This window comes from Rhizobium sp. NPDC090279, from assembly GCF_044769665.1.
In the GTDB taxonomy this organism is placed as follows: domain Bacteria; phylum Pseudomonadota; class Alphaproteobacteria; order Rhizobiales; family Rhizobiaceae; genus Rhizobium.
In genome coordinates this window covers 57,672-114,692 of sequence record NZ_JBIVYI010000011.1, presented here as the reverse complement: position 1 = coordinate 114,692, position 57,021 = coordinate 57,672, and the positions used below count along the sequence as shown (strand labels likewise).

At 60.5% G+C, this 57,021-nt stretch carries 52 protein-coding genes and 1 tRNA gene (2 of these 53 running past the window's edge); 20 read left to right on the top strand and 33 right to left on the bottom strand.

The window, feature by feature from the left end; all coding sequences use genetic code 11:
• On the bottom strand, positions 1-960 hold the 5' portion of the coding sequence (locus ACIQWP_RS25800) for an MFS transporter (protein ID WP_402793667.1). The gene continues 429 nt to the left of window position 1, outside the view; 960 of the gene's 1,389 nt are visible here — the first part of the coding sequence; it begins with the start codon at positions 958-960; the stop codon falls past the left edge of the window.
• Between the two features lie 48 nt (positions 961-1,008).
• On the bottom strand, positions 1,009-5,799 hold the full coding sequence (locus ACIQWP_RS25795; RefSeq protein WP_402793665.1) for an NAD-glutamate dehydrogenase: 4,791 nt from the start codon (positions 5,797-5,799) through the stop codon (positions 1,009-1,011).
• Between the two features lie 295 nt (positions 5,800-6,094).
• Between ACIQWP_RS25795 and pdxY the strand changes: the two genes are divergently transcribed.
• Together pdxY and ACIQWP_RS25785 are read left to right on the top strand one after the other, a co-directional pair.
• Positions 6,095-6,970, top strand: a complete 876-nt coding sequence (gene pdxY / locus ACIQWP_RS25790; protein ID WP_402793663.1) for a pyridoxal kinase PdxY — start codon at positions 6,095-6,097, stop codon at positions 6,968-6,970.
• Positions 6,971-7,042: 72 nt separating this feature from the next.
• Positions 7,043-7,684 (top strand): carbonic anhydrase, encoded by a 642-nt coding sequence (locus tag ACIQWP_RS25785; protein WP_402793661.1) that lies wholly within the window; start codon positions 7,043-7,045, stop codon positions 7,682-7,684.
• A 76-nt stretch (positions 7,685-7,760) separates the two neighbouring features.
• Here the strand turns inward: ACIQWP_RS25785 and ACIQWP_RS25780 are convergent, their stop codons facing one another.
• The 7 genes from ACIQWP_RS25780 to leuB all read right to left on the bottom strand — a co-directional run bounded on the left by ACIQWP_RS25780 (position 7,761) and on the right by leuB (position 14,495).
• The gene (locus ACIQWP_RS25780) at positions 7,761-8,582 is read right to left on the bottom strand and encodes a lytic transglycosylase domain-containing protein (RefSeq protein ID WP_402793659.1); all 822 of its coding nucleotides are present in this window, start codon (positions 8,580-8,582) and stop codon (positions 7,761-7,763) included.
• Positions 8,583-8,868: 286 nt separating this feature from the next.
• Positions 8,869-9,903 carry an aspartate-semialdehyde dehydrogenase gene (locus tag ACIQWP_RS25775; RefSeq protein ID WP_402793657.1) on the bottom strand — a complete coding sequence of 345 codons (1,035 nt, stop codon included), beginning with the start codon at positions 9,901-9,903 and terminating at the stop codon, positions 8,869-8,871.
• Positions 9,904-10,276: 373 nt separating this feature from the next.
• On the bottom strand, positions 10,277-10,786 hold the full coding sequence (locus tag ACIQWP_RS25770; RefSeq protein WP_402793656.1) for a Dps family protein: 510 nt from the start codon (positions 10,784-10,786) through the stop codon (positions 10,277-10,279).
• A gap of 301 nt (positions 10,787-11,087) precedes the next feature.
• Positions 11,088-11,837, bottom strand: a complete 750-nt coding sequence (locus tag ACIQWP_RS25765) for an SDR family NAD(P)-dependent oxidoreductase (RefSeq protein WP_402793655.1) — start codon at positions 11,835-11,837, stop codon at positions 11,088-11,090.
• 159 nt (positions 11,838-11,996) lie between these two features.
• A complete protein-coding gene (locus ACIQWP_RS25760; protein ID WP_402793653.1) occupies positions 11,997-12,251 on the bottom strand; it encodes a winged helix-turn-helix domain-containing protein in 255 nt (84 codons plus the stop codon).
• A 153-nt stretch (positions 12,252-12,404) separates the two neighbouring features.
• Positions 12,405-13,169 carry a lipid A 1-phosphatase LpxE gene (gene lpxE / locus ACIQWP_RS25755; RefSeq protein ID WP_402793651.1) on the bottom strand — a complete coding sequence of 255 codons (765 nt, stop codon included), beginning with the start codon at positions 13,167-13,169 and terminating at the stop codon, positions 12,405-12,407.
• A gap of 213 nt (positions 13,170-13,382) precedes the next feature.
• Entirely contained in the window at positions 13,383-14,495 is a 1,113-nt protein-coding gene (gene leuB, locus ACIQWP_RS25750; RefSeq protein WP_402793649.1) for a 3-isopropylmalate dehydrogenase, read from the bottom strand.
• Between the two features lie 305 nt (positions 14,496-14,800).
• Between leuB and ACIQWP_RS25745 the strand changes: the two genes are divergently transcribed.
• The gene (locus tag ACIQWP_RS25745) at positions 14,801-15,094 is read left to right on the top strand and encodes a GIY-YIG nuclease family protein (protein ID WP_402793647.1); all 294 of its coding nucleotides are present in this window, start codon (positions 14,801-14,803) and stop codon (positions 15,092-15,094) included.
• A 257-nt stretch (positions 15,095-15,351) separates the two neighbouring features.
• Here ACIQWP_RS25745 and ACIQWP_RS25740 read toward each other — a convergent pair whose 3' ends face one another.
• The 3 genes from ACIQWP_RS25740 to ACIQWP_RS25730 all read right to left on the bottom strand — a co-directional run bounded on the left by ACIQWP_RS25740 (position 15,352) and on the right by ACIQWP_RS25730 (position 17,491).
• The gene (locus ACIQWP_RS25740; RefSeq protein ID WP_402793646.1) at positions 15,352-16,170 is read right to left on the bottom strand and encodes a sugar phosphate isomerase/epimerase family protein; all 819 of its coding nucleotides are present in this window, start codon (positions 16,168-16,170) and stop codon (positions 15,352-15,354) included.
• 279 nt (positions 16,171-16,449) lie between these two features.
• A complete protein-coding gene (leuD, locus tag ACIQWP_RS25735) occupies positions 16,450-17,058 on the bottom strand; it encodes a 3-isopropylmalate dehydratase small subunit (protein WP_075853378.1) in 609 nt (202 codons plus the stop codon).
• Between the two features lie 196 nt (positions 17,059-17,254).
• Positions 17,255-17,491, bottom strand: coding sequence for a hypothetical protein (locus tag ACIQWP_RS25730; protein WP_047634044.1), 237 nt, complete (start codon positions 17,489-17,491; stop codon positions 17,255-17,257).
• Between the two features lie 111 nt (positions 17,492-17,602).
• Between ACIQWP_RS25730 and ACIQWP_RS25725 the strand changes: the two genes are divergently transcribed.
• Together ACIQWP_RS25725 and ACIQWP_RS25720 are read left to right on the top strand one after the other, a co-directional pair.
• Positions 17,603-18,535: an HpcH/HpaI aldolase/citrate lyase family protein gene (locus ACIQWP_RS25725; protein ID WP_402793642.1), complete on the top strand. Its 933-nt coding sequence runs from the start codon at positions 17,603-17,605 to the stop codon at positions 18,533-18,535.
• Positions 18,536-18,572: 37 nt separating this feature from the next.
• Positions 18,573-18,779, top strand: coding sequence for a DUF1737 domain-containing protein (locus tag ACIQWP_RS25720; protein WP_402793640.1), 207 nt, complete (start codon positions 18,573-18,575; stop codon positions 18,777-18,779).
• A gap of 49 nt (positions 18,780-18,828) precedes the next feature.
• On the opposite strand, the gene ACIQWP_RS25715 is transcribed toward ACIQWP_RS25720, so the two are convergent.
• Positions 18,829-19,266, bottom strand: coding sequence for a metallopeptidase family protein (locus tag ACIQWP_RS25715; protein ID WP_047634048.1), 438 nt, complete (start codon positions 19,264-19,266; stop codon positions 18,829-18,831).
• Positions 19,267-19,542: 276 nt separating this feature from the next.
• Here ACIQWP_RS25715 and ACIQWP_RS25710 point away from each other — a divergent pair, with 276 nt between their 5' ends.
• The 5 genes from ACIQWP_RS25710 (at position 19,543) to bfr (ending at position 26,371) form a co-directional block, all read left to right on the top strand.
• Positions 19,543-20,538, top strand: a complete 996-nt coding sequence (locus ACIQWP_RS25710) for an ImuA family protein (RefSeq protein ID WP_402793639.1) — start codon at positions 19,543-19,545, stop codon at positions 20,536-20,538.
• Positions 20,539-20,578: 40 nt separating this feature from the next.
• The gene (locus ACIQWP_RS25705; RefSeq protein ID WP_402793809.1) at positions 20,579-22,006 is read left to right on the top strand and encodes a Y-family DNA polymerase; all 1,428 of its coding nucleotides are present in this window, start codon (positions 20,579-20,581) and stop codon (positions 22,004-22,006) included.
• A complete protein-coding gene (locus ACIQWP_RS25700) occupies positions 22,003-25,467 on the top strand; it encodes an error-prone DNA polymerase (protein ID WP_402793638.1) in 3,465 nt (1,154 codons plus the stop codon). Before ACIQWP_RS25705 ends, ACIQWP_RS25700 begins: the two co-directional genes overlap by 4 nt.
• A 141-nt stretch (positions 25,468-25,608) precedes the next feature.
• Entirely contained in the window at positions 25,609-25,920 is a 312-nt protein-coding gene (locus ACIQWP_RS25695; protein WP_402793807.1) for a bacterioferritin-associated ferredoxin, read from the top strand.
• Positions 25,886-26,371: a bacterioferritin gene (gene bfr, locus ACIQWP_RS25690; RefSeq protein ID WP_402793636.1), complete on the top strand. Its 486-nt coding sequence runs from the start codon at positions 25,886-25,888 to the stop codon at positions 26,369-26,371. Before ACIQWP_RS25695 ends, bfr begins: the two co-directional genes overlap by 35 nt.
• Before the next feature lie 46 nt (positions 26,372-26,417).
• Here bfr and ACIQWP_RS25685 read toward each other — a convergent pair whose 3' ends face one another.
• From ACIQWP_RS25685 to ACIQWP_RS25655, 7 genes are all read right to left on the bottom strand, one after another.
• Positions 26,418-26,957: an RNA pyrophosphohydrolase gene (locus ACIQWP_RS25685; RefSeq protein WP_402793634.1), complete on the bottom strand. Its 540-nt coding sequence runs from the start codon at positions 26,955-26,957 to the stop codon at positions 26,418-26,420.
• 15 nt (positions 26,958-26,972) lie between these two features.
• On the bottom strand, positions 26,973-28,157 hold the full coding sequence (locus ACIQWP_RS25680) for a divergent polysaccharide deacetylase family protein (RefSeq protein ID WP_402793633.1): 1,185 nt from the start codon (positions 28,155-28,157) through the stop codon (positions 26,973-26,975).
• Positions 28,158-28,421: 264 nt separating this feature from the next.
• Entirely contained in the window at positions 28,422-29,750 is a 1,329-nt protein-coding gene (locus ACIQWP_RS25675) for a S41 family peptidase (RefSeq protein ID WP_402793631.1), read from the bottom strand.
• Entirely contained in the window at positions 29,740-31,176 is a 1,437-nt protein-coding gene (locus ACIQWP_RS25670; RefSeq protein WP_402793629.1) for a murein hydrolase activator EnvC family protein, read from the bottom strand. Before ACIQWP_RS25670 ends, ACIQWP_RS25675 begins: the two co-directional genes overlap by 11 nt.
• Before the next feature lie 190 nt (positions 31,177-31,366).
• Positions 31,367-31,849 carry a 23S rRNA (pseudouridine(1915)-N(3))-methyltransferase RlmH gene (gene rlmH, locus ACIQWP_RS25665; protein WP_402793627.1) on the bottom strand — a complete coding sequence of 161 codons (483 nt, stop codon included), beginning with the start codon at positions 31,847-31,849 and terminating at the stop codon, positions 31,367-31,369.
• A gap of 173 nt (positions 31,850-32,022) precedes the next feature.
• Positions 32,023-32,469 (bottom strand): ribosome silencing factor, encoded by a 447-nt coding sequence (gene rsfS / locus ACIQWP_RS25660; protein ID WP_402793625.1) that lies wholly within the window; start codon positions 32,467-32,469, stop codon positions 32,023-32,025.
• A 158-nt stretch (positions 32,470-32,627) separates the two neighbouring features.
• Positions 32,628-32,927, bottom strand: a complete 300-nt coding sequence (locus ACIQWP_RS25655; RefSeq protein WP_402793623.1) for a DUF1330 domain-containing protein — start codon at positions 32,925-32,927, stop codon at positions 32,628-32,630.
• 181 nt (positions 32,928-33,108) lie between these two features.
• Between ACIQWP_RS25655 and ACIQWP_RS25650 the strand changes: the two genes are divergently transcribed.
• Positions 33,109-33,495, top strand: coding sequence for a winged helix-turn-helix domain-containing protein (locus ACIQWP_RS25650; protein ID WP_402793622.1), 387 nt, complete (start codon positions 33,109-33,111; stop codon positions 33,493-33,495).
• A 98-nt stretch (positions 33,496-33,593) separates the two neighbouring features.
• Here ACIQWP_RS25650 and modC read toward each other — a convergent pair whose 3' ends face one another.
• The 11 genes from modC to rplU form a co-directional block, all read right to left on the bottom strand.
• Complete coding sequence (gene modC, locus ACIQWP_RS25645) at positions 33,594-34,667, bottom strand: molybdenum ABC transporter ATP-binding protein (RefSeq protein WP_402793620.1); 1,074 nt, start codon at positions 34,665-34,667, stop codon at positions 33,594-33,596.
• Complete coding sequence (gene modB / locus ACIQWP_RS25640; protein ID WP_402793618.1) at positions 34,664-35,365, bottom strand: molybdate ABC transporter permease subunit; 702 nt, start codon at positions 35,363-35,365, stop codon at positions 34,664-34,666. The genes modC and modB overlap by 4 nt, the downstream gene beginning before the upstream one ends.
• A gap of 83 nt (positions 35,366-35,448) precedes the next feature.
• Complete coding sequence (gene modA / locus ACIQWP_RS25635) at positions 35,449-36,246, bottom strand: molybdate ABC transporter substrate-binding protein (RefSeq protein ID WP_402793616.1); 798 nt, start codon at positions 36,244-36,246, stop codon at positions 35,449-35,451.
• Between the two features lie 560 nt (positions 36,247-36,806).
• Positions 36,807-37,388 (bottom strand): nicotinate-nucleotide adenylyltransferase, encoded by a 582-nt coding sequence (locus ACIQWP_RS25630; protein ID WP_402793805.1) that lies wholly within the window; start codon positions 37,386-37,388, stop codon positions 36,807-36,809.
• Between the two features lie 37 nt (positions 37,389-37,425).
• On the bottom strand, positions 37,426-38,709 hold the full coding sequence (locus tag ACIQWP_RS25625) for a glutamate-5-semialdehyde dehydrogenase (RefSeq protein WP_402793614.1): 1,284 nt from the start codon (positions 38,707-38,709) through the stop codon (positions 37,426-37,428).
• The gene (gene proB / locus ACIQWP_RS25620; protein ID WP_402793612.1) at positions 38,702-39,871 is read right to left on the bottom strand and encodes a glutamate 5-kinase; all 1,170 of its coding nucleotides are present in this window, start codon (positions 39,869-39,871) and stop codon (positions 38,702-38,704) included. The genes ACIQWP_RS25625 and proB overlap by 8 nt, the downstream gene beginning before the upstream one ends.
• Positions 39,868-40,968, bottom strand: coding sequence for a GTPase ObgE (gene obgE, locus ACIQWP_RS25615; RefSeq protein ID WP_402793610.1), 1,101 nt, complete (start codon positions 40,966-40,968; stop codon positions 39,868-39,870). Before obgE ends, proB begins: the two co-directional genes overlap by 4 nt.
• Positions 40,969-41,234: 266 nt before the next feature.
• Entirely contained in the window at positions 41,235-41,822 is a 588-nt protein-coding gene (locus ACIQWP_RS25610) for a GNAT family N-acetyltransferase (protein ID WP_402793608.1), read from the bottom strand.
• Complete coding sequence (locus tag ACIQWP_RS25605; RefSeq protein ID WP_402793606.1) at positions 41,819-42,454, bottom strand: GNAT family N-acetyltransferase; 636 nt, start codon at positions 42,452-42,454, stop codon at positions 41,819-41,821. The genes ACIQWP_RS25610 and ACIQWP_RS25605 overlap by 4 nt, the downstream gene beginning before the upstream one ends.
• A gap of 129 nt (positions 42,455-42,583) precedes the next feature.
• Positions 42,584-42,853: a 50S ribosomal protein L27 gene (gene rpmA, locus ACIQWP_RS25600; RefSeq protein WP_004127267.1), complete on the bottom strand. Its 270-nt coding sequence runs from the start codon at positions 42,851-42,853 to the stop codon at positions 42,584-42,586.
• 32 nt (positions 42,854-42,885) lie between these two features.
• Complete coding sequence (rplU, locus tag ACIQWP_RS25595) at positions 42,886-43,203, bottom strand: 50S ribosomal protein L21 (RefSeq protein ID WP_004127263.1); 318 nt, start codon at positions 43,201-43,203, stop codon at positions 42,886-42,888.
• 306 nt (positions 43,204-43,509) lie between these two features.
• Here rplU and ACIQWP_RS25590 point away from each other — a divergent pair.
• Together ACIQWP_RS25590 and ACIQWP_RS25585 are read left to right on the top strand one after the other, a co-directional pair.
• A tRNA-Ser gene (locus ACIQWP_RS25590) sits at positions 43,510-43,599 on the top strand.
• A 377-nt stretch (positions 43,600-43,976) separates the two neighbouring features.
• Positions 43,977-45,557: a hypothetical protein gene (locus ACIQWP_RS25585; protein ID WP_402793602.1), complete on the top strand. Its 1,581-nt coding sequence runs from the start codon at positions 43,977-43,979 to the stop codon at positions 45,555-45,557.
• 133 nt (positions 45,558-45,690) lie between these two features.
• Here ACIQWP_RS25585 and ACIQWP_RS25580 read toward each other — a convergent pair whose 3' ends face one another.
• Positions 45,691-46,761, bottom strand: coding sequence for an ImmA/IrrE family metallo-endopeptidase (locus ACIQWP_RS25580; protein WP_402793803.1), 1,071 nt, complete (start codon positions 46,759-46,761; stop codon positions 45,691-45,693).
• 19 nt (positions 46,762-46,780) lie between these two features.
• Positions 46,781-47,383 carry a hypothetical protein gene (locus tag ACIQWP_RS25575; protein WP_402793600.1) on the bottom strand — a complete coding sequence of 201 codons (603 nt, stop codon included), beginning with the start codon at positions 47,381-47,383 and terminating at the stop codon, positions 46,781-46,783.
• A 418-nt stretch (positions 47,384-47,801) separates the two neighbouring features.
• Here ACIQWP_RS25575 and ACIQWP_RS25570 point away from each other — a divergent pair, with 418 nt between their 5' ends.
• The 7 genes from ACIQWP_RS25570 to ACIQWP_RS25540 form a co-directional block, all read left to right on the top strand.
• A complete protein-coding gene (locus tag ACIQWP_RS25570) occupies positions 47,802-48,860 on the top strand; it encodes a hypothetical protein (RefSeq protein WP_402793598.1) in 1,059 nt (352 codons plus the stop codon).
• Between the two features lie 290 nt (positions 48,861-49,150).
• Positions 49,151-49,432 (top strand): hypothetical protein, encoded by a 282-nt coding sequence (locus ACIQWP_RS25565; RefSeq protein WP_107676654.1) that lies wholly within the window; start codon positions 49,151-49,153, stop codon positions 49,430-49,432.
• A gap of 6 nt (positions 49,433-49,438) precedes the next feature.
• Positions 49,439-50,749, top strand: coding sequence for a hypothetical protein (locus tag ACIQWP_RS25560; RefSeq protein ID WP_402793595.1), 1,311 nt, complete (start codon positions 49,439-49,441; stop codon positions 50,747-50,749).
• Positions 50,750-51,253: 504 nt separating this feature from the next.
• Positions 51,254-53,047, top strand: a complete 1,794-nt coding sequence (locus ACIQWP_RS25555; protein ID WP_402793593.1) for a site-specific DNA-methyltransferase — start codon at positions 51,254-51,256, stop codon at positions 53,045-53,047.
• Positions 53,048-53,052: 5 nt separating this feature from the next.
• On the top strand, positions 53,053-55,662 hold the full coding sequence (locus ACIQWP_RS25550; protein ID WP_402793591.1) for a DEAD/DEAH box helicase: 2,610 nt from the start codon (positions 53,053-53,055) through the stop codon (positions 55,660-55,662).
• A 66-nt stretch (positions 55,663-55,728) separates the two neighbouring features.
• Positions 55,729-56,331, top strand: a complete 603-nt coding sequence (locus ACIQWP_RS25545; protein ID WP_402793589.1) for a hypothetical protein — start codon at positions 55,729-55,731, stop codon at positions 56,329-56,331.
• 193 nt (positions 56,332-56,524) lie between these two features.
• Positions 56,525-57,021 carry the 5' portion of a hypothetical protein gene (locus tag ACIQWP_RS25540; RefSeq protein WP_402793587.1) on the top strand. It continues 361 nt past the right edge of the window, so only the first 497 of its 858 coding nucleotides appear in the window; its start codon is at positions 56,525-56,527; its stop codon lies beyond the right edge, outside the window.

The window sequence follows — 57,021 nt, the reverse complement described above, 5'->3', positions numbered from 1 at the left end:
CGAGCCCAGCCAACGATCGACATAGCTTGCTGCAAAGCAGCCGAAAATCGCGATGACGTTGAGGATGATGCCGTAGATGCCGATCTCGATCGTCGTCCAGCCAAACATACCGGCAGCAAAGGCGCCGCCGAGAAACAGCAGGCCGTTGACGCCATCCTGATAGACCATGCGCGCGATCAGGAAGAGGCTGATGCCGCGCCGGCGCTTCAGTTCACCGAGCGTGGTTCTGAGCTCCCGCAGCCCCGAGCGAACGGCGGCGCGAAGCGGCAGGCCGCGCGCGGCATCGGGCGTGAAGAAGAACATCGGCAGGATGAAGAGGAAGTACCATACGGCGGAAATCGGCCCAGTGACGCGGGCATCCTCGCCAAGCCTTGCGTCGAGGCCGAAGAGCGGCGTCAGGCCGAAGATGGTCTTGCCGGTCTGCGGGTTGCCGGCGAGCAGCGCAACGACGGTGATCAGGACAATCATGCCACCGAGATAGCCGAGGCCCCAGGCGGCGTTCGACAGCTTGCCGATATCGTCCTTGCCGACCAGCCGCGGCATCATCGAATCGTTGAAGACGATCGAGAATTCAGCCGAGATCGAGGCGAGGATCATGAAGATGAGAGGGTAGATTACCGGCGATCCCGGTGCGGCGCCCCAGAGACACAAGAGGCTGGTGATCTTGATAACGGCGAAGAAGGCGATCCACGGCTTTCGCGCGCCCGATTGATCGGCGATCGAGCCAAGCACCGGCGATAGCAGGGCAATGATCACAGAAGAGATCGTTCCCATATTGGCCCAGCTTATCTGCGCCGAGGCGGGATCGGACGTCAATCGCGCGACGAAATAGGGGCCGAAGATGAAGGTGGTGACGACGGTGAAGAACGGCTGTGCCGCCCAGTCGAAGAACATCCAACCCCAAATGCCCCGCGCCGGCACCTTTGCCGGCACGTCGTCACCAATTCCGGTCGTTGTCAAATCCAGCCCCTCAATCCCTCACCCGTTTGCCGGGTCGGGCGGACTGTGTCACCTTGCCCGGCCGTTCGCAAGATCGCTGAGCAGGCCCGCGGCGACGGTGATGCGGGCGAGATTGGGATCGCCGCTTTCGCTGAGGCCGCCGAGTTCTTCGGCGATGCGATTGATGCGGATACGGTCTTCCGCGTGCCATGCCTGAACCGGCTGCTTGTCCTTCGGATGGTTGGACAGAGCGGAGATGACGATGTCGCGGCGGGCGCCGGCGATCTGGTCGAGGCTGCGCGCGAGCGCCAGGCTTTCATAGTGATCGCCGGTGACGATCCGGCTGCCGGCAAGCAACAGCCGGCCGACGCGGAAGGTCTGCGACACCGTGAAGTAGCTTTCGGCCGCGCGGTTCAGCGTATCGCCGGTACGCTCGGCGATCTGCATGATCTCGGGCACGAGAACGAGCGCGTAGATCGTGGCGATTTCGGAAGTCAGCTTTTCCGGCAGGCCGGCCGCTTGATATTCCGCCTCGCGGGCCGCGATCTCGGCTGCGAAATCCGCCGGGATGTGGCTGAGGAAGACGGGGCGCAGCTTCTTCAATGCCGCTTGAAGCCGGCTAACCGTCTCTTCTATATCGCCCTTGGCGGCGCCCGTCTTCAGCAGCAGGCGCGTCAGCACGGTATAGACCTCGGTGATCTCGCCATAGACGCGGTTCTGCATCTGGCCACCGACCTTGCCATCAAGTGCGTCCGTCTCGTTCCAGAGCCGGTCGAGATCGAAACCGTCGCGGGCGATGACGGCCGCCTTGACGACTTCGGCAGCTGATGCCGCCGTCGCGTCCATCATGCTGACGGCAAAGCCCGGGCCGCCCCGGTTGATCGCTTCGTTGGCAAGCGCCGTGCCGATGATTTCGCGGCGCAGGCGATGACTTTCGATATCGGTGGCGTTCGAGCGCTGCATCTTGGCCGGGAAATAGCGGCTGAGCGTTGCGGCGAAATAGGGATCATCAGGCAGGTCGCTGGCGACCAGTGCGTCGAAGAGGACGATCTTGGCGTAGGAGAGCAGTACGCCGATTTCGGGGCGCGTCAGCGGCCGTCCGTTGGCATAGCGCTCGGCGAAGGTCTGGTCGTCGGGCAGCGTCTCGACCTTGCGGTTGAGCTGCTTTGCCGCTTCCAGCACGTTCATGAAGCGGCTGAGTTCCAGGCCGTTGCCGGTGCCCTTGCGCTCCGTCAGCGAAATCGCCAGGGATTGCAGGTAGTTGTTGCGCAACACCAGGGTCCCGACTTCGTCGGTCATCGATGCCAGCAGGATATCGCGTTTGGCACGCGTCAGGCGATCGTCGTGCATGGCATTGGCAAGCGCGATCTTGATGTTGACCTCGACGTCCGAGGTGTTGACGCCGGCGGAATTGTCGATGGCGTCGGAGTTGCAGCGCCCGCCCTTGAGGCCATAGGCGATGCGGCCCTTCTGCGTGACGCCGAGATTGGCGCCCTCGCCGATCACCTTGGCGCGCACTTCCTCGGCCGTGATGCGGATTGGATCGTTGGCGCGGTCGCCGACTTCCGAGTCCGTTTCGACCGGCGCCTTGACGTAGGTGCCGATGCCGCCGAACCAGAGCAGATCAACGGGAGCCTTGAGGATCGCCGTCATGATCTCGAAGGGCGTAGCGACCGATTTGTCGATGCCGATGGCGGCGACCGCTTCCGGCGTCAAGGTTACTGATTTTGCCGAGCGCGAAATGATCATCGCGCCCTTCGAGAGGACGGATTTGTCAAAATCCTGCCAGCTCGATCGCGTGAGATTGAAGAGGCGCTGGCGCTCGGCCAACGTCTTTTCCATATCCGGATCGGGATCGATGACGATGTCGCGATGGTCGAAGGCGGCGAGCAGGCGGATCTTCGGTGACAGCAGCATGCCGTTGCCGAAGACGTCGCCGGACATGTCGCCGACGCCGACGACGTTGAAGGGCGTCGTCTGGATGTCGATGTCCATCTCGCGGAAGTGCCGTTTGACGGTTTCCCAGGCGCCGCGGGCGGTGATGCCCATCTTCTTGTGGTCGTAGCCGGCCGAGCCGCCCGAGGCGAAGGCGTCATCCAGCCAGAAGCCGGCTTCCTGCGCCAGTGCATTGGCGGTGTCGGAGAAGGTGGCGGTGCCCTTGTCGGCGGCGACGACGAAATAGGGATCGTCACCATCGAGCCGCACGGTATCGGCGGGAGGGATGATATCGGCGCCGGAGATATTGTCGGTGATCGACAGCAGCGTGCGGATATAGGTCTTGTAGGCTTCGCGGCCGGCATTGAAGATCTCGTCGCGGCTGCCCCCGACCGGAAGCTTCTTCGGATAGAAGCCGCCCTTGGCGCCCACGGGCACGATGACGGCGTTCTTGACCTGTTGCGCCTTGACGAGGCCGAGCACTTCGGTGCGATAGTCCTCGGCACGATCCGACCAGCGCAGACCGCCGCGCGCCACCTTGCCGAAACGCAGATGCACGCCTTCCACCTCAACGCCGTAGACGAAGATTTCGCGGAAGGGCCGCGGCTCGGGCAGGCCGTCCAGCAGCTTCGGATCGAGCTTGAAGGCGAGCATGGCCTTCGGGCTACCGTCCGCATTTTTCTGGAAGTAGTTTGTGCGCAGCGTCGCATCGATGGCATTGACGTAGCGGCGCAGGATACGGTCGTCGTCGAGGCTCGGCACGTCGGCAAGCTCGGTTTCGATGGCTTCATGCAGCTCGGACAGCTTCTTCGTGCGGTTCTTGTCGCTGAGCTTTGGATCGAGCGTGTCGTGGAAGAGGCGGAAGAGCGAAGCCGAGATACGCGGATATTTATCCAGCGTCGCGGAGATGTAATCCTGCGAATAGGCAATGCCGGCCTGGCGTAGATAGCGGGAATAGGCGCGCAAGACGTTCGTTTCGCGAGCGGAGAGATCGGCGGAGACGATCAGCCGGTTGAAGGCGTCGTTGTCGATCGTGCCGCCAAAGGCGGCGAGGAAGGCTTCCTCCAGCGCCGCGCCATGACGAGCGAGATCGATCGTCAGGCCGCTGCGGGCCTCAAGCTCCATGTCGTGAAGCACCACATGGCCGGTCGAGCCGTCCTTGGCCGTGACGTAGATATCGAAGGTGCGCTCGCTGATGACGTTGAAGCCGAGATTTTCCAAGAGCGGTACGCGGCGCGACAGCGCCAGATTGCCCTGTCCATGGAAGATCTTCAGCGAAAGAATGTCGCCGGCCTCGTCCTTGCGGACATAGAAGCCGATGCGGATCGGCTCGGCGCCGGAAGTCGCGACGATATCAGGCAGATCGGCAAAGGCGTCTTCCGGCGAGAAGGCTTCCTGAAAGGCCTGGCTGACGGAGATGCCGGGCGCCTTCGGGCCGGCCAGCATGACGAAGCGCTCGTCCCAGCGGGCTGTTATGGCGCGGATTGCTTCTTCAAGTTTGGCTTGCGGAATGTGCGGCGTCTTGCCGGCGCTGCGGCCGATGATGAAATGCACGCGCGCCACGCTGGCTTCAGGGAAGGCCGGATAATAAGCGGAGACGCGGCCGTCGTAGACGGTCTTCAGATGGTTGCCGATCTTCTCGCGGACGACGGAATCATATTCCTCGCGCGGGACATACACGATCACAGAGACGAAACGGTCGAAATGGTCGATGCGCGGCAATGCGCGCACGCGCGGCCGGTCTGTCAGGTCGTTGATCTGCTCGGCAAAGCTTGCGAGCAGTGTCGTATCGATCTGGAAGAGGTCGTCGCGGGGATAGGATTCCAGCGTGTTCTCGAGCATGCGGCCGGAGTGGCTCGTCGGGTCGAAGCCGAAGTGATCCTTGACCTTCTGCACCTTCGAGCGCAGCAGCGGCACTTCGGCCGCGGCGCTGGTATAGGCGGTGGAGGTGAAGAGGCCGACGATGCGCAGCTCGCCCGTCACGTTGCCATCGGCGTCGAAGCGCTTGACGCCGACATAATCCATATAGGCGCGGCGATGGACGACCGATTTGACGTTGGCCTTGGTGACGATCAGGAAATCCGGGCCGTCGAGGAAGGCGAGGATTTCCGGCGTCGTGGTGACGGCGTCTTTGCCTTGTCTGAGAACGCGGACATCCGGATTGGAGAGAATGCCGAGACCGGTGCCGCGATCGCGCTCGACCTTGGCGTCTGTGCCCTTGCCGGAATAGACATATTCGCGCATGCCGAGGAAGGTGAAATTGCCGTCTCTTAGCCAGGCAAGGAAGGCCAGTGCCTCGTCGCGATCGTTCTTGCGGCGGCCGGCCGCCTCATAGGTGGAAAGCTCGGAAATGACCGTGTCGAGACGCGCCAGCATCGGCTTCCAGTCGGAAACAGTGAGATGCGTCTGGTCGAGCACGGTCTGGACACGCTTGGTCAGATCCGTGGCCTGCGCCGTCGTCAAGGGCGAGAGATGCAATTGGATATGGCTGACGCGATGAGCGGGGTCGCTCGGCTGATCGGCGGAGTAAAGGCTTGGCTGCTTGCCCTTCTCGATGACCAGGATCGGATGTACCGCCATATAGAGGTCGCGGTAGCTGCTGGTGACTTCGCCCATGATCGATTCGTAGAGGAAGGGCATGTTGTGGTCGGTGATCGATAGGATCGACACCGCAACGCCATCGGGCTCGATCTTGGCGACCTGCGCGATGCTGACGCGCGGAGAGATGCCGCTCCAGCCCGCCAGCTCCTGGGCCGCGTGCGTCGCGGCAAGGGCCAGCATTTCCGGGCTGTAAAGTTCCATGTCGTCGTTGCTTGCCCGGCCGAACAGGATTTCGGGATCGAGATGAGCCTCGCCCGCCGCCGCCGCTATCTTGCGTGCCGCTTCGATCTGTTTTTCCCGTTTCGGATTGGTCTTGGGCGCCATGGAATTCCTCCCGATTTTCGAATTTTGACGACAGTAGCAGAAGGTCTAGCGAAAAAACTGGCAAAAAGAATGCGAATTTGGTTGCTTTCGGACTGATTTTGGCCGGTTTTTTTAAAAATCTTGCCGGAATGAGCGATCTTGGTGAAAAGCAGATATCATCGGTGTGAAATCGGCGGGAATCAGCTCGTCAACAGAGGGTTTCATGACTCTGTGAAGTGCGGTTGACAGAGTGCCGCGAAAGGGATCATCAACGGCGCCATTGCAGTTTGAAGCCCTGAACTTGAAAGCAAGCATCATGTCGCAAGTGTCGGCCGGCGCCGTTATCGTCATCTCCAGCCATGTCGTCAGAGGGTCCGTCGGCAATCGCGCCGCCGTCTTCGCGCTGGAGACGCTCGGCCATCCCGTCTGGGCGCTGCCGACCGTGGTTCTGCCATGGCATCCCGGCCACGGCCGCTCGACGCGGCTCGCCTTCAACGAGACGGATTTCGATCGTGCCATCGATGATCTCATCGCCGCGCCCTGGCTTTCCGAGGTGAAGGCGGTGCTGTCGGGATATTTCGGCAATGCGGCACAGGCGCATTCCGTCGCCCGGCTGGTGATGGCGCTGCGGGAGAAGAATCCCGATCTGTTTTATGCCTGCGATCCTGTCATCGGCGATGCCGGCGGGCTCTACGTGCCCGAGGCGACGGCGGAAGCGATCCGCGATCACCTCATTCCGCTGGCATCGCTCGCAACGCCGAACCGCTACGAGCTTGCCTGGCTTGCCGGTGCGCCGCTCGAGGACAACGGCGCTATCATGGAAGCGGCATTGGCCCTGGGGCCGTCTCGGATGCTGGTGACGTCGGCGGTGCCGATGATGGCTGGCGGCATCGGAAACCTTTATCTCAGCGGCCGCAGCGCCTTGCTGGCCGAGCACCGCAGCATCGAGCATGCCCCGAACGGGCTCGGCGACCTGCTCTCCGCCTTGTTCCTGTCCCGCCTGCTGTCCGGCCTCGACGAGGAACGGGCTCTGCAGCTGACGACGGCCAGCGTTTATGAGGTGCTCGCCCGCGCCGTCAAGCGCGGCAGCGACGAGCTGACGCTGGCGGCCGATGCGGCGAGCCTGTCGACGCCGATGGCGATGGTGCAGCTGAGGCACCTCGTTCACCCGGCGCAGCGGAAGAAAAAATAACGGCCGGAAGCGGCGGGAGCTTTTTGCAGCGCAGCAGTTGCCATCGATCACAGCGCGCTGTAATCCAATATCATGCAAAGCTTTCCCGACACCCTTCTGAATGGCTATCGCAATTTCATGAGCGGGCGTTACGTCGATGAGCGCGAACGCTATCGCACTCTCGCCGAGCTCGGCCAGAGCCCATCGACGCTCGTGATTGCCTGTAGTGACTCCCGCTCGGCACCGGAGATTATCTTCGATGCAGGCCCGGGAGAACTCTTCGTCATCCGCAACGTCGCCAACATGGTGCCGCCCTACGAGCCTGACGGCAATTTCCATGCGACCTCGGCGGCGCTCGAATTCGCCGTCCTGTCGCTCAAAGTGTCCGATATCGTTGTCATGGGTCACGGCCGTTGCGGCGGTATCCGCGCAGCACTCGATCCGAATGCCGAACCGCTGTCGCCGGGCGACTTCATCGGCCGATGGATGGCGCTGCTGAAGCCTGCCGCCGAGCAGATCCAGAGCAACGACATCATGACCCAGACCGAACGTCAGACGGCACTGGAGCGCATTTCGATCCGCAATTCGCTGGACAATTTGCGCAGCTTTCCCGAGATCAAGGCACGGGAAGAAGAGGGCAAGCTGCATCTTCACGGTGCATGGTTCGATATTTCGACCGGCGAGCTATGGGTCATGGACCCGGCGACGCGCGATTTTATCCGTCCTGATGTCTAAGAACCGAAGACAGATCAAACGAAAAGGCGCTGCAGACCAACCGGTCGCAGCGCCTTTTTTGATTCATGAGATCAGGCTACCTGCCGTCGATCTGCTGGCCGATATAGGCGATCGCCTGCTGATAGACCTTTGCATCGTTCCAGCCGGCGATGGCGGCGAAATTCGGCTCGCCTGGCTGATAGCCGGCGCCGGGCTGCCAGCCGTGGCCGCGCAGGAAGTTTGCGGTCGAGGCCAGCGCATCCGCGCGCGATCCCACAAGATCGACCCTGCCGTTTCCATCTTCATCGACGCCGTAGAGGACGACATTCTTGGGCATAAACTGCGTCTGGCCGATTTCGCCATGGGCAGCGCCGCGGGCCGACGGGCTGAGATAGCCTTCGCCGACGAGCTTCAGGGCGGCGTAGAGCTGCTCGGTGAAGAATGCCGAACGACGGCAGTCATAGGCAAGCGTTGAAACGGCCGAGAGCGTGTGCTGATCGCCCATATAGCTGCCGAAGCCGGTTTCCATGCCCCAGATGGCGATGATCGGGCCTGGGGGGACGCCGAACCGCTTCTCGATCTTGGCAAACAGCGCCGCATTGGCCTGTTTCATGCTTTTACCGCGATTGATGATTGTCTGACCGCCGCGCTTCTTCATGAATTCCTCGAAGGAAAGCTTGAAGCTCTTCTGGCCGCGATCGGCACGAATGGTCGGCTGGTTGTAATGAACGTCGGCGAAGGCCCTGTCGAGGGTGGAGGGGCTGACGCCCTGTCCCTGCGCTTCCCGCTTGAATTCCTGCACCCAGTTTTCGAAGCCGGCGGAAGTGTTGCCGCAAGAGGCGGCATTTGCCGCAATCGGCATTCCCAGCAGCAACCCGCCCGCCACGAGAGCCGCCATTCCAGACTTTGTGAAGCGCATTCAGTGTCCCCGAATTCTTACCGCGATGCGAACGCGGTAACCGTTTTTAATGGCGCAAACCCTTCCAATCCAGGGCATCGCGCGCGTTTAGTCGCCACCGGACCATGCCAGCATCCGACCGTCATGTCATTATCACATTTTAGCGACGGATGTTTTTCGTTTCATGTGAAACACCGCCGGTAAAATCATTCACAAAGGCCCCGCCTTTCATCCGAAATGGCGAGGCCTTTATTCGATCCTGCTTAGCTAACGAGGATTGATAAACCGTAAATTGGTTTACAGATCCTTATGCAGCCTGCTTGCGCGGCTTGATGAGACCGCGATTGACGAGCAGTTCGGCGATCTGGATGGCGTTGAGTGCGGCGCCCTTGCGCAGGTTGTCGGAAACGACCCAGATGTTGAGGCCGTTCTCGACGGTGGCGTCTTCACGGATACGCGAAATATAGGTCGCATCTTCGCCGGCGGATTCATAAGGCGTGATGTAGCCGCCGTTTTCATGCTTGTCGATGACGAGGCAACCCGGCGCTTCGCGCAGGATATCGCGGGCCTGATCGGCGGTGATTTCGTTTTCGAACTCGATGTTGACCGATTCCGAATGGCCGATGAAAACAGGCACGCGAACGGCCGTGCAGGTCACCTTGATCTTCGGGTCGAGCATCTTCTTGGTTTCGGCCAGCACCTTCCACTCTTCCTTGGTGTAGCCGTCTTCCATGAAGACGTCGATGTGCGGAATGACGTTGAAGGCGATGCGCTTGGTGAACTTCTTGTTCTCGATCGGGTCGGCGACGAAGACGGCGCGGGTCTGGTTGAACAACTCGTCCATGCCGTCCTTGCCGGCGCCGGAAACCGACTGGTAGGTCGAGACGACGACGCGCTTGATCTTGGCGAAATCATGCAGCGGCTTCAGCGCGACGACGAGCTGGGCCGTCGAGCAATTCGGGTTGGCGATGATGTTGCGCTTGGTGAACTGCGTGACGGCGTCCGGGTTGACTTCCGGAACGATCAGCGGCACGTCGGCGTCGTAGCGCCATGCGGAGGAGTTGTCGATGACGACGCAGCCCTGGGCACCGATCTTCGGCGAGACCCTCTTCGAGACTTCGCCGCCGGCCGACATCAGGCAGATGTCGGTGTCGGAGAAATCGTAGTTCTCCAGGTTGGAAACCTTCAGCGTCCGGTCGCCGAAGGAAACCTCGGTTCCCTGCGAGCGGGCGGATGCGAGCGCCACGACCTCATCGGCCGGAAAGCCGCGTTCGGACAGGATGTTGAGCATTTCGCGTCCGACATTCCCGGTCGCGCCCGCAACTGCAACTTTGAAACCCATTTCTCAAGCTCTCTTTCTCTTCTCTCCTCTTTGGCGAGGGGGGAACCGCGGTCATGACGACCGGTTCCTGTCCCCGACCGAGCCGGGGAGAGAGCGGCAGGCCAGAGACGTCAGACGGTTTTCGTCGTCGTTTTGGCCTTGGTTTTGGAAGAAACCGGAAAATGAACATCCAGCCCGGCATAGTCCGCCAGGTGACTGAAGCTATCGATCTGTTCGAAGCGAACCATGGAAGTCTTCCTTTTCCGTCGCCGGTTCTAAGATGTTTTCCACAGGAGTCAAGGATTTCCTCGCTCGCATCGCTGAGGGAGCGAGGAAATCGAGGTCTCGAAACCGGCCTTCAACCTATCGTGTTCGAAGGCGGTTGTTTCGGATGTCAGCGGTTGGACTTGCGCGTGATCTCAAACAGGAACCAGGTGCGGCGTTCGGTTTCGTCCAGCCAGTTTTCAAGAAGGCTGGCGCTGGCGACATCGCCATATTCGTCGCAGACGGCGTGAACGGCGCGCATTTCGGCCGAAAGCTTGAGGTTGTCGTCCGCCAGCTCGGCCAGCATGTCCTGCGGATCGACATATTCGGCGTCATTGTCCGGGATGCGCTGCAGTTTGGCGATCTGGCCGATCGAGTGGAGGGTCGTGCCGCCGATCTTCCGGCAACGCTCGGCCATCGGGTCGGTCATCGCGAAAATCTGATCGCCCTGGTCGTCGAGAAGCAGGTGATAATCGCGGAAATGCGGTCCGCTCATGTGCCAGTGAAAATTCTTGGTCTTCAGGTAGAGGGCAAAGACATCCGCCAGCAGCGCGGTCAGAGCTGCGGAAATATCACGGGTTGCGTCTTCGCTGAGATTGGTGCGCGTACCCAATTTCGACTTGGTATTGGCGGTATTCATAAAGGCGTCCTCCGTTTTTTGTTCACGACAGCCATCGCCGACGGATCTTAAGGGAGTTCGATGACATCAGCTGCGGCGTGGGATCGCATTGAAGACTGGATCTGTTTTTGAAATTTCGCGGTCGAAAGGTCGCTTCGCGGCACAGTCGGCTGCGCGGTCATGCGGAAAACCCGAACAGCTCTACTAAATAGGAAAATGCGGTGGTTTGGCAATCGTCTGCTAACGTATCGACGCGGCGCGCGATTATGCCGCGCCGGAGGACACCGCCCTCGTGTCGGAGGGCGATGTTACCGATGATGAGTTACTTCAGGCCGCCGCCGGTATAGATCGTTTCCCCGGTCAACCAAGCGGCATCCTGCGAGGCAAGGAAGACAGCGACGGGGGCGATATCGGTCGGCTGGCCGAGGCGGCCAAGAGGCGTCTGTGAGACAAGATGCTTTTCAAAATCGCTGCCGATGACGCCCGCGGCAACGACGCCTTCGGTCTCGACGCCGCCCGGCGCCAGGTTGTTGACGCGGATATTGCGGGGACCGAGTTCCTTGGCGAGGATCTTGGTGATGGAATCCACGGCGGCCTTGGTTGCGGTGTAAACCGAAGCGGTTGGCAGGTTCATGCTGACGGCGTTGGAGCCGATATTGATGATGTTGCCGCCTTCCGGGCCGAAATGCTTGACGGCTTCCCGCGAGGTCAGCAGTGTGCCCAGCACGTTGATATTGAATTCACGATGGAATTCCTCCTCGGTAAACTCCTCGATCGGCGCGAACTGGTAGACGCCGGCATTGTTGACGAGGATATCGACGCGGCCGAAGGCTTGCTTGGTTTCGGCGAAGAGCCGCTTGACGTCCTCGGATTTGGAAACGTCGCCGTGGACGGCGAGAGCCTTGCCGCCCTTGGCGACGATGTCCGCAACGACCTTATCGGCACCTTCACGGCTCGAGGCATAATTGACAATAACGGCAGCGCCCGCCTCGCCCATTGCCTTGGCGATACCCGCGCCGATGCCCTTGGATGCTCCGGTCACGATTGCGACCTTGCCTGTCAGTTTGCTCATGTCATCTTCCTTTGGAAATTATTAGACAGTTTTACAATCATCAAACCATTTGGCGCATGCGACCCGAAAACCGATCCGCATCGTCACTTTGATATTTAGATAATCATCTAATTGATGCAAGAGCTACAGCAAGAAATGCTGATGGCATGGATGGGATCGTCAGATCTTGGAAAGTTCCGCCATATAGGCGTTCAAGGTATCGCGGCGCAGCACCAGGTTCGCGAATTTGCCTTCACGCTGGATCTCAATGAGCCCGGCGTTTTCAAGTTCCTTGATGTGATGGGACATCGTCGCGGCGCTGACGGTGTGGCATTCGTTCAGGATGCTGCAGGGCGTGGGTTCGCTTCGTGTGCCGATCTCCTTCAGGATCTGCACGCGGCGCGGTTCGGCAAGTGCCCGGGAGATCAATCCCATCTGCCTTTCGCTCAAACGTATCGGCCCGGCATCCATGTTTTTCATCGCAAGCGGAAACGAAATCGGGTTGACCGGCTTCGGTCATCCCTACCGTGCCAGATATATGAATGCGCGAGGGCCTTGGCAACCTTTACGATGCAGCCGCGTATAGGCTCAGGAATCGGTCTGCCGCGGCTTGCCGCCTTTGAAGAGCGGCAAGCGCGGGGTCGGCCAGCCGGCAGCGTTGATGCGGAAGAGCAGGCCGTAGCGCGAATAGACGATCGCCACCATGAAGGAGAACCAGCCGCCGAGCGCCAGGCCGGCCATGACGTCGCTCGGATAATGGGCTCCGACCATGACGCGCGTGATCGCCAGCCACAGGGCGCAGGCGGCGAAGATGTAGCGATAGCGGGGGAACAGGAAGGCAAGCGCCACGAACAGGGCGCCGATGGTGGTCGCATGGCCCGACGGGAAGCTTTCGAAGCTGGCGCGGCCATTGAAGGGCGAGAAGCCGAAAGGTCCCCAATCGGCAAAATGCGTCGGACGGGCGCGGCCGATGGCGCGCTTCAGCAAATTGGCAAGGAGGCCCGAAAGCGCAACTGTTGTCAGCAGGTAGCCGCCGATCTGGCAGATTCGCAGCGCCTGGCAGCGACAGCGCTGCGAATGCAGCAGCCTGCTACCGGCCCAGCCTTCAAGCAGCAGGAAGGCGCTGATGAGGAGAATCCAGCCAGAATCGCCGAAATCGGTCAGCATTCCGCCAACGAAGCGAATGGATGGCGACAGGCTCTTGAGGGTCGCGCCGACGGGCCAATCGAACAGGAGAGCCGAGAGAAGGACGACATTTGCGGTCAGGAAAAGGCAGATTTTCCAGTGAGATGGTGCAAATGCCGCGTCGCTTCGCCGCCAGCGCCTGTCGAGAGACGCCAAGATCGCCTGCATATTCATCGCCTATTGTCGATTTCCAATCAGTTCGACAAATAACAGGCTGTTGTTACAGTTTTTCTAATTTTCTAAAAATTAGTGAAACGAGCTGAAGCGGCGAGCGTGGGCTCAGATGAGCCTATCTCGCTTGCAATGAAAAACCCCGTTCCGGCGAAGAACGGGGGCTTTCGTGTTTCACGTGAAATATACTAGGCGATTTATGCCGTAGGCCTATGCCGACAAGGCCTTGAATTCGGCAAGAATGGCGTCGCCCATCTCGGCCGTGCCGACCTGGCGGCTGCCTGCCGACATGATGTCGCCGGTGCGGATGCCGCTGTCGAGGACGTTGGCGATCGCCTTTTCCAGCGCATCGGCTTCGGAAACCAGGCCAAAGGAGTAGCGCAGGCACATGGCGAAGGAGGCGATCATGGCGATCGGGTTGGCGATGCCCTTGCCGGCGATGTCGGGCGCCGAGCCATGTACGGGCTCGTAGAGCGCCTTGCGCTTGCCGGTCTTGGCGTCTGGTGCGCCGAGCGAGGCCGACGGCAGCATGCCGAGCGAGCCGGTCAGCATGGCGGCGACGTCGGACAGCATGTCGCCGAACAGATTGTCGGTCACGATGACGTCGAACTGCTTCGGCTGGCGAACGAGCTGCATGCCGCCGGCGTCCGCCAGCATATGCTCGAGCTGCACGTCGGCATATTTTTCCTTATGCGTCGCGGTGACGACCTGGTTCCAGAGCACGCCAGACTTCATGACGTTGCGCTTTTCCATCGAGCAGACGCGGTTGTTGCGGGTTCGCGCCAGCTCAAAAGCGACGCCGGCAATGCGCTCGATCTCGTAGGTGTCGTAGACCTGTGTGTCGATGCCGCGCTTCTGGCCGTTGCCGAGGTCGATGATTTCCTTCGGCTCGCCGAAATAAACGCCACCTGTCAGTTCGCGGATGATGAGGATATCGAGGCCGTCGACCAGCTCCGGCTTCAGAGAGGAAGCAGACGCAAGCGCCGGATAGCAGATGGCCGGGCGCAGGTTGGCGAACAGCTGCAGATCCTTGCGCAGGCGCAGCAGACCGGCTTCCGGGCGAACTTCGTAAGGGACCGCATCCCACTTCGGACCACCGACGGCGCCGAAGAGCACGGCGTCGGCCGCCATTGCCTTTGCCATATCGGCATCGGAGATCGCCGCGCCATGCGCATCATAGGCGCTGCCGCCGACAAGGCCTTCGTCGGTGACGAAGCCGGCGTTCTTGGCCTCGTTCATATAGGCGATGATCTTGCGAACTTCGCCCATGGCCTCGGGGCCGATGCCGTCGCCCGGCAGGAGGAAGAGATTGCGCACTGTCATGGGAAAGCCTCCGCAAAAGAAAAAGTTGCGGGGTTTTTAGACCCGCAAATGCGGCTTTTCAAGCGAGGAAGGGGGCTAAACGGTACGGTTTTCGGGCTTTTGCGGCAATCGCCCGCCCTCGTGGTTCGAGACGGCCCTATGGGCCTCCTCACCATGAGAGCTGATCTTTTACGTTCGCCAGAGTCAGTTCCACCCTCATCCTGAGGTGCGCAACCTCGAAGGACGAGGGTGGGTAAGGGAAAAGAATTGATCGCTCTATGCATCCAGTGGTAGAAATTGAGCTACCTTGAACCGAAGGCCTTGTCATGGAAGTCACTGTCTACATTCTGCGTTGCAGCGACGGTTCCTATTACACGGGTCTTACCAAACAAGGGATCGAAGCCCGCGTGTGGGAACATAATGCGGGTGTTTATGATGGCTACACGATCAAGCGGCGACCAGTCGAATTGGTGTTCCATGAAGTCTATGACCGCATCATTGATGCGATCGCACGTGAACGGCAGATCAAGGGCTGGTCACGCCGGAAAAAAGAAGCGCTGATCGCGCTGGACTATGAAGCGCTGCCGGCATTATCCCGGCGGGGGCCTGCGCGAAAATGACCGGGATTTAGGGGCCGACCCTCGTGGTTCGAGGCTACGCCCTTCGGGCTTCGCACCTCACCATGAGGGCGGAGGCGGCACGGCGTCATCATGGGGCATATCCCAATCCCCCGACAAATTCTCCTTCAGCAACCTCACCCTTGGGCAAACTCCGGATTGAGGGCGAGATGAGTTGAAAGTCTGATGAGGGGATTAGCCCTCATGGTGAGGAGGCCCGAAGGGCCGTCTCGAACCACGAGGGCGGGTAGTGAGTCTGTTTACTCAGCCAGCCCGAGCGAAGCGAGGTAGGCTGCCGATGCCGGGATCTTCGACTTGTCCTTGATCTCGATGATCAGACGCGGATTGCTGTTGAGCTTGGCAAGGGCGGCAAAGACGGCGCGCCAGTGGATGTTGCCTTCGCCGAGGCTCCAGTGGCGGTCGGCATAGCCGTCGGCATCCTGCAGGTGGACATGCTGCAGGCGGTTGCCGGCGGCGTGGACGTAGTAGTCGACTGGCGGTGCGCCGGTATAGCCATGGGCGTAATGGGCATGACCGGTGTCGATCGACACCGCGACAGCAGACGAATTGAAGCTGTCGGCGAGCCCGACGCGGATATGGGGGTCCTTGTCCTCGATATTCTCGATGACCATGGTCAGCCCGATGTCTTCTGCGCGCTTGACGGCGTCCTTCAGCGTCAGATGCGTGTATTCGATGATCTTTTCGCGCTCGCCCTTGTTGTTGTCGAGGTTGTTGTAGGACCACGACGTATAGGGGCTATGGATGACCATCTGCGTGGCGCCGATATTGGCGCAGACGTCGAGTGCCTGCAGCAGGCGCTTGGAAACCACGGCGCGGATATCCGGGTCCTGCGAGGCGATGACGAAGCCCCAGAACGGGCCGTGGATGCCGAGCCGGCCCTGATGGCCGTCGAGCAGCTTGCGGGCGCGCTCGGCGAGCGGCTGCCAGTCGCCGTTCAGGACTTCGGCTTCGACGAAGCTCTGCAGCTCCAGATCGCGCGGCTTTTCGAGCAGCCAGTTGCGATGGGTTTCGACGTCGTCAAGCGTCATGGCGGCGCCGACAATAGGAAGGGAGGTCATGGAGAAGCTCCAGTGTGTGGAGAGGAATTAGGACGGGAGGAGAGGCCCGAAGGTCTCGGCAGGCCTATATGGACCCCCTTCTTGTCGATCATATTACAGCGGAGGGGAAAGATGCTGTCTGATCAGCTTTCCGAGATTTGCGTTCTTCGCTCCTGGGGTGCCGTAACTGCGGAGTGGTCCCCTCTCCCCGCTTGCGGGGAGAGGGATTCGCTTATGTCCGCATGAAAAAAGCCGGGCTGTAAGGCCCGGCTTCGAAACGCAAAAATAGGGTAAAACCGATCAGGCGGCCCAGGGGCGCGATGCGGCGTTCGTCTTTTCGAAAGTGTCGATCGCGGAAGATTTTTCCAGCGTCAGGCCGATATCGTCGAGGCCGTTCAGCAGGCAATGACGCTTGAATTCATCGAGCTCGAACTTCAGCGAGCCGCCATCCGGACCGGTGATTTCGAGATTTTCCAGATCGACCGTCAGAATGGCGTTGGAGCCGCGCGAGGCATCGTCCATCAGCTTGTCGAGATCTTCCTGGCTGACCTTGATCGGCAGAATGCCGTTCTTGAAGCAGTTGTTGTAGAAGATGTCGGCGAAGCTTGTGGATATGACGCAGCGGATACCGAAGTCGAGCAGCGCCCAGGGAGCATGTTCGCGCGAGGAGCCGCAGCCGAAATTGTCGCCGGCGACGAGGATCTTGGCGTTCTGATAAGCGGGCTTGTTCAGCACGAAATCTTCGTTCGGCGTGCCGTCTTCGTTGTAGCGGGCTTCAGCGAAGAGCCCCTTGCCGAGGCCGGTGCGCTTGATGGTCTTCAGATAATCCTTCGGGATGATCATGTCGGTATCGACATTGACGACCGGGAGTGGCGCTGCGACGCCAGTCAACTTCACGAACTTGTCCATGGGGTCCTGCCTTCATTCTCGTCTAAGCACGAATTATCCTGCCAATAGAGCAAATCCGGCCCGAAATGAAGGAGAATCTTGGATATGCCCTAAAACGCGGCGTCTTGGTCGCCCTTGCCTTTCAGGGCAAGGCCTGGGTTACGCAAACGGGTATGGCGGCCGGCAATAACGGGCCGCCCCTGTCCTGCCTTCAATCTCAGAGATCGATGATGGTGCCGCGACCGTCGTTCCAGATGCGCATTTCGCGCTGGCCGTTCGTCTTCGCCTTGGCACGGACCGGCGCCGGCTTCATGCGCAGCGAAATCGCGCGGGCTGCCATGAGCACGGTGAGGATACCGCCCACGGCAAGCGTGATCGAAACGGTAAACAACGCCATGGCTGCAAACACGGTGATACCGGCAAGCGCAATGAACAGGGAACGGATATTCTGCATGGTCGAGACCTCTCTACTCTCAGCAATGTGGCCCTCTTCTTTTCCCTCTGCAAGAGGAGCATGGCTTTTTGTTGACTTGCCTGGCGATTGAAAGCGCGGCAAAACGGCACAATGAACGAATTTTCCCCTTCCCGCCCCGCCCGTCTGCGTCGTTCGGTCTTGAGCGTTCCCGCCGTCAACCGTCGCGCTCTCGAAAAGCTCCTCAGCCTCGATTGCGATGCTGTCATCTTCGATCTTGAGGATTCCGTTTCGCCGGAGAAAAAGGCCGAGGCGCGGGAGAATTTGCGGGCCTTCTTCGCGGCCTCGCCGCTGCCGGGCAAGGAGCGGATCATCCGCATCAATGCGCTTTCCTCCAATTTCGGCGCCGACGACCTGGCGCTGGTCGCGGAACTGGAACCGGATGCGGTGCTGCTGCCCAAAGTGGACGAGCCGCAGGATGTCATGATGGTTGGCGATTGGCTTGCGGAAGCCGATGCGCCGGAAAGCCTGCGCATCTGGGCGATGATCGAGACGCCGCGCGGCATTCTGAACGCGGCTGCGATCGCCGAGGCGGGGCGCACGACGGGCAGCCGGCTCGATTGCTTCGTCGTCGGCCTCAACGATCTCAGGAAGGAAACGGGCGTCCTGCCGCAGCCCGGCCGCCCCTATCTCGTGCCCTGGCTGATGCAGGTGGTGCTGGCTGTCAGCGCCTACGGGCTCGAGGCCATCGACAGCGTCTTTAACGATTTCAAGGATGCGGCAGCGCTCGATGCCGAATGCGGTCAGGGTATCGCCATGGGCTTTTGCGGCAAGATGCTGATCCATCCGAACCAGATCGAAGCGGCCAACCGGCATTTCGGCCCGGATGTAACAGCCATTGCCGAGGCGGAGGCCATCATCGCAGCCTTCGCCGAGCCGGGTGCCGACGCTCTCAATGTCGTGAACCTTGACGGGCGGATGGTGGAGCGGCTGCACCTTGTCCAGGCGGAGAGACTCGTCCATAAAGCTCGCCTGATCGAGCAGCGCTCTTCGGGTGCTGCCGCAACGCCTCGCACCGACGTCTGATGGTCAAATTGTCTGGCCAAGCAAGAAAGATGCCTTGATGAAACTCTACCGCTTTCTCACCGGCCCCGACGACGCTTCCTTCTGCCACAAGGTGAGTGCTGCGCTGAACAAGGGCTGGGAGCTGTCGGGCTCGCCGACCTATGCCTTCAATGCCGCGACCGGCCAGATGCAGTGCGGCCAGGCCGTCGTCAAGGAAGTGGTGGGCAAGGATTATGATCCGGACATGAAGCTTTCCGAGCAGTAAGCGACGACTGAAGTTCTTCACCCCGGCCGCTTTGCAGTCGGAGCCGGTATCAGCGATCCGTCGCTTCTTCGGCGCTCGCCTCGATGCGCTCCATGTCCTCGTCGCTCAGGCCGAAATGGTGGCCGATCTCGTGGATCAGGACATGGGTGATGATGTCGCCGAGGGTTTCGTCGTTCTCAGCCCAGTAATCGATGATCGGTCGGCGATAGAGGCGGATCTTGTTGGGCATATCCCCGGTCTGGGCGGTGAAACGCTCTGAAATCCCGCGCCCTTCGAACAGGCCGAGCAGGTCGAAGGGTGTTTCCAGCGCCATATCCTCGAACACCTCGTCATCCGGGAAATCCTCGATGAGAATGACGAGGTTGCCGGTGAGCGAGCGAAATTCGTCCGGCAGGTGGCTGTAGGCCTCCATTGCCAGAGATTCGAATGTGCTGATGGAGGGCGAGTGGCGGTCCCGCCAATCCTCGCTCTGGTCGACGCGAGCCATGAATATTCCTTCCTTGGCTGGTCATATAGAGACTTTGCGCTGCTTTTACGAGAGTAGATTAGAGCATGATGACGAAAAGTGTTTGAGCGGTTTTCGGACGACATCGTGCTCTACCTATTTGATTCCAGAGCGGATTCGGATCTCAGGTCGGATGGACCTAAGATCACCCGGCTCTACGCAAAGGAATATTTTCTTATAAATTGGTGTTGACTCTTTTTCCAAGCTCTGGAATCCATAAGAACATAACAGGAACATTATCGATCTGGAGCTAACGTCATGGCTGAGACCGCCGTGGCGCGGGAAACGCTTTTTGCCCTGCGTGAAACCATTGCCCGACTGGAAGGCAGGCCGATCCCGGCTCTGGCCGCGGCAGCGTATGAGATGCTGGCGGATAAGTCGGCCATGAGGTCGGCAGGCATTGCGAAGCCCATGCCTGCCCAGCTCACGCCTATCCAGCCGATGCTTGCGCAGCCGCTCCTTCCGATCGGCGTCGACGATCTCGACGCCGCGTTGCAAGGCGGTCTGCCGCTCGATGGGCTGACGGAGATCCGCTCGCTCGGCCTGCGCGATGCCGGGGTGGCGAGCGGCTTTGCCCTTGCGCTTGCCGCGCGGCTGCATGCGCAAGCGTCGGATACGGACGCAGCGACATCTCCGGTCCTGTGGATTGGCGATACGGTCGCGACGATGGAGGCGGGCCTGCCCTATGCCATCGGCATCAGCGATTTCGGGCTGGAGCCTGCGGCTTTCCTGCAGGCATCGCCGCGCAGGCTGGACGATGCGCTCTGGGTGGCGGAGGCGGCGCTTGCCAGCGCGACCTTTGCCGTCGTCATTCTGGAAGTGCGCGGCAATCCCACGCGTTTCGGCCTGACCGAAAGCCGGCGGCTGGCGCTGAGGGCCAAGGCGGCGGGACGGCCCTTGTTTCTGTTGCGACAGGGAGGCGAGGAGGAAGCGAGCAGCGCCCTCTTCCGCTTTTCCGTCGAACCCGCGCCGGCGCAGGCGCGGCCCCTGCCGGACGGATCGGTGCTTGGCGGCAGCATCGGTCACCCGGCCTTTCGTCTGACCTTGGAAAAGAGCCGAAACCCGGCGCCCCTTTCCATAACCCTGGAGTGGAATGCCCATGACCGCCGCTTTGCCCCTGCCCCCGACGCTGAACGCCCTGCCTTTCCCGGCGAACACGCAGCGCATTCTGGCGCTGACCTTTCCGCATCTGCCGACCGACCGTATCGCGCGCAAACGCTGGGGCCTGTCCTGGCGCTCGACAGGCAGGCTTGAAGCGCCGCCGCTCGCTTGCGCCGGCAAGCTCAACAATGCCATGCGGCTGACCGCTCTCAACGAACGGGCCGAGATGATCGGCCTGAAGCAGGGTCAGGGCGTGGCCGAGGCAAAGGCGATCTGCCCCGATCTCGATGTCGTCGAGGAGGACCCGGCAGCGGATCGCAAGCTTCTGGAAGCGATCGCCGACTGGTGCGACCGCTATACGCCGCTGGTGGCGATCGACGGCAAGGATGGCCTGTTTCTCGATATTACCGGCTGCGCCCATCTCTTCGGCGGCGAAGAGACGCTGCTCGAGGACATACTGGTCCGGATTTCCCGGCTGGGGTTCGACGTGCGCGGCGCCATTTCCTCCGCGCCCGGCCTGTCCTGGGCGGTTGCCCGTTTTGAGGAAAGCCGTATCGTTCCTCCGGAGGCCATGGAGGAAGCCCTGGCACCGTTGCCGGTCTCCTCCTTGAGGCTCGGCGAAGAGACCGTTGCGGCGTTACAGAAGATGGGCCTGAAACAAGTGGGCGACCTTCTGGCTGCGCCGCGCGCGCCGCTTGCCCGCCGCTTCGGCGCGCAATTGCTTCTGCGGCTCGATCAGGCCATCGGCCTCGTCGAGGAGCCGATCTCGCCGCGCCGTCCGGTCGCGCAACTGTCGGCCGAGCGCCGGCTGGCCGAGCCGGTGCAGGCGGAAGAGGATATTCTCCAGCTTGCCCGCCAGCTTGGCGAAACGCTGAAGCCGGGGCTGGAGGCACGCGGCATCGGCGGCCGTTCCTTCGAGCTCCTGCTCTTCAGGGTGGACGGCGCGGTCTTCCGCATCACCGCCGGCGCATCGCAGCCGCTGCGGGAGCCGAGCCGGATCGCCAGCCTGTTTAACGAGCGCTTCACCGCCATTCATGACGATCTCGATGTCGGTTACGGTTTCGAGATCGTCCGCCTCAATGTCCTTCAGCATGCGCCTTTCGATGCGACACAAGGCGATTTCGTCGGAGACGACCGCCAGGATGGCTCGCTTTCAGCCTTTGTCGACCGGGTGGCCGCGCGGCTGGGGCCGGATTGCCTGCAGGGTTTCGAGCTCAGGCAGAGCCATATCCCCGAACGGGCCGTGCGGCCGATGCCGGCGATGGCACTTCTCGCTTTAAAGCGGCGGACCGGCAGAGAAGATGCCGGCCATGGCTTCTTCCGCGGCGAACGGCCGCTGCGGCTGTTTCGCATGCCGGAGCCGATCGAAGCTATTGCCGCCGAAGTGCCCGACGGCCCTCCCCGGCAGTTCCGCTGGCGGCGGGTCATGCATCGCGTGCAGCGGGCCGAAGGGCCGGAGCGGCTTTCGGCGGAATGGTGGGTTGAGGAAAAGGAAGAGCCTGCCCGCGATTATTTCCAGGTCGAGGATGAAGAGGGCCATCGTTTCTGGCTGTTCCGCAAGGGTCTCTATGACCGGAGCGGGACGACGCCGGACTGGTATATGCATGGGGTCTTCGCATGAACGCGCGCCCGAGCTTTCACGAACCCGTACCCTTTTGCGAGATTGGGGTCAGAACAAATTTCTCCTTTCTCGAGGGAGCCTCGCATCCGGAAGAGATGGTGGCGCAGGCCGCCATTTTGAAATTGTCCGGATTTGGCATTGCCGACCGCAATTCGGTGGCAGGCGTCGTCAAGGCGTATGCGCATACCAGGGTTCTCAAGGCGGAGTATAAGAGGACCGTCGAGGAAAATCTGGAGCTTCGAGCCAAGGGGAAGCCGGAAAAGCCGCTTCTGAAGCCGGTCCCTTTCCAGCCCGGCGCCCGACTGGTGTTTTCGGACGGCACGCCCGACATCCTTGCCTTCCCGCAGAACCGCAAGGGCTGGGCGCATCTCTGCCGGCTTTTGAGCGCCGGCAATCTGCGCGGCGAAAAAGGCACCTGCATCCTCAATGAAAGCGACCTCGTGGAATGGGGCGACGAGATGATGTTGGCGCTCGTGCCCGATGCCGATAGCGTCGAGACGACGGAAGGGCAGAAAGAGCTGGAGCAATGCCTGAAGCGGCTATGGATGCGCTTCGGCCGGAAATTCCATATGGTCCTGTCGCCCGCCTATGACGGACGGGATCGGCTGGTCTTCGCCACGCTCTCCATCATCGCACTGCGCAACGGCGTGCGGCTGATCGCCAGCAACCAGCCGCTCTATCACGCCACCGAACGCAAGCCGCTTGCCGATATCGTCATTTCGATCCGCGAGCATGTGCCGATCGCCGAGGCCGGCTTCAAACTGGCGGCCAATGCCGAACGCTATCTGAAGGGTGCCGCCGAGATGGCGCGCCTTTTCAGGGATTATCCGAAGGCTGTCGCCAATACGCAGAAGTTTTTTAGCCGGCTGTCTTTCTCGCTGGATGAGCTGAAGCATAATTATCCCGATGAAAGCACTAAAGGCGAGACCGTTTCCGAAACGCTGGAGCGGCTGACGCGGGAGGGAGCGAAATGGCGGTATCCCAACGGAATCCCTGACAAGGTCGCCAAGCAGATCGATCATGAGCTCGCTCTTATTCGGGAGCGGCAATATGAGCCCTACTTCCTGACGGTGCATCGCATCATGGAGTTTGCGCGCAGCGAGAATATCCTGTGTCAGGGGCGCGGATCGGCCGCCAATTCGACGGTCTGTTATTGTCTCAGGATCACGGAAGTCAATCCGGAGATCACGATGCTCCTGTTCGAGCGCTTCATCTCGACGGAACGCGAGGAGCCGCCTGACATCGATGTCGATTTCGAGCATGAGAAGCGGGAACAGGTCATCCAGTTCATCTACAGGCATTACTATAAGGAGCATGCCGGGCTGACGGCGGCGGTCACCAGTTATCGGGCCCGCTCGGCCGGCCGCGAAGTGGCCAAGGCCTTCGGCCTGTCGGAGGATGTGCAGTCGGCTCTGGCGAGCGGCGTCTGGGGCTGGTCGACAGAGGGGCTGTCTGATCGCGAGGCAAAACTTGCCGGTCTCGATCTCACCGACAAGACGACACAAAACGTCCTTTCCTATGCCTCGACGCTGATGGGGTTTCCGCGGCATCTGACCCAGCATGTCGGCGGCTTCGTCATCACCCGGGACCGGCTGGATGAGGTCGTGCCGATCATGCACACGGCGATGGACGATCGCTACATGATCGAGTGGAACAAGGACGATCTCGATAATCTCAACATATTGAAGATCGACGTTTTGGCGCTCGGGATGTTGACCTGCCTTGCCAAGGCTTTCGACCTGCTGCTGCTGCATTACGACGTGAAGAAGCAGCTCTCCGATCTTGGTTACGCCAATTACCCCGATGGCGGGCCGGTCTATGACATGATCTGCCGCGCCGATACGATCGGCGTCTTCCAGATCGAAAGCCGGGCGCAGATGAGCATGCTGCCGCGTCTGCGGCCCCGCGAATTCTACGATCTGGTCATCGAGGTGGCGATCGTTCGCCCCGGCCCGATCCAGGGCAATATGGTGCATCCCTATCTCAAGCGGCGAGAAGCTCATCGGGCGGGAAAGGAGCTCGACTATCCAAGCCCGGAGCTGAAGGAGGTTCTGAAGCGAACGCTGGGCGTTCCCCTGTTTCAGGAGCAAGCCATGCAGATCGCGATTACGGCAGCGGGATTTACGCCGGCGGAGGCTGACAAGCTGCGCCGGGCGATGGCGACCTTCAAGCGAACCGGGACCATCCATACCTTCGAGAAGAAGATGATCGAAGGCATGGCCGCAAACAATTATGACCGTGAGTTCGCCAAGAATTGCTTCGAGCAGATCAAGGGCTTCGGTGAATATGGCTTTCCCGAAAGCCATGCGGCGTCCTTCGCGCTGCTCGTCTATGCCTCTTCCTGGCTCAAGGCCTATTATCCCGACGTCTTCTGTGCGGCGATCCTCAATGCCCAGCCGATGGGCTTTTATGCGTCGGCGCAGCTGGTGCGCGATGCGCGCGAGCATGGCGTCGAGGTGCGGCCGGTGGATGTCAACCTTTCAGACTGGGACTGTTTGCTGGAAAGGACGTCTTTCGACCAGGGTTCGGTCGAGCCGCGGCATGCATCGATGCGCGAGATCATCAAGACGCAATGTGCCGTCCGGCTTGGCTTTCGGCAGGTCAAGGGTCTGGCCGAGGATGAGATGAAACAGCTCGTCGAGCGTCGTGGCGATGGCTATCGGTCGGTGCGCGATCTCTGGCTGCGCTCCGGCCTTGCCAAGGCGCAGATCGAGCGGCTGGCGGATGCGGATGCGTTCGGTTCCATCGGGCTTAACCGGCGGGAGGCGCTATGGGCGGTTCGGGCGCTCGATGCCGGCAGTGCCGCCGAAAAGCTTCCCCTCTTCGACCTCGGCAACGATCATGCGGAGCTGCAGGTCGAGCCTGAGGTTTTGCTCCCTGAGATGCTGCCCGGTGAGCAGGTGATCGAAGACTATCGCTATCTGTCCATGTCCTTGAAAGCGCATCCGGTTTCTTTCCTGCGCGATGATTTCGCGCGGCAGGGCGTCCTGCAGAGCCGGGATCTGCCCGGCGTCGCCAGTGGCCGGATGGTGACGATCGCCGGGCTGGTGCTGGTGCGCCAGCGGCCGGGCTCGGCCAATGGGGTGATCTTCATGACGCTCGAGGACGAAACCGGCGTCGCCAATGCGATCGTCTGGCCGAAAAAGTTCGAGGCATATCGCGCCATCGTCATGGGTGCGCGGCTGGTGAAAATCCGCGGCCGGCTACAGAGCGAGAGCGGCGTCATCCATGTGGTGGTCGACCATATCGAGGACATGACGCCGGCGCTCGGCATCCTGCAGCGCGAGGCAAGGCGTTTCGGTGTCAGCGATCGGGCGGATGAAGCGTTGCGGCCAACCATGGATCACAGGCAGAAGGCGAAGCCCCCTCTGTTGCCGCGCGATGCCGGTCCAGCGACGGAAAGCCGCAGCAATGGCGTGGAAACGGCGAGAGTCATGCCGCGAGGCCGCAATTTTCATTGAGAATTCGGGTTTCGTATCCCAGGGCGGATGGCCGCCTGCCCTGGGATGGATCAAAATGAATCGTTTCTTTCTTGACAAAGGACGTCTTCTTTAGCAGATAACAAGACAGCGGATGTCATGTTTGACGGGCTGAGCAGAAGAATGCTGGTTTGCAGTTGTAATTACATCACCGATAGGGAAATCCGGGAGGTCATCACTGAACTCCTCGATCAGGACTGTTGGCAGCTCATCGTTCCCGCGAAGGTCTATCACGCCATGGAAAAGCGCGGCCGTTGCTGCGGCTGTTTCCCGAATGTCGTTGATATCATTATACAGACAACCGAAGATTATCATGCCCGTCGCCACTCGACGGAAGCCGAAATATTTGATTTCATGTCCCGCCTGAAAAAATTCCATGAAGACAACAGGAGAGCGGACATTGAAAGGCGACAAAAAAGTCATCGAGCGGCTTAACGAGGCGCTGTTCCTCGAGCTTGGCGCAGTCAATCAATATTGGGTTCATTACCGGCTTCTCGAGGACTGGGGCTACACCAAGCTCGCCAAGAAGGAGCGCGCGGAATCCATCGAGGAGATGCAGCACGCCGACCGCCTCGTCGCCCGCATCATCTTCCTCGAAGGTCATCCGAACCTGCAGACGCTGGCGCCATTGCGCATCGGCCAGACCGTCAAGGAAGTGCTGGAGGCCGATCTCGCCGGCGAATACGACGCCCGCACGGCCTACAAGAAGTCGCGCGACATCTGTCATGACGCCGGCGACTATGTTTCCATGAAGTTGTTCGAACAGCTGCTGACCGACGAGGAAGGCCATATCGACTTCCTGGAGACGCAGCTCGAGCTGCTCGGGAAGATCGGCGAAGCCAAATACGGCCAGCTCAACGCCGACTCCGCCGATTCGGCAGAATAATCCATGACTTACAGAACCGGCCGCTTTCGCGACCGGTTTTCTCTTCTCAGTCTTCGGCCCTCAGGCCGGCCAGATGGCTGAATTCCGAAACGACCCGATCGTAGACCGATCGCTTGAAGGCGACGATCAGGCCGGGAAGCTCCGCCATTGGCTTCCATTCCCAGGCATCGAACTCCGGCTCATGGCCGCCGGGCGGCGGGTTGATGGCGATCTCGCTCTCGTCGCCATCGAAGCGGAAGGCGAACCAGCGCTGCGTCTGGCCGCGATATTTTCCCCTGAGGCCGATGCCGATCAGCTGCGGCGGCAGGTCGTAATTGATCCAGTTCTTCGCTTCCGCCAGCAAGGTTACCGTCTTCATCCCGGTCTCCTCGTAGAGCTCGCGATACGCGGCTTTCAGCGGATCTTCGCCCTCGTCTATGCCGCCCTGCGGCATCTGCCAGAGCTGTGGCGAGCCGTCATATTCGGAATTGCCGTCCGGAATGCGGCGGCCGGCCCAGACAAGGCCATCCCGGTTCAGGATCATGATGCCGACACAGGGGCGGTAGGGCAGGTCTTCGGCTCTCACGGGCGCGTGGGGCGTGCTCATCTTTCTCTCCAAAGATCAAGGGTGTTTCGGGTCTTCGGCAAGTGCCGAAACGGCAACGATTTCAATGCCGCGCATGGCGGCCTCCTCACTCCATTTGCTGATGGCATCGACGCTCTCGTCGAAGGCGGAGGCAACGCCGATCGCGGAGCCGTTGCGGCGGGCGATGCGCTCGAGTTCATCGAGCTTCCTGAGGATTGCGTCCTGCTGCAGCTCTCCGTCGAGCTGGACATCGGCAAAAGCATGCGGCACGTCCAGCGTCTTGGCGAGCGTTCCGGATTTCGATTGCGCGGACGAGCCGTCATCCAGGAACAGCAGGCCGCGCTTGCCGATATCGCGCAGCACAGGCTCCATGGCGCCGGGATTGGCGAGGAAGCGGCCGCCGAGATAGTTCATGACGCCGGTATAATTGGTGATCTTGCCCATCGCCTTGTGCAGGCTGTCGATATTCTTCGCCGATGACAGCGAGGTCAGCAGCGTATCCGGGCCGGGATTGTTGCTGGGATAGTCGAAGGGCTCGAAGGGCACCTGGATGAGGATCTCGTGGCCGCCGCGCCTTGCGTCCTGCATCCAGCGCTGCAGGCTGTTGCCGCTGGCGGCGAAGGCGAGCGTGATTTCCTCCGGCAGCTTCTCGATGGCGCGCTGCGTGCCGGTCTGGCTGAGGCCGAGGCCGCTGACGACGATGGCGACGCGGGTGCCGCGGGCACCGGACCAGGGCCGGGCATATTGATCCATCGGCCTCAGCCCGTTCGGTCCGATAATCGGCAGTTTGCCGAAGGGAGAATCTTCCAGCAGGCTATCGTTCGGGGTTGCCGCCATGCGCGGGTCCTGGCCCACCTGATTGGCGTTGATCAATACCGGGCCGCTGCCGTCGCGGTTGGTGGGGCTGAACATGGTGACGACCGAGCCATCGCCGGTGACGATGCGCGTGGTATTGGCGCCGGATTGCGGATCGACCTGCGCCAAGCCTGCCTGCCCGGTTGCGGCCGGCTTTGTTTCGACCGGCGGCGGCGGATCTTCCTTCTTTGCCGTCTCGACCGGCTGGGTTTTTTGAAGGTCGTCGCGCAGCAGCGCCGAGTAGAGAGAAAAGCCTGCGATCGCGATCAGACAGAAGCCGCCGAGGATGCGTCCAACGGGAAATGAGCGCCGGCGGCGGCCGGGGCCGCGATTCTGTCCCAACGGTGCATGCAGATCCGTTCCCAAAGTTCCAATCCACCCCAAGCGGAAAATTGTATCGGCCTCGAGCATAGCGCTCGCGGCGAAGCGGAAAAACGCCCCGCTTTATTGCTTTTTACGCATTCCCCACGGAAAAGCGCCGCGCAGTTTTCCCGGAAATGCTCCGAAGCATCGACGAAACCATTTTGAACATGGCCGAACGCATTCGGCAGCGGAGAGCGGAATGACAGGCGCTATCCCGCTCCCTCCTTATGAAAGCGCCGGGTCTGTTTCCAGCCCGGCGCCATCTCCTTACTTGGAGGAAACCGCCTTTTCGGGGTTCGGCGGGAAGGCCGGGTCCGTCTTGGCGCCGCGCAGCAGGTCGAGTGCGTAGTTCAGCTGGATATCGTCCTTCGGGTCCGGCGGTACGTAAGCCGACGAGCCGGAGCCCTTGTCGGTCTCGCTCTGGCCCTTGATGTGGCCCGGCAGGCTGGATTCGCCCTCGGACGTCAGCTTGCCCTTCAGATCGTCTGGCAGTGGCTGGTCGACCTTGATGTCGGGCGTGATACCCGTGCCCTGGATCGAACGGCCCGATGGCGTGTAGTAGAGCGCCGTCGTCAGACGCAGCGCGCCATTGCCATCACCCAGCGGGATGATCGTCTGGACGGAACCCTTGCCGAAGGACTGGGTGCCGAGGACAGTGGCGCGACGCAGATCCTGCAGGGCGCCTGCGACGATTTCCGAAGCCGAAGCCGAACCGCCGTTGATGAGAACGATGATCGGCTTACCGTCAGCCAGATCGCCGGGGGTAGCGTTGAAGCGGCGGGTTTCATCCGGGTTGCGGCCGCGGGTCGAAACGATTTCGCCACGCTCGAGCACGTCGTCGGCAACGTTGATCGCCTGATCGAGCAGGCCGCCCGGGTTGAGACGCAGGTCGAGGACATAGCCCTTCAGCTTGTCGGCGGGGATGTCCTTCTTGATCTTAGCGATCGCGGCTTCGAGGTCCGGCGTCGTCTTTTCCGTGAAGGAGATGATGCGGATATAGCCGACATCGCCGCCTTCCTCGCGCGACTTGACGGCGGCAACGGCGATGACGTCACGGATGACGGTGACTTCGATCGGCTTGTCGACGCCCTTACGCATCAAGGTGAGCTTGATCGGCGTCTTGACCGGGCCGCGCATCTTCTCGACGGCGTCCTCCAGCTTCAGGCCGCGAACGGACTGGCCGTCGATCGCGGTGATATAGTCGCCGGCAAGCACGCCGGCCTTGGCGGCGGGCGTATCGTCGATCGGGGTGATGACCTTGACGAGGTCGTTGTCCATCGTCACTTCGATGCCGAGACCGCCGAACTCACCCTTGGTCTGGGTGCGCATGTCTTCGGCGTCCTTGGCGTTCATGTAGCTCGAATGCGGGTCCAGCGAAGACAGCATGCCGTTGATGGCGGCTTCGATGAGCTTGTCTTCCTGCGGCGGCGTCACATACTGCGCGCGGACGCGCTCAAAGACGTCGCCGAAAATCGACAACTCCTTATAGGTGGAAGTGCCAGCGGCTTCCGCCGGCGCTACCGCCGAGTAGATAGCGCCCATCGCGGTCGCACCCATCAATGCGCCGACGAGAACAAGAGAAGCCCTACGTATCATTGCGTGCCTTTCCAGTGTCTTTGGAGGTCCACCAGGGCCGAGAATCGACTGGTTTTCCATCTTTTCGAAATTCAATGTAAAGCGTTGGCCGGTCTGTTTCCAGCGCCAATGCGGTCGCGCTCGCGACTCTTTTTTGGCCCATTGTGGCAAGTGGCTCGCCAGCGAAGACAAATCTGCCGGGGCGCGTCTTGATCGCGTCCATGCCCGACAGCACCATGTGATAGCCGTCGCCCGTGTCCAGGATGATCATCTGTCCGTAGCTGCGAAACGCGCCGGCATAGACGACCGTGCCGTCGGCGGGAGCCGTGACGAGCGCATCCGCCCCGGTCGCGACGGTCAATCCCATCGCGGTGTGGCCGGTACCGTCGTCGTCGCCGAATTGGCGGAGAATATCGCCCGCCACGGGCAGCTCCAACTTTTTCTTTAGGTCTGAAAACGGATATGCGGGCGTAATGCGGTTTTTATCGGGCACACCGTTCTCGGCAAGGGCTTTCGCCTGCTCGCGCTGCTGTTCGGTCATCTGCGCCCGGCGCGCCTCTTCCGCCCGCGCCGCAGCGGCGGCGTCTCGCACAGAGCCGATCTGGCTTTCGAGAGAGGCGACCAGGCCTTCCAGGCTGGTCGCCTGGCCTGCCAGCTCCTCCGCGCGCTTGCGCTCCGTCTCGAGCCGAGCGGTATTTTCCTCGCTGTGCTTGTCGTTTTCGGCAATCAGCAGGTCCATGCGCCGCTCCTCCTCCAGACTGTTGGTCATGGTGGTGGTGAAGCTGGCCTTCTCGGCGGCGGCGGCGGTCTGCAGCTTGCCGAGATCCGTGAGGTCGGCGATGAGCTTGTCCGTCTCCTTGCGCATTCCGGGCACGACGGCGCCGAGAAGAATGGCGCTGCGCACCGAGGCGAGCGCATCGTCCGGCGTCACCAGCAGGGCTGGCGGCGGATTGCGCCCCATGCGCTCCAGCGCGCCGAGAACCTCGGCCAGCAAGGCGCGGCGATCGTGCAGCGAGGCGCGAATCTTGTCTTCCTTGACGGCGAGGTCCGTCAGTGTCTTCTCGCTCTGCTGGATCTTGCGATCCAAATCCTTGCGGCGAGCGGCGCTGTCGATCAGCGCCTGGCGCAGGCTGGCGCTGCTCTTGTCGAGCGAGGCTATGCTGTCCTCCAGCTCCTTCGTCTTGTCGGAGGAGAGGCTGATCGTCTTTGAAAGCGCATCGAGTTGCGTGCGGGTTTCATCACGCTTGCGGGCAAGGTCTGCCGTCGGGTCGGGTGCCTGTTGCGCCGGTGTCGACGCCGTCGCCGGAGCGCGATCGTCGGGCGCTTGCGGCGCGATGTCATCAGCTTCCTGCGCGACAGCCACGTCCTTCAGGGAGAAAGGGCCTGCCACATAGGCGCCCATGCCGAGAGCGGCCGCCAAAGCTGGCAGCACGAGACGCGAAAGCATGGGTGGGGCTTTTCTCATCCAGTCGGTTCGGCCCTGGTCCCTTCGGATCGCGCGAAAATAAGCTGATTTGCCGCGATCAGCTAGGAAGCATCGTCATTTTCAGGGCGGGAATCAAAACACGCCTGTGTGAGCGTTTCGTTAACGCAAAAAGACCGAAAGCCAAACTGTTTTCGAAGTCGGGATGAGACGGTCACACCCGATGGTAGGGGTGGCCGGAGAGAATGGTGACGGCGCGGTAGAGCTGTTCGGCAATGAGAATGCGCACGAGCTGGTGCGGCCAGGTCAGCTTGCCCAGGCAAATGGTCATGTCAGCCTTGTCGTAAAGCGACGGGTCCAGGCCGTCGGCGCCGCCGATGGCGATCGTCAGATCGCGCTTGCCCTGATCGCGGTATGTCCCGAGCATGGCGGCGAAGGCTTCGCTGTCGAGCGCCTTGCCGCGCTCGTCGAGAAGAATAAGGACGCCGCCTTCGGGATGCGCCTTTTGCAGGAGGCCCGCTTCTTCGCGCTTGCGGGTCTCGCTATTGGAGGCGCGGCTTTCCGCAACCTCGGTCATGCGCGCCATTTCCAGGCCGATGGCCGGCCCGGCCTTGGCGAAACGGTCGAGATAGCGAGCCGCAAGATCCTTTTCAGGGCCGGCCTTCAGCCGTCCCACCGCAAAAAGACCTATCCGCATTCCCGCTCCCAAGCATACCCGCCATGATGGCGGCACAAAACAAAACCCTTGCCGGACGGTCATGTCCGGCGATCCAGAGCTGCCAACCGGGGCCGGGAACGGCGCCCTTAGAGCATTTTCGCATTCCGGACGGAAAACCGCTGCGCACTTTTCCTCGAAATGCTTTAGCTTGGCTAGTGCAGCGTGCCTTCGTCGAGATCGGGTGCTGCCCACATCTTTTCGATGTTGTAGAACTCGCGGATCTCGGGTCGGAAGACATGAATGATAATGTCGCCGGTGTCGATCAACACCCAGTCGCCGGCATCCAGACCTTCGACGCGGGCATTGCCGAAGCCCTCGTCCTTGAGATCGGTCATGAGATGGTCGGCAATCGCCAGGACATGACGACTCGAGCGGGCGGAGACGACGACCATGTAGTCTCCCAGCGCGGACTTGCCAGCAATGTCGATGGTGACGATATTTTCGGCCTTGGAGTCCTCGAGGCTTACGAGGACGGCTTGCAGGGCGCGGGCAGCGGCATCGACGCCACGTTCCGTGCTCTTCGGGATAACGACAGGCGTTCTTCCCTTGGCGTGTACTGTTGTCAGTGCTCTTCCTTCCTTGAGTAACAGAACAGGCACATATGCGATCTGAGTCGATCACATGATAAAGATAGGCATCAAAGCATAAAGGTTTCAAGACGCAGACAGCGATCTCCAGGCAGCAAAGACGAGGATTTGTGTGCCGATGGGGTTCTTTCGCACCAGATATGGGGAAATATTCACATTGAGAGCCAAAATCAGCCGTCCGGGCTCACTCCGTCGACAAGGACGAGATTGCGGCTGAGGGCCTGATCGCGAACCTCGAGAGCACGTGCATATTCCGGCGAACGATACCAGGCTCCCGCCCGTTCCAGATCCGGAAACTCCACGATCACGATCGCTTGCGGCGACCAATCGCCCTCCAGTCGTTCGATCGGGCCACCGCGGACGAGATAATGCCCGCCATAATGGACGATGGAGGCGGCCGCGCGGGTCCGGTAGGTCTGGAAGGCTTCGGCATCTCTGACGGTGACATCGGAAATGATATAGGCCGGCATTGCGTCTCCAATCCGCCGTGAAGATCCAAGGCTTGGCGCGCGATCCTTATTGAGTGTGCGAACGTGCTTTCAAATTGAAGAACAGATAGGCCTGCGCTACCGCCTGTCCATTTCCCGCCGGCATGTACAGCCGCACGCAGGCCGCGTATACACTATGCAGACCTCAAACGTTACAGATGCCATGACAGATGCTCCCCAGCCACCGTTGAAGCCCATCCTCCGCATCAGCTTTTCGGGACAGGACCGGCTCGGGCGCGGCAAGATGGAACTTCTCGAACATATTCAGGAGACCGGCTCGATCTCGGCTGCCGGCCGCGCCATGGATATGTCTTATCGTCGGGCATGGCTGCTGATCAGCGAATTGAACCACATGTTCCGCGAGCCGGTGGTGGAATCGCAGCGCGGCGGCCAGAAGGGCGGCGGAGCGGCACTCACCCCTTTCGGCGAGGAACTGCTGCGGCGCTTCCGCGGCATGGAAACGACCCTGCGCACGGCGATAGCCGACGATCTGAACTGGCTTGAGGTCAATCGCAACCCGGCGGACACCGCTGCTCCCAAGAAAGCCTGAGCCGTCAGAGCCTTTTCGCCAATTGCGAAAACGCTCTATGCTTTTGCCTTTACGCAATTCCGGACGGAAAACCGCCAGGCACTTTTCCTGGAATTGCTTTAATGCTCCAGCGCCACCGTCTTGATGACCGCATGGATCGGCAGGCCGACGCGCAACCCCAGCCGCTCGGCCGAAAATTGCGTGATGCGGGCGGTGACGACGTCGCCGCCGCAATCGACCCTGACTTCGGCGGTACCGTCGGCAGCCGTGCCGATCCCCAGCACTTCTCCATCGAGAATATTGAGGGCGCTGAGGCCTTCTGGCCTAGTTGTCGCCAGCATGACGTCGCGGGCGGGAATGTGGACACGCACGGTCTTGCCGATGGCGGCCGCCTGACCCGGCACGATGAGTTTTGCCGCCTTCAGGGCGACGACGGTCAGATGGTGCCGCTCGTCCATCGATTCCACGCGGCCTTCCAGCAGCACGCCGGCTTCGCGACGGTCGGCCGCCAGCGGACCGGATAGCTGGCTGAAGATGTCGACGGCGGCACCGATGGTCTCGATCTTGCCGTCGCGCATGACAACGACGCGGTTGGCGAGCCGCGCTACTTCGGCGATGGAGTGGCTGACATAGATGATCGGTATTTTCGTCTCGTCGCGCAGCCGTTCGAGATAGGGAAGGATTTCCGCCTTGCGGGCTTCATCGAGTGCGGCGAGCGGCTCGTCCATCAATAGCAGCCGCGGCGAGGACAGCAGAGCGCGGCCGATCGCGACGCGTTGCTTTTCGCCGCCAGAAAGCTTGGCTGGTTGCCGGTCGAGCAGGGCGGAAATGCCGAGGAGATCGACGACACCATCGAAGCTTTCGCTGCGCTGGTTTTTAGGAGCGAACCAGCGGCCGTAATTGAGGTTCTGGCGCACGGACAGATGTGGGAACAGGCGCGCTTCCTGGAAGACATAACCGAAGCGGCGGCGATGGCGGGGAACGAAGATCTGCTTGCCGGTATCGGCAAGCACGGTGTCGTCAAGGCTGACCCGGCCGTGATCGGGGCGGGTGAGGCCGGCAATGATGCGGACGATCGAGGTCTTGCCCGATCCCGAGCGGCCAAAAAGGGCCGTGACGCCACCCTCGGAGGTGAACGTGGCCTCGAGCGAAAACGCGCCGAGACGATGGCGGATATCGACGGAGAGCGTCATTCGAAATCCACCCTCCTGCCGGCGAGATAGGCGAGAAATTCCGAGGCAAGCAAGGCTGCCATGGAAATGACGATGGCGATGACGGTCAGCCGCATGGCGCCGGCATCGCCGCCGGGCACCTGGGTGAAGGTGTAGATCGCCGCTGACAATGTCTGGGTCTCGCCCGGAATATTGGAAACGAAGGTGATGGTGGCGCCGAATTCACCCATGGCCTTGGCGAAGGAGAGAATCATCCCGGCGATGACACCGGGCAAGATCAGCGGCAGGGTTATTGTCATAAAGGTCCAGATGGGGCTGGCGCCAAGCGTTCCCGCCGCCTCCTCCAGCTTGCGGTCGACGGCCTCAATCGACAGGCGGATGCTTCGAACCATCAGCGGAAAGCCCATGACGCCACAGGCAAGCGCCGCGCCCGTCCAGCGGAACGAAAAGACGATACCAAGATACTGATCGAGCAAAGAGCCGATCGGCCCCTTGCGGCCGAAGAGAATGAGAAGGATGAAGCCGGTGACGACAGGCGGCAGGATCAGCGGCAGGTGAATGAGGCCGTTGAGGATCGACTTGCCCCAGAAACGGCCGCGTGCCAGCAGATATGCAGCGCCGATGCCGAAGGGCAGGCTTACCAGCATGGCGACGATGGAGACGCGCAGGCTCAGCTCGATGGCCGTCCATTCGTCGCTGCTCAAACCCAATGCTTCCAAGCCCTGCCCCTTGAAACATCTCAGGCTCGCCACGATCGGCGAGCCTGATATCGAACCTCATGCCTGATCTGCGGTGATGACGCTCACTGCTTCAGGATGGTGAAGCCCTCATGCTCGAAGAAGGGAACAGCTTTAGCCGATTTCAAATAGTCAAAATAGGCTTGTACGTCCGGGTTCTTGCTGCTGGCAGTGATGGCGATCGGGTAGACGATCGGCGGGTGGCTGTCGGCCGGGAAGGTGCCGACGACGGCAACGCCCGGATCGGCCGAGACGTCGGTCTGATAGACGATGCCATAGGGGGCTTCGCCGCGCGAAACGAGCGCGAGCGCCGCGCGCACGCTTTCGGCGCCGGCGACCTTTTTTTCGACCGATGACCAGATGCCGAGCTTTTCCAGCGCGCTCTTGCCGTATTTGCCCGCTGGCACCGATTCCGGCTGGCCGATGGCCAGGCGGCCGTCGCCGAGCAGGGCTGACAGATCCAGGCCGTGCTTGATCTCGACCGGCTTGGCCTTGTCCTTGGCGGCAACGAGAACGAGCTTGTTGCCGAGCAGGTTCACGCGGCTCTCGTCCTTGATCAGCTTCTTGCCGGCGACATAGTCCATCCAGTTGGTGTCGGCGGAGATGAAGACATCGGCGGGCGCGCCGTTCTCAAGCTGCTTTGCAAGCGGTCCGCTCGCGGCATAGGAGACGGTAACCTCCTTGCCGGTTTCCTTGGTAAAGGCCGCGTCGGCATTGTCGAGCGCATTTTTCATGCTGGCGGCGGCAAAGACGACGATCTTGTCGGCGGCAAGCGCCGGTGTCGGAATGGCCGAGAGGCCGAGCCATGCGGCTGACACCGCGGCAGTTGCAAGCTTGATCCATTGGCGTCGGCTGGTGGTCATCTTATTTCTCCCCAAAGATGTCGACATGCTCCGACAGATATAACGACGCGAGAGGCTTGGCTAGGGATGTGTTTGCAAAAATATAGCGCGATATTGCAGCGTAAACCTACGAATTCTATGGATTTTCCGCAGCACAATGCATATGACGGATCTTGGACATTGCAAAAATGCATGACTGGATTCGCCCAGGAGATTGGCGAACGCTCACGAAGTGAGGCGCAACGTTACGAACCGTGCGGTTGCGGGCTTTTGTTGCACCCACTCAATTTCGATATCGAAAATCAAAGAGCCGAGAATCTGCAAAAGAAGCGTTTTTTGGGCAGTAAATTTTCATAGTTATGCTTTCAGTGCATTGCTGCATTGCGCAATCAGCCATTTATCAATCGGTTAAATCTGCTAAAACATAATCATCGAGACGGCGATCTCCTCCTCCCAATGCCGTCCGATATGGATCAGCAACTCTCCTCCTCCCAGTTGCTGATCAGGTTCAAAAGCCCGACGCATCCTCCTCCCGCGTCGGGCTTTTTATTTTCCCTGATTTTCCCAAAAGCCTGGCGGAATTATTGAGCGGCGCGCAAGGCGGTCGAGCTCAGCGTCGAACGCGGTCCGTGGATGAAAGTCCAGGCCGGCGCGCGCTTCTTCCAGAGCACGCGGGCATCGTCCTCGTCCACGCGCGCGTAATGGAATGTCTTGGCCATCTTGGCCGAGAGATAGGATAGCGTCGATCCCGGCCGGTCGATGACGGCGATCGGGAAGGTGCGCGCGATTTCTTCCCATTTCTGCCAGCGATGGAACGTGTTCAGGCTGTCGGCGCCCATGATCCAGATGAAGTGGACCTGACTGTTGCGCGCCTTCACATGCGCCAGCGTGTTGGCGGTGTAGCTCATACCCAGCGTCTGCTCGAAGGCCGTCACCTTGATGCGCGGATTGTGGAGGAGCTGTTCGCTCAGCGTGATGCGCTCGGCAAGCGGCGCCAGATGATTTCGGCTCTTCAGCGGGTTGCCCGGCGTCACCATCCACCAGAGCTGATCGAGGCTAAGCCGGCGGATAGCGATCTCGGCGACGAGTGCATGGCCTTCATGCGGCGGGTTGAACGAGCCGCCGAAAAGACCGACCACCATGCCGCGCTCGGCATGGGGCATGCGCAGATAGCGTTGATCGACCTCTTCTTTCAGCACATCAGGCCCGTATCTGTCCGGTGCCGCGCACGCGATATTTGAAGGAGGTGAGCTGCTCGACGCCGACCGGCCCGCGCGCATGCATCTTGCCGGTGGCGATGCCGATTTCCGCGCCCATGCCGAATTCACCGCCATCGGCAAATTGCGTCGAGGCATTGTGCAGCAGGATCGCCGAATCGATCTCCGTAAAGAAGCGTTCGACAACAGCCGGGTCCTCGGCGATCACTGCCTCCGTATGGTTCGACGAATATCTGTCGATATGGGCGATCGCGCCTGAAATGCCGTCGACCAGCGCCACCGAGATGATCGCGGCCAGATATTCCGTCGTCCAGTCTTCTTCCGTTGCCGCCTTCAGGCCGGGAGCGAGTGCGAGCACATCGGCGGAGCCGCGGATTTCGCAGCCCGCCGCGGCAAGGCCGTCGAGCAGCGGCTTCAGATGGGTGGACGCAACCTTCTTGTCGACCAGCAGCGTTTCGGCGGCGCCGCAGATGCCCGTGCGGCGCATCTTGGCGTTGACGACGATGGATTTCGCCATGTCGAGATCGGCCGAAGCGTCGATATAGATGTGGCAGAGGCCCTCAAGGTGGGCAAAGACCGGCACGCGCGCCTCGGTCTGCACACGGCCGACGAGGCTCTTGCCGCCGCGCGGCACAATCACGTCGATATTGCCTTCCAGGCCGCGTAGCATGGCGCCGACGGCGGCGCGGTCGCTGACGGGCACGAGCTGGATTGAATGTTCGGGCAGGCCGGCGGCCTTCAAGCCTTCCACGAGGCAATCATGAATGGCCTGCGACGAGCGGCGCGAATCGCTGCCGCAGCGGAGGATCACGGCATTGCCGGCCTTCAGGCACAGCGCGCCGGCATCGGCCGTCACGTTCGGCCGGCTTTCGAAGATCACGCCGATGACGCCCAGCGGCGTGCGTGTGCGCTCGATCTTCAACCCGTTCGGGCGATCCCAGGCGGCGATGACCTCGCCCACCGGATCAGCGAGGGCGGCAATGGCGCGGATGCCTTCGGCCATCTCGGCGACGCGCTTGTCGTTCAGCGTCAGGCGGTCGACGAAGGAGGCGAGCATGTCCGTGCCCTCGACATCCTTCAAATCCTTGGCGTTCTCGGCCAGGATATGATCCCTATGGGCAAGAATGGCATCCGCCATCGCATTCAACGCCTTGTTCTTGCTCTCTGTCGAAGCAAAGGCCAACGGTCGCGACGCAGCCCGGGCCTTGCGGCCGATATCGTTCATCAGCGCATCGATGTCGGGGTTTTGTGCGACAGTATCAAGCATGAGCTTCATCCTTCTTCAATGTCTCGGCGTTCGTCTTGACGGACGCGGTCATGACGAGGTCGTCGCGGTGCACCATGGCGGCGCGGCCGGCATAGCCGAGGATCGCCTCGATCTCCGCCGACTTGCGGCCGGTGATCTGGCGGGCTTCCTCGGCATCATAGCCGGCAAGGCCACGGGCGATTTCACGCCCGGAGGGTCCGATGACGGCAACCGTGTCGCCGCGGCCGAAATGGCCGACGACGCTGCGCACGCCGGCGGGCAGCAGGCTTTTTCCGGCACCAAGCGCCGTGACGGCACCATCGTCGACATGCAATTCGCCGGCCGGCTGCAGTTGTCCGGCAATCCAGGTCTTGCGGGCTGTTACGGGCGTGCCCGACGGCGCGAACCAGGAGGAGCGGGCGCCGTTTTCAATTGATTTCAATGGCCGGTCGGTCTTGCCCGAGGCGATAATCATGGCGCAGCCGGCGCCGGTGGCGATCTTGCCGGCATCGATCTTGGTGCGCATGCCGCCGCGCGACAGTTCCGAGGCCGCACCACCGGCCATGGCTTCGATCTCGGGCGTGATCTCGGCGATGGTTTCCAGGAACTTGGCTTGCGGATCGAGATGCGGCGGAGCGGTGTAAAGCCCGTCAATGTCTGACAATAGCACCAGAAGGTCGGCGCCGGTCATGGTGGCGACGCGGGCGGCGAGGCGATCATTGTCGCCATAGCGAATTTCGCTTGTCGCGACCGTGTCGTTCTCGTTGATGATCGGCACGGCGCCGATCTTCAGAAGCTGGTTGATGGTGGCGCGGGCGTTGAGGTAACGGCGGCGCTCTTCCGTGTCGCCGAGCGTCAACAGGATCTGGCCGGCGACGATATCGTCATGCGACAGGCTTTCCGACCAGGCGCGGGCAAGCGAAATCTGCCCGACGGCCGCCGCCGCCTGGCTTTCTTCCAGCTTCAGCGCGCCGGAGGGAAGATCGAGCACGGAGCGTCCGAGCGCGATCGCACCCGAGGAGACGACCAGAACGTCGATGCCCTTGGCCTTCAGAGCGGCGATATCGGCGCACATGCCGTCGAGCCAGGATTTCTTCAAGCCGGTCTTGCGATCGACCAGAAGGGCGGAGCCGATCTTGATGACGATGCGGCGGTAGCGGTCGAGCGGCTTGCGGGCTGTCATCCCTGCTGGTCCTCGTCGTCACCACGGCGCTCATCCGCATCGTCGGAACTCTGCAGGTCGCGATGGCGCACCTTTGGTGCCTTTGCCAGCCTGCCGGCTTCGCCCATATTGGCCTCGACGATCACATCACGCAATGCGCGCAGCACTTCGGTCATGCCGCGGCCGGTGATGGCGGAAATCTGGAAGGGTGTCTTGCCGCAAGCCCGCGCCAGTTCCCGTGTCTTCTTCTTCAGCGTTTCCTCGTCCACCACATCGATCTGCGACAGCGCGACGATTTCAGGCTTGTCGGGGATGCTGTTGCCGTAGGCCTCAAGCTCGTGCTTCACGGTCTTGTAGGCCTTGCCGACCTTCTCTTCCTGCGCGGAGACCAGATGCAGCAGCACGCGGGTGCGCTCGACATGGCCGAGGAAGCGATCGCCGATACCGACGCCTTCATGCGCGCCTTCGATCAGGCCGGGAATGTCGGCCAGGATGAATTCCTGGCCGTCGATGGTGGCAACGCCGAGATTGGGATGCAGCGTCGTGAACGGATAGTTGGCGATCTTCGGCCGGGCACGGCTGACGGCGGCGAGGAAAGTCGACTTTCCTGCATTCGGCAGGCCGACGAGGCCGGCATCGGCGATCAGCTTCAGCCGCAGCCAGATGGTCTTTTCTTCGCCAGGCAGGCCGGGATTGGCCCAATCCGGCGCCTGATTGACCGAGGATTTGAAATAGGCGTTGCCGAAACCGCCATTGCCACCCGGCGCCAGGCGGAAGCGCTGGCCTTCCTGGGTGATGTCGCAGATCAGGGTTTCCCCGTCCTCTTCGAAGATCTGTGTTCCCACAGGCACCTTCAGCGTCACGTCCTCACCCTTGGCGCCGGCGCGGTTTCTGCCCATGCCATGCGTGCCGATGGTCGCCTTGAAATGCTGCTGATAGCGGAAGTCGATCAGCGTGTTGAGGCCGTTGACGGCCTCGACCCAGACGTCGCCGCCACGGCCGCCATCACCGCCATCCGGTCCGCCGAACTCGATGAACTTTTCGCGCCGGAAGGAGACGCTGCCCGCGCCGCCATCGCCTGAGCGAATATAAACTTTTGCTTCATCGAGAAATTTCATCTTATGTCCGTTACTCGGTGTCGGCGCATATCCCTTCGGATCGAATGGGAATCACAAAAGCCTATGCGCTCTTTTCAATGGCAGCCGCTCCTTGCGCATCCAAAGGACGCATCGGGCGACCGTTGCCCGTCATGTCGCCTTCGATATAGGCGCTTCGGGCTGAGGTCAAAGAATATCGCGCGGTCCCATCGCCATAAAGGGGCGGAACTTTACGATTGGCATGATGGTCATCGCCGGTGGGCCGGCGATGACCGGTTTTCAAAAGCTCAAGCCGCCTGCGTGAGCCGCAGCGCACCCGGCTTCAGCATGGTTTCGATGTGCGGAACCATGGTGTTGCGGGCGAAGCTGTAGATCTCCGAGCAACCGGTGATCTCGAAGCCGAGCCTCTGCTGCAGCTTCAGCGACGCCGGATTGTCGGCGAAGGCGCCGGAGTGGATGGCGACTTCGGGCATGCGGCGGGCAAAACGCTCAAGCGCAGCCTTGACCGCTTCGGTCATGATGCCTTGCCGCCAGTAGAAGCGGTTCAGCCAATAACCGAGGTGCCAGCGGCCATGGCGGAGCTCGATGCCGACGCTGCCGATATGGGCATCATCCCGTTCGGTGATGGCCAGTTCCCAATCGGCGCCGAGGCCGGAGGTGTGCTCGATCAGCCAGTCGAGCGCATCCTGCCGGTCATAGGGCGCGGGGACGCGGGCCAGCATGCGGGTGACGGCGAAATCCGAAAGCGATTCCGCAATCATCTCGGCGTCGCTGAGCCGGTGCGGGCGCAGCGTCAGTCGGCCGGTCTGGATGACCGGCGTCGGGCCGGGCGTCAGGACCCTTGCATCGCGACGGGTGAGAGCGAGAGCGTTCATCTCATGCCTCCCCAGCTGCGCAAGGATATCCAGGTCTTGCGATCGAGCCTGTACCATTCGACCGGCACGGTGCTGCCGAGCGCCAGCGACGCGGCAAGGCCGGAGCCCTGGAACTGGAAGCCGCACTTCTGGACGACGCGCCTCGATGCGACGTTCATGACCCGGCAACGGGCGTCGATCTGGGCAACGTTTTCGCGCGTGCGGAAGACCATGTCGACAAGCGCATGCGCGGCCTCGGTCGTATAGCCCTGGTTCCAGTGGGGTTCGCCCAGCCAGTAACCGATCTCGACCGTGTCCGGATCGCTGGTGGGCTCAACCCCGCAGCAACCGAGAAAGGCGCCGTTGTCGGCTTTGGTGATCGCATAGACGCACTTGCCAATCTCGCCGAGCTTCGTGCGTCGCACGAAATCGGCGGCATCATTGGTCGTGTACGGATGCGGCATGCGCGATACCATAGTGGCGACATTGGCGTTGTTGGCGAGATGGGCAAGGGCGTCGATGTCTTCTTCGTGGGGCGCGCGCAGAACGAGCCTTTCCGACAGTAAGACGGGGCAATCGGTCCTTAACCTATCCGGCCTCAGCCGTTCTTCGGGAGACCTTGATTGGTCTTCCCTTAACAATTCGCCTTGCATGGTTCAGTCCTCCTTGGTTGAGGGTAAAGAAAAAGGGGAGATGGCGCCCCATCTCCCCTTTTTTCTTGACTGAACCTTGTAGCGTCAGCCGGGTCGATGAGACGCCGGCTGTTTTAGAGCGCTACCGGCTTATTCCGCTGCTTCCGCTTTCGGCATTACAGACACGTACACGCGGCCATTGGCCTTCGTACGGTAGTTCACGTTGCCCGCGGTAAGCGCAAAAATCGTGTGATCCTTGCCGAGGCCAACGTTGGAACCCGGGTGCCACTGCGTGCCGCGCTGACGCACGATAATGTTGCCTGCGATGACGGCTTCGCCGCCGAACTTCTTCACGCCAAGGCGCTTGGATTCGGAATCGCGACCGTTGCGCGAGGAACCGCCAGCTTTTTTGTGTGCCATTGGAGTTCTCCTTTAAACCCTGATCCCGTTACTTACTTGGCAGCCACGATGTCCGTGATACGGACAACAGTGTGGTGCTGGCGATGGCCGCGCGAACGCTTCGAGTTCTGACGACGGCGCTTCTTGAAGGCGATGACCTTCTTGCCGCGGTTGTGCTCGACCACTTCGGCCTTGACGGAAGCGCCCTTGACGAAGGGAGCACCAATCGCAGCGTCGGCGCCTTCGCCGATAACGAGGACTTCGGTGAATTCTACGGTGCCGCCGGCGGTGACTTCGAGCTTCTCGATGGTCAGCACGTCGTTTGCTGCCACTCGGTACTGCTTACCGCCGGTCTTGATGACTGCGAACATTTTTTATCCTTTCATGTTCGTTCCGGCTCTCTCGCCTTGATGGACGAGCGGCCGTCTTTTTATCAGTCGAAACTTAGCAGGGATTCCAAAGGTTTGAGGCCCTCAAGAAGATCTGCCGGTGAAACCCTGCGCGAAGCAGGGCTGGCAAGGCGCGGACTTATCCACACCTATTGCGCCGCACGGGATATATAAGCGTCCCTGATCTGTCAAGGCAAAAGGATGAAAAGCTTTCATATTCGCCCTTGCCATCCCCCCCGTCTCTCGCTATGAGACAGCCCGCGCCTGACAGCGCCGACCAGCATAACCGGAGAGGTGGCAGAGTGGTCGAATGCACCGCACTCGAAATGCGGCATGCCTGCAAGGGCATCGTGGGTTCAAATCCCACCCTCTCCGCCATTTTGATTTCACTCCCCGCCACTTATCCCGCAAATCCTTGGATTTCCACATAAAGTCTCCGGTTGCCTGCGGCCTTACCGGGAGCAGAAAACATGCGGGTATCGCGCGGGGTACAGCTTGGGGTATCGCTTGAACCATCGAATCGCAGCACTGAAATCTCGACGCCGGGAAAGGCACGCGGGCCAGGACCCTATCTTGTCAGATCAAGGTCCGTTTACATCTTCCAGATAAAGATGCCGAAGGAGCTGGGAGGTGGACGTACTCCTCCGCCCGTTCGACTGAGTCTGGGTCCGTGTTCCCATCGCCGGGCAAGGCTGCTTGCCGATCTGTTGGCTGCACGAGCAAGACTGTTGTTCGACACGATGAGGATGCGAAATATGAGCGAACCCGGAAAGGGCGCAAGGGATAACGACCCGGAGACGAGTCCGGAGGCTTCCGCCGAAGCTCTCATCGAGATGCGCGGTGAACTGAAAGCCTATCTGCGGATCATCAATCAGCCCGATCCACCGTTCACCCCGGAGGAGTTGCAGAAGACTGCCGGGATACGCGATCTGGTCGGTTTACATCGGGAGCTTCGAAAGCAGGAGTACGGCGAGCCATACAACGAGCTCATCGTCAGCAATGCCGAACTGCTGGAGCAAACGGCCCTTGCGAAGCTAGGTCAGACCGCCCGCTCATCGGTTGCCCCTGCCGCCATCGTTCATAACCCTGCCGTTTCGCTTCCGCCCGTGATCGAGACGCCGCCGCAGGTGGCACGCGACGAGAGCGGCAAGTTGATTCCTGCCTTCAAACTCGATCGCAGGACCGCGGCGCGAAAGTCGTCAACCCTGCCGCGCCTTAGCGAAATCATGGACGAGTACCTTGAGAAGCGAAAGCTCAAGAGTGGCCCGAAAGGCGCCAAGGACATCAAGACGGCCCGCGCCAGGCTCGACGTCTTCATCGAACTGATCGGCGACCACCCCGTCGATACATATAATCTCACCGATCTCCAGGCCTTCATCGATCTCATGCAGTTTTGGCCCGGAGACAACAATCTGCGTGATCCCTCGATGTCGGCCATGCAGATCATCGACGGCAATCGTAACCTTCACCTGCAGCCGCTGACCCTCAAATCGCTTCAGGAAGGCTATGTAGCTGTCGTGAAGGCTGCCATCCGTTCTTTGATGACAGCCGGAGAATATCCTGACCCGTTTTCGGGACCGAGACTCGTCTACCCATCGACCGCTGCGGCAGCGGTCAAATCCGAGCCGTTGGCGACAAGCAAGATCAGCCAGGTGTTCAGCACCGGGGTGGCTTCCGGGTTGATGGAGGACGCCATGTTGCCGCTGCTCGGCCATTTAACCGGTCGCCGCATCGGCCTTCTCATTCATCTGACTGGAAACGATTTTCGGGAGAAGTTCACGGGTGTCTGGGTGGCGCAGCTTGCTAGCGTGAAGAAGATCGACGGGGTCTGGGTTTCCACTCCACACAAGACCGACGCCAGCACAAGTTACTTCGTTCTGCACCAGTTCCTGAGCGAGATTGGATTTGTCGAATGGGCGGTTCGGCAGAAAGGCCGCTTCCTGTTTCCGAATCTTATGGGGCTTGCCGACCCCAGCAAAAGCGCATCCTCCTATATGAACCGCCTGTTCGAACGCGCGGGTATTAAGCCGAAGAACAAGAAGGGCGAGGATCGGGAGGGCGGCGGCAAGGAGGTGTTCCACTCGCTGCGTGGAGGCAACATCGACGATATGCGCGATGCCAAGATTGAAGGTCGCGACAGGCGCATGCAGTCCGGCCATCAGGTCGGGAGTGACGAGCACGACAACTATGGCTTCATGAATCTGGGCGAGCGGCAGGCGCGGCAGATCGCCGAGCTTCCGCTCGATCCCGGAATCGATTTTTCGGTCTTCCGGGGGCTAGATTTTGATAGGATCGCCCGGAAAAGGCGAACGTCTGGACCTTCTCGCAAAAAGTAGGCCGATTGACTGTGGAAAGCCGACGGCCGTCGTGGAGAATCGTCGGCTCTTGGTGATCTCTCAATTGTTATTGCGGAACGATGTTCTGACGAGAGAAGAGGCGCAGCCGCAGGCTTGCTCTCCCGGACGGATGCTACTTGATCACGCGCAGACCCCTCGGGCGTGTAGGCGCCGAACCAAGCACGTCCGTTATGTCATAGAATTCAGGCAGCTCGGACTCATTCATCGTCAGAATCTGAGCAAGTTCGGAGATTGTATAACCCAGGTTCTCGATGTGAATTCGAAGCAGGCTGTGTACGATCGTCGGCTCCTCCGGCGGAAAATCTAGCTCTGGAGGTTCGGACGTTCGGATACCTGCCATTGAAAACTGCTGCCACAGGTAATTTTTTTGAGCCATCGAGAGCTTCCCAGCGCGATCAGCAGCGAATACCAGACTTGCCATCGAAACCTTCCAAACGCGTTTCAGCGCGGCGAGTTTTGGCAGGTCCACACGACCGGCACCGAAGTCGGACGCTACGTCCTTCGTCGGTACGAGGAAGCAAGAGGCAAACTCATTTGCCTCTTGCTCCATCGTTGGCGTCGGGAACTGATGCATGACGATATGAGCCAGTTCATGGCTCAAGGTAAAACGCATTCGGTCAGCGGGCTGATCACGATTGAGAACAATCAATGGGGGCAGACCTGGAACCCGGAAGGTCACGCCAGATATCGACGAACCACCCATCGGCGAATGCACGACAATGAGGCCTGCCTCTTCCAGGATTGCCGTAAGATTTGGGATCGGACCAGATGGGAGCATCCAGTGCGCGCGCAAAAGTCCCGCAATTTTGGCCGCGCTGCCGTATTGCTCCATGTCGAGTTGAGGGATTGACCGAATAGGGTTGATGTCTGTCGATTCCAGCAACCGGCGAAGGTGCATCACGCGTACGTTCAATTCGGCGATCACGGCGTCCATCTCGCCCGCAGTGACCTCCGCCTTCTTTCGCCACATGGGGTGAACGGAAACTGGCGCACCGTATATCCGGTCAGTCAACGCGAAAAATTCAACGGGCACATTGAAAGCGTCAGCAGCCTTGCTGAGAAGCTCCGCCGACGGTTCCTTGGCGTCGTTTTCGATACGAGAGAGGTCAGCCGGCGAGACGCCCAACTTCTTGGCCGCCTCGTTTTGCCGTGTAGCTCTTCTCTGCCTAGCGAGTCGGAGCATAGCTCCCGTATGTGGCATGCTATTCTGATTCCTCATTGTCTGCAGCCGAGGGCCGCGGCTTGATTGTGACAAGTCCCTGCGTCGGCAACGCCGGAGCGGTAGGGATGATAGGCAGGTCCAGCGGCAGAGTTTCCACATCTGGTCTCTTGCCCAGGGTATACGCCCACAGGCGGCGCTTGCCGTCGCGCGCGCTTACCTCGACCCGATCCAGCTTCGTGCGTAGCCTGTTCGGGTACCAAAGCAACTCGACCTTCCAGATATGAGCGATACCAAGTAGGTCCACCTTGGCGTCAATGAAATCGTCGTTGGCCTGCGTGTCGATGTTGCTGCCGAGGCCGCTGCGAGTCCCGCGCTTGAACCGGAAGAGCACCTTGTCCTCGACAAGATAACGAACGCTCTTGTCGTGGGTGATGCGCCGGATGCCAGGAAGGGCGTCGAGTGCCGTGCTAGCCTCTTGCGCAATGAAATCATGCATGAGTCCTGATCCAGTGCGCTGGAACACTAGAGTTGGCCATGCCGTATTGGAGATCAGGCGGTCCCAAGCCTTCAAGTGAAGGGACATCAGCACCTGCTCAAAACGTTCGAGATGGCGATACACATCGTCGGCAGTGGGGTGGCTCACGGTTGCGACTCACGCTGGTTTCGATGCGTAAAAGATACCAGCGCGAATTCGTAAATCAAACGAAAAAATTTCAGTATTCTTGCAAATCCATTGAGCGCTGTGCGCCTTGACCTCTGCACGCCGACGACTGAACATTAAAAGACCGCCATCATCGGGCTGGAACCCTCCGGCGGTCTTTTAAGGTGTGTTCGAAGATGTTGAACGTCGGCGCTGAAATTGTAAAGACCCCCGAAGCGGGTCGGTGAGCGGGGGGCTGGGACATACCCCAGCCCGAACATCAGGACGTCAGAACCTACAGCGTCAACAAATTTGGCCGGGAGATCGGGACAGGTTGCTCTGCCTCGACTGGTCAGTCGATGCCGATGAAATCCGCCAACGCGTTCCCATGCCCGAGGCACGGTCGGCGAAGGCAGCTCATGTGCAGGCCGTCATTGTCGCCGACGCCGTCATGTCGGCACGTCGAGAGCCGCTTCGCCGCATCTCTTATTCGCGCCGCAAGGGATGGTGGACGGATAGCAGCAGATATCGAGGGCGCGAGTTCACCTATGATTCTGTTGTGCCTGCCGTGGACGCCCTTATCGCTGCCGGCGTCCTTGTCGATCACGATCTTCAGCCCGCAGGGCGGGCGACCGGGATTCAATCAAGCTATCGGCCCGCAGCCTGGCTTGCGGGTACCAGCATGGCGAGACTACGGCGGAAGCCCGGCGAGTTGATCCGGCTGAAGGATTTGGCCGGTTCCCTTGTGTCTTACCGCGACACTGAGCGGACGCATAGGGAGCGAAAACTGTTGGAGAAGGTGAACAGCCTGATCGCAGAGGCGGATATTTCTTTGGAAGCGCCCGACGCCCATTTCGATGGCGATGTGATCCGCTTCGGGAAGCACTCGGTGTATACGGACATGCGGGCGTTGTATCGTGTGTTCAATGGCGCCTGGACGCAGGGAGGGCGCTTCTATGGAGGCTGGTGGCAGTCAGTGAAGTCGAAGGACCGGCAGCACTTTATCCTCGACGGCCAGCGCACGACCGAGGTCGATTACGAACAGCTTCATCCGAGGCTACTGTATGCGCTCGCCGGAAAGCATCTGGATGGCGACGCCTACACGCTTTCCGGATGGAACAGGAAGGTGTGCAAGACCGCCTTCAACGTCCTCCTGAACGCGTCTGGCTACCATGAGGCTCATGGCGCGCTGCTTCCGCACCTGGACGGCTGCGAAGTGTCCGCCCGTGACCTGATCCACGACATGAAGACCCGGCATCCCAAGGTCGCGCGCTATTTCCACAGCGGCATAGGATTGCGGTTACAGAACGTGGATTCCGAGATGTGCCGCTTCGTTCTGGCGGACATGTCCGTGAAGAAGGGAATCGTCGTCCTGCCAGTGCATGACAGCTTCATCGTGCCGGAGACGGCTACGGATGAACTGGTCACGACGATGAGAGTGGCCTTCGAGCGGGCAACGGCGAACATCGGAGATAACTAAACAAAAACGCGCAGTTAAAGCGGAAGTGGACTACAAATGCAGGCTCTGCCCCTGTACGGGCGTCGGCCTGCGGTGCGAGTCGCCCCGGTGTTGCGGTACCTAGCCTTCGGACGTGCCGCGACGCCGTCCCCTCTCTGGTCCGGCTGAAGGCCTCCTCGAAGAGCCGATGCTTTGACTGGAAACCCTCAAGGGGTTGGGAGGGAAAAGCTTTAGTCGGTCACTAAATCTTCTTGTTCCTTGCTCCGCCGTCAGACACGATTTTTCCATGAACATCATTTGGGAGGATCGTGATGCAGAAATATGAGCGGCCGATGGTTCGGATGGAATGCGAAGGGCAAGCCGTCATCAGGTTCGGCGATGGGACAGTCATGAACATTCTCCCTCATTGCGAGGCCGTGCCGGACGTTCAAACCTCTGATAGCCGCTGGCTTTGTCTTGACTGCGCCGCATATCATCTAGGCGGCTGGGCCGATCCGGATGTAGAGCAGTGGGTTGTTCGACATCGCCGGGACATCGGCTTCGATCGTGATGAGGAAAGCAATGCTCAGGCCATCGCCTATCTGAACAGGTGACGGCGCATGGCCTTTCAATTCGTCCACCTCGAATCCTACAGTCGGAAGTCGGACGCCAAGGGCCGCTCGACAGGATTCGTTCTGGCCGAAGCGCGCCGCGATCCGGTGGCATCGATCCATGTCCCGACTCCGGGAACTCCGGTCGTCGTCTTCGGCGTCGGCCCGGATGAGGTCGAATCCTTGCACGACGCAGCCGCTGACATGGCGAGGACGACGCCGAAGGGCGGAAAGCCGCGTAAGATTCGCGTCGATCAGCACACCCTGCTGACGGTCGTCGCCAGCCATCCCCATACCGTGGATGAAGTCCATGCCGATCCTCGGAAGCGGGCCGAAGTCGATCGTTGGGAGGAACTGACGGTGGACTGGCTCCGGGAGCTGTATGGCGATGCTCTCGTCTCTGTTGTCCGGCATGAGGATGAAACCTACTGGCACCTTCACGCCTACATCTTGCCGCCATCGCAGGACCTGAAGGCAGCGGCGCTTCATCCGGGGCAAGCTGCCAAGACTGCGGTCATGCAAGCCGGTCCCGGTGCAGATGAGGATTCAAAGACGCTGAACCGCCGTGGTGACGCTGCCTACCGTGCCGCCATGCGCGCCTGGCAGGATTCATATTTCGAGACCGTGGCGGTGCAGTGCGGCCTGACCCGCCTTGGCCCCGCGCGACGTCGCCTGACGCGTGCCGAGTGGCAGGCCGAGAGGACGCAGGCGAACGCGCTGCGCGCCTCTCTCGATCGTGCCGACGCTGTCCAAAGGAAGGTCGAATCCTTCGTCGCCCGCACGAAGACTGAAACTGAGACCCTGACGGCAACCGCCGTAGCAGATGCCGGAAAACTCCGAGCCGAAGCGGACGCTGCAAGGGCCGAATCCATGCGCCAGATGGAAGCCGCGAAGGAGGCGACCGCCGCCGCGCTGGTTGCGCAGGACCGAGCGGTTGCCGAACAGCGGCGCGCAAGGAGCATGATGGCGCGTGTCCGGGCAGAGGCCGAACGGGTCCAGAAGGCAGCGGCAAGGATTCAACGGCTACCCGGCCTGCTGCGCTCGCTTTGGGACGGATTCCGGCGATCGAAGGTTCAGGATCGAATCAGGCAGTCGATAGATTCGGAAATGTCCCTGCTCCGGGATCAGGCAGCGGCGGCAGCCGAACGTGCCAGTGCCGCCGACGCGGCGCGAAGAGCGGCGGAAGAGAGGCGCTGCAACATGGAGCATAGCCTTGCCGAAATCGGCATCCAGCGCGACGCCGCCTGGCGGGAACTGGCGAAGCTAAGGCCCCCGGAGACGCAGCCGTCTCTATCCGGCCGACCGAGCCCAAGACCGTGATTTTGGCCGGAAACGGCCTGTGTCCACAAATTGAAGGCCGGATTCAGGCCCGTACAGCGCGTCTGGCGAGTGTTGCCGTATCCGAACCCACCCCGAAACGTTCATCAGGCAACGCGCGCCGGAACTTGAAGTTCAGGTAGCCGGCATATCCTCGCGCGTAAGGATTCATGTCGTCTTGCCGACGCCAGTCCAGAGGCACCGAAGAGAGGGCCTGGAGTGTTCCGGGACCCAATCATGATGAGCATATCGGAGCGTTCAGCATGGCGCCGCCATCGGCGGGAACGCGGGAATTCGCGCATCCGGCGATCGGCTCCCGGTGGCAGCCACAGGAGCGTCAACGCAGTGCCGGCTTTGCCGGGACGCGGGACTGACTGCCCCCGACGCCGGATTCCCTTCCCAATCCTCGAACCTCGTGCACTGCGTCTTTCTTCCACCTTGCGTTTTCCTGGCGCAACGATTCTAAGTGAGGCATTGATTTGATGCGGAAGAATATGGGGATCAGAGATGACTGAACTGAATTTCAAGGGAAAGGAATTCGTCTACAATCACCATCTTTCGGTCCCTTTCCGTCCGTTGGAAATCCATGCGAACAAGGGTATCGGCGAGCCACGGCTGGACGGCAACCTGATCATCCAGGGCGATAATCTCCATGCCCTTAAGGCTCTGCTTCCTGTCTATGCCGGAAGGGTGGACTGCATCTTCATCGACCCGCCCTACAACACAGGCAATGAGGGTTGGGCCTACAACGACAACGTCAATTCGCCGATGATCAAGGAATGGCTGAACTCGAATCCGGTTGGGATCGAAGACGGCCTGCGCCATGACAAGTGGTGCGCCATGATGTGGCCGAGACTGAGACTACTGCACGATCTGCTCAATGATAATGGTAGTCTCTGGGTGACGATCGATGACAACGAAGATCATCTGCTTCGGCAGCTTTTAGATGAAGTGTTCGGCAGGGACGGTTACATCACCGAAATTGCCTGGCGGCATTCTGACAGCAGCAGTAATAACGCGACGCAGTTCTCTCAGGATTTCAACACCATATTCGTCTACTCTAAGAATGAATTCTGGGTGCCGAATTTTTTGGACAATCCAGAAAAGAGATCTCACTACCGGAATACAGACAACGACCCGAAAGGACCGTGGTATGACGGTGCGGATATTCAGAATCCTGCGATCAGACCGACGCTCCAATTTTACTATCCCGGTCCGAATGGGAACACGATCAAGCATCCGCCGAATGGTTGGCGGTGGTCGCGTGAGACAATGGATGAGAAATTCAAGACTGGCGAATTGAGGTACTCGCCAGACGGCACGAGGATCATCCGCCGTACCTATCTAGCTGACCAAAAAGGTTTGCCTCCATCCAGCTTCTGGGAAAATGTGGAAGAAACAGGTCATACAAGGGGTGCAAAGGTTACCTTGAAACAAGTCTTCGGCGACGACTACGCCAGTGACCTCTTTGCAACCCCAAAGCCCGTTCAACTTATCAAGAAAATCCTGGCGTTAGCTTCCGACAAAGACTCATTGGTTCTCGACTCCTTTGCGGGTTCGGGGACTACAGCTCATGCTGTGCTTGAAGCCAACAGAAGTGACGATGGCAATCGTCGTTTCATCCTTGTGGAGATGGAGGACTATGCGGACCGGCTTACTGCGGAGCGGGTGCGCCGCGTCATCAAGGGATATGATTTCAAAGGTACACAGAAGACCGAACTTCTGCGGGAACGTGTGAATTGGCGGACGCTGGAAAATCCGAACGCCATGACTGACAAGGTGCAGGGTATCGAAAACCTGCGTGGACACGAGTTCGACCGCATCAAGAAGGAAATCAAGGATTCGGAACTGGTCGTAACCGGGGAAAAGACTGTTACAGAGCGGGCGGAAGGTCTAGGCGGTGAATTCACCTACTGTACCCTTGGTCCGGAGGTGGAACTGGACAAGATCCTGACGGGCGAGACCTTGCCCGACTTCGCCGCTCTTGGATCAATTCTGTTCCACACCGCCATCAACCGAGCCTTCGATCCGGCAACGGCGAACCTCGACAAAGGCTACCTAGGTTCGAGTAGTGGGCAGCATGTCTGGCTGATCTACAGGCCTGATCTTGAATGGCTGAAATCTCCGGAGGCGGCTCTGACGCTCTCGAAGGCAAGGGAGTTCGCCGCTGCGTACCCGGAAGACAGACACCTCGTCTTCGCTCCCGCCCGCTACGTCTCCCAGAAACTGCTGGCTGAGGAAAACATTGCCGTCGAGTTCGTGCCGCTGCCCTTCGCGCTCTATCGTATTGAGCGGAGCTGACCGCGATGTTGCGCGAACTCGACTACCAGAAGCGCGTGCTGGAAACACTGGACGCCTATCTTGACCTACTGGGAGATGAGAAGGCCAAGGCCGATAAGGTGGCTGCGCTCGTCGCTGAACAGCCCGATCTCGGCATCGAACTCCCGGACTACGCCAGGAAGGCATGGGAGCGAATGGCGACGGCAGGCAAGTTGCCGACGTCGCGCGCCGCCATTCCCTTTTCACCGAGGGCCGACGGCGTTGGCCGGACCGTGCCGAACGCGGTCTTCAAGATTCCCACGGGCGGCGGAAAGACCTTTCTCGCCGCCAATGCGCTCTCCCGGATTTTCGGACGCTTCCTGAACCGGAATACGGGATTCGTGCTCTGGATCGTGCCGAATGAAGCGATCTACAGCCAGACCCTGAAGCGGCTGAAGGATCGGCAGGACCCCTATCGGCAGGTTCTGGACCGCGCCGCTGCGGGGCGCGTGAAGATCATGGAGAAATCCGATCGGCTCGACGCCCGCGACGTGGAAGGTCAGCTTTGCGTGATGCTGCTGATGCTTCAGTCGGCGAACCGCGAGACCAAGGACACATTGAAAATGTTCCGGGACCGCGGCGACGTCGCAGGATTCACGCCCCCGGAGGGCGACCAGAAGGCGCATGCCGACCTGATCAAGGCCGTCGGCAATCTCGATTGCTACGACGATCTGTTCCCGATGGTGAAGGATTCGCTCGGCAATGCGCTGCGCATCATCCGCCCCGTCGTCGTGCTGGACGAAGGACACAAGGCGGTTTCCGACCTTGCCTTCAAGACGCTCTATGGCTTCAATCCGCGCTTCGTGCTGGAACTGACGGCGACGCCGCACGATGTCCAGCCACGCGGCGGCAACGACCCCCGCGAAGGCCGTTATTCAAACGTTCTGGTGGAGGTGACTGGTCTGGAGCTTGATGGCGAGGGCATGATCAAGATGCCGCTCAACCTCATTCCCAAGCAGGGAACGGATTGGAAGAGCACGCTGAATGAATCCCTGAAGCAGCTAGACCTCCTGGATGCCAAGGCCGCCGAACTCCGCGCCGATACCGGCCGCTACATTCGCCCCATCATGCTTGTGCAGGTGGAGCGGACGGGCAAGGATCAGCGCAATGCCGAATTCATCCATTCCGACGACGTAAAGGACTGGCTGCTGACGGCAGGATTCGACGAAGCCGAGATTGCCGTAAAGACGGCGGAAACGAACGACCTCAACCAGCCGGAAAATCTCGATCTGCTTTCCCCGACCAACCGAGTGCGGGCCATCATTACCAAGTCCGCGCTTCAGGAAGGCTGGGACTGCCCCTTCGCCTATGTCCTATGCTCCTTGGCCGCCAGTTCCAATCTGAACGCCATGACCCAGCTTGTGGGCCGCATTCTGCGCCAGCCGGCTGCCATGAAAACCGGGATTCCGGAACTGGACGAATGCTACGTCGTGACCCATCACGCCGGAACTGGCGACGTCGTGAATGCCATCAAGAAGGCTCTTGAAGGGGATGGGCTGGGCGATCTGGTGTTGCGGGTCGTTCAGACGGATGCCACCAGCACCGCGAAGGCCAGTCGCACCATCCAGCGCCGCAAGGATTTCACATCGACCGACATATACCTGCCTCTGGTCCTGCATGTGGATGGCGAGCATATCCGTCCGCTCGATTACGAGACGGACATTCTCGCCAATGTGGATTGGCGCGGCTTCGATCCCAAGCAAATCGCGGACGGGATACCGGACAACGCCCATCGCCCGGAAGGACAGATTCAGCGTATCAGCCTCACGGATACGAGCGAGCATTTCAGGGCCGAGCGGGTGGCAGCGGCTGCGGAGAGCCTCGTCTTCGATCCTTCCTACGCGGTGAGGATGATTTCCGACCTCGTGCCGAATCCTTTCGTGGCGCGAGCGATCGTCGGAAAACTGGTCGACGCCCTTGTCGCGCGTGGGTTCACCGTCGAAAGGATCGGAGAGCTCGCCGGGCTGATTGTCGAGGAGATGCGCCGCAAGCTGGACGCCGCCAGATCAGGACTGGCAGAGAACCTGTTCCGGGAGAGGGTCAAGGCCGGAAGGATTCAGTTCCGGTTGCGCCTCGACAGCAAGAACTGGCGTATGCCTTTCGAATACGAAATGCCCGAGCCCGCGAGCTTGCAGCACCTTCCCCGGAGTGATGGCAGCCCTCTGGAAAAGAGCCTGTTCTCTCCGGTCTTTGCCAACGAACTCAATGGCGATGAACAACAGGTGGCCGTCTACCTGGATGAAGAAAAGGCCTTGAAGTGGTGGCATCGCAACGTCGCCCGGACTCAATATGGCTTGCAAGGCTGGAAGCGGGCCAAGGTCTACCCGGACTTCGTCTTCGCCGCCAATCGTGACAACGGCAGCACCCGCATCACCGTTCTGGAGACCAAGGGCGACCAGTTGGATAACCTCGACACCGCCTACAAGCGCGAGCTTCTGAAACTCCTCTCGGAGAGCTTCGCCTGGGATTCGACGGTTCCTGCGGGACAGCTTCAGCTCGTGCAGAATGACGGCGCAACGGTCGAATGCTCGCTCATCCTCATGAGCGAATGGAAATCGAAGCTGCCGGAGTATCTGAAAGACAGCGACGTCGCGTAGTCGCCCCGGATTTGCGCCGGTCCTTCTGCTGCCTCATCCTTTCCTGAAGGATTGGGGAGGTCGCCTATGGACAGGGAAATCAAGCAGAGTAAGCGACGCAGAACCTGCGCGGATTGGATTCGCCGCAACGTTGCCAGACGGCGCCGCCGCGATCCTGCTTCGAGAACCGTGCTCCATCTGCTCGGCCTGTTGTCGGCGATGCTGGCCCTGGTTCCGGAAAGTCCCGCTTCCGAGTTTCCTGAACGCGGAAAGAATTTCCGCCGGGATCGCCGGATTCCACCCTCGGACTATGAGCTTGGCGCTGACGCATGGGCACGAGAACGCGGCCTTGAGCCGATCTGGTACCCCGTTGATCGGCCACGGCCCCGCCCCTCCTGGAACCGTCTGGTGAAGGATCTGAACCGTCGATCCGCGAAGGACCGCGCACGGATCATGATCGAAGAGCGCGTTCCGCCGGAGGCCTTGGAGTGGCTGCGGGAGATGATTAAGGCGCAGGACTGGATCGCGCTTCGCCTAGTCGGACATGACCGTCCTGAAGGGGAAATCCGGGACCGGGCGATGATGGCGGCCCTACGATGGGAGCTTGAGCGTCAGACGAGCGCCGTCGCCTCCTCGGGCGCGACTGACGACGCGGGGGCGCCGGGGCCTACACTGAGGCCGAGGTTTTAGAATTACAAGGTCTCGCAGTCCGCGCTACCGCACTAAGGATCCCGATGCTTCGAGACCGCACTTCCGGACGTCGCGGTGGACCGCGCCGCCCCCACATGAGATGCAGAAAAATCGTCAAACCCGTTTAAGTTGACATACCGTGACCAGTAGCCGAATTCTTGGCCAGTATTGTTATGATTCTTGAGGGGGATTAATGGCTATATTAGCTGAGCATAAATTGAAAATTCGCTACGAGGGTGGGTTAGCGGATCAAAATGCGCTTCCGGGCTACGATGGGGTAACATCTATCGACGGAATTACTAGGGCCGTCCATATTGCCCTTCATGCCTACATGACGGGAGAGATCACTACTCGGGCAACAGCCTTGAAAAACGCCTCGGTTCTTTTGAAGCCTGCTCGTCAAGGCAGCTTCATATTCGAGTTGATAATCCTTGTTGAGGCCTATCCAGCAACCACTGGAATCGCGGCAGCTCTTGGCGGACCGATGTTGTATGACTTCTTGAAGACCGCATTCAAGCGGGCGACGGGAAGTCTCGATGCGGAGCCGGAGACCACGAGCCTTCGGAAATTGTACGAAAGGAAAGACCCCCCACCTCTGAAACATTCTCCAGTGGATTTCGATGAGTTGGCCGAAGTTCTCGAAGGCAGTCTTCAAGACGCACACCGCCCCATCGGAGCCGATGGAACGAT

Coding starts and splice junctions, on each gene's coding strand:
- ACIQWP_RS25775 (WP_402793657.1), bottom strand. CDS start 9,903: ATGGGTTTCAAAGTTGCAGTTGCGGGCGCGACCGGGAATGTCGGACGC.
- rplU (WP_004127263.1), bottom strand. CDS start 43,203: ATGTTCGCAGTCATCAAGACCGGCGGTAAGCAGTACCGAGTGGCAGCA.
- ACIQWP_RS25710 (WP_402793639.1), top strand. CDS start 19,543: ATGGCTGAGACCGCCGTGGCGCGGGAAACGCTTTTTGCCCTGCGTGAA.
- leuD (WP_075853378.1), bottom strand. CDS start 17,058: ATGGACAAGTTCGTGAAGTTGACTGGCGTCGCAGCGCCACTCCCGGTC.
- rlmH (WP_402793627.1), bottom strand. CDS start 31,849: ATGCGGATAGGTCTTTTTGCGGTGGGACGGCTGAAGGCCGGCCCTGAA.
- ACIQWP_RS25670 (WP_402793629.1), bottom strand. CDS start 31,176: ATGCTTTCGCGTCTCGTGCTGCCAGCTTTGGCGGCCGCTCTCGGCATG.
- ACIQWP_RS25730 (WP_047634044.1), bottom strand. CDS start 17,491: ATGCAGAATATCCGTTCCCTGTTCATTGCGCTTGCCGGTATCACCGTG.
- modC (WP_402793620.1), bottom strand. CDS start 34,667: ATGACGCTCTCCGTCGATATCCGCCATCGTCTCGGCGCGTTTTCGCTC.
- ACIQWP_RS25580 (WP_402793803.1), bottom strand. CDS start 46,761: ATGCTCCGACTCGCTAGGCAGAGAAGAGCTACACGGCAAAACGAGGCG.
- ACIQWP_RS25740 (WP_402793646.1), bottom strand. CDS start 16,170: ATGACCTCCCTTCCTATTGTCGGCGCCGCCATGACGCTTGACGACGTC.
- ACIQWP_RS25685 (WP_402793634.1), bottom strand. CDS start 26,957: ATGAGCACGCCCCACGCGCCCGTGAGAGCCGAAGACCTGCCCTACCGC.
- proB (WP_402793612.1), bottom strand. CDS start 39,871: ATGACAGCCCGCAAGCCGCTCGACCGCTACCGCCGCATCGTCATCAAG.
- ACIQWP_RS25760 (WP_402793653.1), bottom strand. CDS start 12,251: ATGGGATTGATCTCCCGGGCACTTGCCGAACCGCGCCGCGTGCAGATC.
- obgE (WP_402793610.1), bottom strand. CDS start 40,968: ATGAAATTTCTCGATGAAGCAAAAGTTTATATTCGCTCAGGCGATGGC.
- ACIQWP_RS25715 (WP_047634048.1), bottom strand. CDS start 19,266: ATGGCTCGCGTCGACCAGAGCGAGGATTGGCGGGACCGCCACTCGCCC.
- ACIQWP_RS25605 (WP_402793606.1), bottom strand. CDS start 42,454: ATGCAAGGCGAATTGTTAAGGGAAGACCAATCAAGGTCTCCCGAAGAA.
- ACIQWP_RS25725 (WP_402793642.1), top strand. CDS start 17,603: ATGAACGAATTTTCCCCTTCCCGCCCCGCCCGTCTGCGTCGTTCGGTC.
- ACIQWP_RS25780 (WP_402793659.1), bottom strand. CDS start 8,582: ATGCGCTTCACAAAGTCTGGAATGGCGGCTCTCGTGGCGGGCGGGTTG.
- ACIQWP_RS25785 (WP_402793661.1), top strand. CDS start 7,043: ATGCAAAGCTTTCCCGACACCCTTCTGAATGGCTATCGCAATTTCATG.
- ACIQWP_RS25720 (WP_402793640.1), top strand. CDS start 18,573: ATGAAACTCTACCGCTTTCTCACCGGCCCCGACGACGCTTCCTTCTGC.
- ACIQWP_RS25555 (WP_402793593.1), top strand. CDS start 51,254: ATGACTGAACTGAATTTCAAGGGAAAGGAATTCGTCTACAATCACCAT.
- ACIQWP_RS25705 (WP_402793809.1), top strand. CDS start 20,579: ATGCGGCTGACCGCTCTCAACGAACGGGCCGAGATGATCGGCCTGAAG.
- leuB (WP_402793649.1), bottom strand. CDS start 14,495: ATGACAGTGCGCAATCTCTTCCTCCTGCCGGGCGACGGCATCGGCCCC.
- modA (WP_402793616.1), bottom strand. CDS start 36,246: ATGACCACCAGCCGACGCCAATGGATCAAGCTTGCAACTGCCGCGGTG.
- ACIQWP_RS25700 (WP_402793638.1), top strand. CDS start 22,003: ATGAACGCGCGCCCGAGCTTTCACGAACCCGTACCCTTTTGCGAGATT.
- pdxY (WP_402793663.1), top strand. CDS start 6,095: ATGTCGCAAGTGTCGGCCGGCGCCGTTATCGTCATCTCCAGCCATGTC.
- ACIQWP_RS25610 (WP_402793608.1), bottom strand. CDS start 41,822: ATGAACGCTCTCGCTCTCACCCGTCGCGATGCAAGGGTCCTGACGCCC.
- ACIQWP_RS25675 (WP_402793631.1), bottom strand. CDS start 29,750: ATGATACGTAGGGCTTCTCTTGTTCTCGTCGGCGCATTGATGGGTGCG.
- ACIQWP_RS25695 (WP_402793807.1), top strand. CDS start 25,609: ATGCTGGTTTGCAGTTGTAATTACATCACCGATAGGGAAATCCGGGAG.
- ACIQWP_RS25650 (WP_402793622.1), top strand. CDS start 33,109: ATGACAGATGCTCCCCAGCCACCGTTGAAGCCCATCCTCCGCATCAGC.
- ACIQWP_RS25765 (WP_402793655.1), bottom strand. CDS start 11,837: ATGAGCAAACTGACAGGCAAGGTCGCAATCGTGACCGGAGCATCCAAG.
- ACIQWP_RS25630 (WP_402793805.1), bottom strand. CDS start 37,388: ATGCCCCATGCCGAGCGCGGCATGGTGGTCGGTCTTTTCGGCGGCTCG.
- lpxE (WP_402793651.1), bottom strand. CDS start 13,169: ATGCAGGCGATCTTGGCGTCTCTCGACAGGCGCTGGCGGCGAAGCGAC.
- ACIQWP_RS25545 (WP_402793589.1), top strand. CDS start 55,729: ATGGACAGGGAAATCAAGCAGAGTAAGCGACGCAGAACCTGCGCGGAT.
- ACIQWP_RS25745 (WP_402793647.1), top strand. CDS start 14,801: ATGGAAGTCACTGTCTACATTCTGCGTTGCAGCGACGGTTCCTATTAC.
- ACIQWP_RS25565 (WP_107676654.1), top strand. CDS start 49,151: ATGCAGAAATATGAGCGGCCGATGGTTCGGATGGAATGCGAAGGGCAA.
- ACIQWP_RS25770 (WP_402793656.1), bottom strand. CDS start 10,786: ATGAATACCGCCAATACCAAGTCGAAATTGGGTACGCGCACCAATCTC.
- ACIQWP_RS25795 (WP_402793665.1), bottom strand. CDS start 5,799: ATGGCGCCCAAGACCAATCCGAAACGGGAAAAACAGATCGAAGCGGCA.
- ACIQWP_RS25560 (WP_402793595.1), top strand. CDS start 49,439: ATGGCCTTTCAATTCGTCCACCTCGAATCCTACAGTCGGAAGTCGGAC.
- ACIQWP_RS25625 (WP_402793614.1), bottom strand. CDS start 38,709: ATGCTTGATACTGTCGCACAAAACCCCGACATCGATGCGCTGATGAAC.
- ACIQWP_RS25585 (WP_402793602.1), top strand. CDS start 43,977: ATGAGCGAACCCGGAAAGGGCGCAAGGGATAACGACCCGGAGACGAGT.
- ACIQWP_RS25550 (WP_402793591.1), top strand. CDS start 53,053: ATGTTGCGCGAACTCGACTACCAGAAGCGCGTGCTGGAAACACTGGAC.
- rpmA (WP_004127267.1), bottom strand. CDS start 42,853: ATGGCACACAAAAAAGCTGGCGGTTCCTCGCGCAACGGTCGCGATTCC.
- ACIQWP_RS25655 (WP_402793623.1), bottom strand. CDS start 32,927: ATGCCGGCCTATATCATTTCCGATGTCACCGTCAGAGATGCCGAAGCC.